This is a genomic window from Roseimaritima sediminicola (genome assembly GCF_009618275.1).
Taxonomy (GTDB): Bacteria; Planctomycetota; Planctomycetia; order Pirellulales; family Pirellulaceae; genus Roseimaritima; species Roseimaritima sediminicola.
The window spans coordinates 57,672-115,342 of sequence record NZ_WIAD01000001.1 but is presented as its reverse complement, the minus strand read 5'-3'; the positions used below and the strand labels follow the sequence as shown (position 1 = coordinate 115,342).

41 protein-coding genes (2 of these 41 cut by a window edge) are annotated in these 57,671 nt (G+C 62.8%); 20 read left to right on the top strand and 21 right to left on the bottom strand.

Annotated elements, in window-relative coordinates; all coding sequences use genetic code 11:
• Nucleotides 1-733: the 3' portion of an alpha/beta hydrolase gene (locus GE027_RS00380; RefSeq protein ID WP_162006510.1), read on the top strand. It extends 191 nt beyond the left edge of the window; the window shows 733 of its 924 coding nt (coding positions 192-924); its start codon lies beyond the left edge, outside the window; its stop codon occupies nucleotides 731-733.
• 7 nt (nucleotides 734-740) lie between these two features.
• On the opposite strand, the gene clpB is transcribed toward GE027_RS00380, so the two are convergent.
• Together clpB and dnaK are read right to left on the bottom strand one after the other, a co-directional pair.
• Complete coding sequence (gene clpB, locus GE027_RS00375) at nucleotides 741-3,422, bottom strand: ATP-dependent chaperone ClpB (protein ID WP_153555182.1); 2,682 nt, start codon at nucleotides 3,420-3,422, stop codon at nucleotides 741-743.
• A 317-nt stretch (nucleotides 3,423-3,739) separates the two neighbouring features.
• Nucleotides 3,740-5,677 (bottom strand): molecular chaperone DnaK, encoded by a 1,938-nt coding sequence (dnaK, locus tag GE027_RS00370; protein ID WP_153555181.1) that lies wholly within the window; start codon nucleotides 5,675-5,677, stop codon nucleotides 3,740-3,742.
• 351 nt (nucleotides 5,678-6,028) lie between these two features.
• Between dnaK and pheA the strand changes: the two genes are divergently transcribed.
• Nucleotides 6,029-7,261, top strand: a complete 1,233-nt coding sequence (pheA, locus tag GE027_RS00365; RefSeq protein ID WP_153555180.1) for a prephenate dehydratase — start codon at nucleotides 6,029-6,031, stop codon at nucleotides 7,259-7,261.
• A 555-nt stretch (nucleotides 7,262-7,816) separates the two neighbouring features.
• Here pheA and GE027_RS00360 read toward each other — a convergent pair.
• Both GE027_RS00360 and GE027_RS00355 read right to left on the bottom strand, forming a co-directional pair.
• A complete protein-coding gene (locus GE027_RS00360) occupies nucleotides 7,817-8,557 on the bottom strand; it encodes a two-component system sensor histidine kinase NtrB (RefSeq protein WP_390621566.1) in 741 nt (246 codons plus the stop codon).
• A gap of 63 nt (nucleotides 8,558-8,620) precedes the next feature.
• On the bottom strand, nucleotides 8,621-10,123 hold the full coding sequence (locus GE027_RS00355) for a molybdopterin-binding domain-containing protein (RefSeq protein ID WP_153555178.1): 1,503 nt from the start codon (nucleotides 10,121-10,123) through the stop codon (nucleotides 8,621-8,623).
• A 157-nt stretch (nucleotides 10,124-10,280) separates the two neighbouring features.
• Here GE027_RS00355 and GE027_RS00350 point away from each other — a divergent pair, with 157 nt between their 5' ends.
• The 11 genes from GE027_RS00350 (at nucleotide 10,281) to GE027_RS00300 (ending at nucleotide 30,936) form a co-directional block, all read left to right on the top strand.
• The gene (locus GE027_RS00350) at nucleotides 10,281-12,038 is read left to right on the top strand and encodes a GspE/PulE family protein (RefSeq protein WP_153555177.1); all 1,758 of its coding nucleotides are present in this window, start codon (nucleotides 10,281-10,283) and stop codon (nucleotides 12,036-12,038) included.
• A gap of 389 nt (nucleotides 12,039-12,427) precedes the next feature.
• Nucleotides 12,428-13,534 carry a type IV pilus twitching motility protein PilT gene (locus GE027_RS00345; RefSeq protein ID WP_153555176.1) on the top strand — a complete coding sequence of 369 codons (1,107 nt, stop codon included), beginning with the start codon at nucleotides 12,428-12,430 and terminating at the stop codon, nucleotides 13,532-13,534.
• A 1-nt stretch (nucleotide 13,535) separates the two neighbouring features.
• A complete protein-coding gene (locus GE027_RS00340; protein ID WP_153555415.1) occupies nucleotides 13,536-15,251 on the top strand; it encodes a GspE/PulE family protein in 1,716 nt (571 codons plus the stop codon).
• A gap of 174 nt (nucleotides 15,252-15,425) precedes the next feature.
• Nucleotides 15,426-16,865, top strand: a complete 1,440-nt coding sequence (locus tag GE027_RS00335; protein ID WP_153555175.1) for a type II secretion system F family protein — start codon at nucleotides 15,426-15,428, stop codon at nucleotides 16,863-16,865.
• A gap of 79 nt (nucleotides 16,866-16,944) precedes the next feature.
• Entirely contained in the window at nucleotides 16,945-18,084 is a 1,140-nt protein-coding gene (locus GE027_RS00330) for a type II secretion system protein (protein WP_162006509.1), read from the top strand.
• Between the two features lie 131 nt (nucleotides 18,085-18,215).
• Nucleotides 18,216-19,487: a type II secretion system protein gene (locus tag GE027_RS00325; RefSeq protein ID WP_153555173.1), complete on the top strand. Its 1,272-nt coding sequence runs from the start codon at nucleotides 18,216-18,218 to the stop codon at nucleotides 19,485-19,487.
• On the top strand, nucleotides 19,484-20,755 hold the full coding sequence (locus GE027_RS00320) for a pilus assembly FimT family protein (RefSeq protein ID WP_153555172.1): 1,272 nt from the start codon (nucleotides 19,484-19,486) through the stop codon (nucleotides 20,753-20,755). Before GE027_RS00325 ends, GE027_RS00320 begins: the two co-directional genes overlap by 4 nt.
• Nucleotides 20,756-20,775: 20 nt before the next feature.
• Nucleotides 20,776-22,281 carry a type IV pilus modification PilV family protein gene (locus GE027_RS00315; RefSeq protein ID WP_153555171.1) on the top strand — a complete coding sequence of 502 codons (1,506 nt, stop codon included), beginning with the start codon at nucleotides 20,776-20,778 and terminating at the stop codon, nucleotides 22,279-22,281.
• 128 nt (nucleotides 22,282-22,409) lie between these two features.
• Nucleotides 22,410-28,130, top strand: coding sequence for a hypothetical protein (locus tag GE027_RS00310; RefSeq protein WP_153555170.1), 5,721 nt, complete (start codon nucleotides 22,410-22,412; stop codon nucleotides 28,128-28,130).
• Nucleotides 28,130-30,055: a PulJ/GspJ family protein gene (locus tag GE027_RS00305; protein ID WP_153555169.1), complete on the top strand. Its 1,926-nt coding sequence runs from the start codon at nucleotides 28,130-28,132 to the stop codon at nucleotides 30,053-30,055. Before GE027_RS00310 ends, GE027_RS00305 begins: the two co-directional genes overlap by 1 nt.
• 314 nt (nucleotides 30,056-30,369) lie before the next feature.
• The gene (locus GE027_RS00300) at nucleotides 30,370-30,936 is read left to right on the top strand and encodes a hypothetical protein (RefSeq protein ID WP_153555168.1); all 567 of its coding nucleotides are present in this window, start codon (nucleotides 30,370-30,372) and stop codon (nucleotides 30,934-30,936) included.
• 183 nt (nucleotides 30,937-31,119) lie between these two features.
• On the opposite strand, the gene GE027_RS00295 is transcribed toward GE027_RS00300, so the two are convergent.
• From GE027_RS00295 to GE027_RS00275, 5 genes are all read right to left on the bottom strand, one after another.
• The gene (locus GE027_RS00295) at nucleotides 31,120-32,604 is read right to left on the bottom strand and encodes a hypothetical protein (RefSeq protein WP_162006508.1); all 1,485 of its coding nucleotides are present in this window, start codon (nucleotides 32,602-32,604) and stop codon (nucleotides 31,120-31,122) included.
• A gap of 200 nt (nucleotides 32,605-32,804) precedes the next feature.
• Nucleotides 32,805-33,863, bottom strand: a complete 1,059-nt coding sequence (locus GE027_RS00290; protein ID WP_237607135.1) for an SAM-dependent methyltransferase — start codon at nucleotides 33,861-33,863, stop codon at nucleotides 32,805-32,807.
• A gap of 3 nt (nucleotides 33,864-33,866) precedes the next feature.
• The gene (locus GE027_RS00285; protein WP_153555166.1) at nucleotides 33,867-35,660 is read right to left on the bottom strand and encodes an ABC-F family ATP-binding cassette domain-containing protein; all 1,794 of its coding nucleotides are present in this window, start codon (nucleotides 35,658-35,660) and stop codon (nucleotides 33,867-33,869) included.
• Nucleotides 35,661-35,881: 221 nt separating this feature from the next.
• A complete protein-coding gene (locus GE027_RS00280) occupies nucleotides 35,882-36,232 on the bottom strand; it encodes an Hpt domain-containing protein (protein WP_153555165.1) in 351 nt (116 codons plus the stop codon).
• An 88-nt stretch (nucleotides 36,233-36,320) separates the two neighbouring features.
• Complete coding sequence (locus GE027_RS00275) at nucleotides 36,321-37,766, bottom strand: sigma-54-dependent transcriptional regulator (RefSeq protein ID WP_153555164.1); 1,446 nt, start codon at nucleotides 37,764-37,766, stop codon at nucleotides 36,321-36,323.
• 454 nt (nucleotides 37,767-38,220) lie between these two features.
• On the opposite strand from GE027_RS00275, the gene GE027_RS00270 reads away from it, so the two are divergent.
• Nucleotides 38,221-38,388 carry a DUF1328 domain-containing protein gene (locus tag GE027_RS00270; protein ID WP_153555163.1) on the top strand — a complete coding sequence of 56 codons (168 nt, stop codon included), beginning with the start codon at nucleotides 38,221-38,223 and terminating at the stop codon, nucleotides 38,386-38,388.
• A gap of 234 nt (nucleotides 38,389-38,622) precedes the next feature.
• Nucleotides 38,623-38,841: a hypothetical protein gene (locus tag GE027_RS22970; RefSeq protein WP_153555162.1), complete on the top strand. Its 219-nt coding sequence runs from the start codon at nucleotides 38,623-38,625 to the stop codon at nucleotides 38,839-38,841.
• Between the two features lie 48 nt (nucleotides 38,842-38,889).
• Here the strand turns inward: GE027_RS22970 and GE027_RS00260 are convergent, their stop codons facing one another.
• Nucleotides 38,890-39,921 carry an NAD-dependent epimerase/dehydratase family protein gene (locus GE027_RS00260; protein ID WP_153555161.1) on the bottom strand — a complete coding sequence of 344 codons (1,032 nt, stop codon included), beginning with the start codon at nucleotides 39,919-39,921 and terminating at the stop codon, nucleotides 38,890-38,892.
• A 158-nt stretch (nucleotides 39,922-40,079) separates the two neighbouring features.
• On the opposite strand from GE027_RS00260, the gene argH reads away from it, so the two are divergent.
• From argH to GE027_RS00245, 3 genes are all read left to right on the top strand, one after another.
• The gene (gene argH, locus GE027_RS00255) at nucleotides 40,080-41,465 is read left to right on the top strand and encodes an argininosuccinate lyase (RefSeq protein ID WP_153555160.1); all 1,386 of its coding nucleotides are present in this window, start codon (nucleotides 40,080-40,082) and stop codon (nucleotides 41,463-41,465) included.
• A 75-nt stretch (nucleotides 41,466-41,540) separates the two neighbouring features.
• Nucleotides 41,541-42,455, top strand: a complete 915-nt coding sequence (locus GE027_RS00250) for a MotA/TolQ/ExbB proton channel family protein (protein ID WP_237607134.1) — start codon at nucleotides 41,541-41,543, stop codon at nucleotides 42,453-42,455.
• 11 nt (nucleotides 42,456-42,466) lie between these two features.
• Entirely contained in the window at nucleotides 42,467-42,883 is a 417-nt protein-coding gene (locus GE027_RS00245; protein ID WP_153555159.1) for an ExbD/TolR family protein, read from the top strand.
• A 394-nt stretch (nucleotides 42,884-43,277) separates the two neighbouring features.
• On the opposite strand, the gene hemG is transcribed toward GE027_RS00245, so the two are convergent.
• From hemG to GE027_RS00230, 3 genes are all read right to left on the bottom strand, one after another.
• Nucleotides 43,278-44,720: a protoporphyrinogen oxidase gene (gene hemG, locus GE027_RS00240; protein ID WP_153555158.1), complete on the bottom strand. Its 1,443-nt coding sequence runs from the start codon at nucleotides 44,718-44,720 to the stop codon at nucleotides 43,278-43,280.
• A gap of 163 nt (nucleotides 44,721-44,883) precedes the next feature.
• Complete coding sequence (locus GE027_RS00235) at nucleotides 44,884-45,366, bottom strand: TIGR03067 domain-containing protein (RefSeq protein ID WP_153555157.1); 483 nt, start codon at nucleotides 45,364-45,366, stop codon at nucleotides 44,884-44,886.
• 57 nt (nucleotides 45,367-45,423) lie between these two features.
• Complete coding sequence (locus GE027_RS00230; protein WP_153555156.1) at nucleotides 45,424-45,918, bottom strand: DUF1269 domain-containing protein; 495 nt, start codon at nucleotides 45,916-45,918, stop codon at nucleotides 45,424-45,426.
• Nucleotides 45,919-46,321: 403 nt separating this feature from the next.
• Between GE027_RS00230 and GE027_RS00225 the strand changes: the two genes are divergently transcribed.
• Nucleotides 46,322-47,461 carry an alpha/beta hydrolase family protein gene (locus GE027_RS00225; RefSeq protein WP_237607133.1) on the top strand — a complete coding sequence of 380 codons (1,140 nt, stop codon included), beginning with the start codon at nucleotides 46,322-46,324 and terminating at the stop codon, nucleotides 47,459-47,461.
• A gap of 354 nt (nucleotides 47,462-47,815) precedes the next feature.
• Here GE027_RS00225 and GE027_RS00220 read toward each other — a convergent pair whose 3' ends face one another.
• The 4 genes from GE027_RS00220 to GE027_RS00205 all read right to left on the bottom strand — a co-directional run bounded on the left by GE027_RS00220 (nucleotide 47,816) and on the right by GE027_RS00205 (nucleotide 54,230).
• The gene (locus GE027_RS00220; protein WP_162006507.1) at nucleotides 47,816-49,510 is read right to left on the bottom strand and encodes a CRTAC1 family protein; all 1,695 of its coding nucleotides are present in this window, start codon (nucleotides 49,508-49,510) and stop codon (nucleotides 47,816-47,818) included.
• 154 nt (nucleotides 49,511-49,664) lie between these two features.
• Nucleotides 49,665-51,095, bottom strand: a complete 1,431-nt coding sequence (locus GE027_RS00215; RefSeq protein WP_153555153.1) for a tetratricopeptide repeat protein — start codon at nucleotides 51,093-51,095, stop codon at nucleotides 49,665-49,667.
• Nucleotides 51,096-51,100: 5 nt separating this feature from the next.
• Nucleotides 51,101-53,041 (bottom strand): CRTAC1 family protein, encoded by a 1,941-nt coding sequence (locus GE027_RS00210; protein WP_153555152.1) that lies wholly within the window; start codon nucleotides 53,039-53,041, stop codon nucleotides 51,101-51,103.
• Between the two features lie 25 nt (nucleotides 53,042-53,066).
• Nucleotides 53,067-54,230, bottom strand: coding sequence for a tetratricopeptide repeat protein (locus GE027_RS00205; protein ID WP_237607131.1), 1,164 nt, complete (start codon nucleotides 54,228-54,230; stop codon nucleotides 53,067-53,069).
• Here GE027_RS00205 and GE027_RS23245 point away from each other — a divergent pair.
• A complete protein-coding gene (locus tag GE027_RS23245; RefSeq protein ID WP_237607129.1) occupies nucleotides 54,223-54,570 on the top strand; it encodes a hypothetical protein in 348 nt (115 codons plus the stop codon). The genes GE027_RS00205 and GE027_RS23245 overlap by 8 nt on opposite strands.
• 129 nt (nucleotides 54,571-54,699) lie before the next feature.
• On the opposite strand, the gene GE027_RS00200 is transcribed toward GE027_RS23245, so the two are convergent.
• The 4 genes from GE027_RS00200 to GE027_RS00185 all read right to left on the bottom strand — a co-directional run.
• Nucleotides 54,700-55,194 carry a carboxypeptidase-like regulatory domain-containing protein gene (locus tag GE027_RS00200; RefSeq protein WP_153555150.1) on the bottom strand — a complete coding sequence of 165 codons (495 nt, stop codon included), beginning with the start codon at nucleotides 55,192-55,194 and terminating at the stop codon, nucleotides 54,700-54,702.
• Nucleotides 55,195-55,284: 90 nt separating this feature from the next.
• Complete coding sequence (locus GE027_RS00195; protein ID WP_153555412.1) at nucleotides 55,285-56,340, bottom strand: DUF1559 domain-containing protein; 1,056 nt, start codon at nucleotides 56,338-56,340, stop codon at nucleotides 55,285-55,287.
• Between the two features lie 263 nt (nucleotides 56,341-56,603).
• The gene (locus GE027_RS00190; protein ID WP_153555149.1) at nucleotides 56,604-56,858 is read right to left on the bottom strand and encodes a DUF7218 family protein; all 255 of its coding nucleotides are present in this window, start codon (nucleotides 56,856-56,858) and stop codon (nucleotides 56,604-56,606) included.
• A 129-nt stretch (nucleotides 56,859-56,987) separates the two neighbouring features.
• Nucleotides 56,988-57,671: the 3' portion of an acetate/propionate family kinase gene (locus GE027_RS00185; RefSeq protein ID WP_153555148.1), read on the bottom strand. The gene runs 453 nt beyond the window's last position; only the last 684 of its 1,137 coding nucleotides appear in the window; its start codon lies off the right edge, out of view — the gene reads right to left on this strand; it ends in the stop codon at nucleotides 56,988-56,990.

Here is a 57,671-nt window from a genome sequence, read left to right as displayed (position 1 = left end):
CGGCCCGCAGCCGCCGCCGGTTGTTTTGGTCGTCCATGGCGGGGCTTGGCGTTCGGGCGACAAATGGATGACCGCCGGCTACGCCCAAGATTTTGCCGCCGCCGGCATGGCCGTCGTGAGCATCAACTACCGCTTGGCACCGGAGCATCCTTTTCCCGCGGCGGTGGACGATGTTCGCGACGCCCTGCTGTGGATCTCGCAGACGGCCGACCAGTACGACTGGGACGCGGACCGAATCGGCGTCTTCGGGTACTCGGCCGGAGCCCACTTGGTAGGCCTACTGGGCGTGCTGCAAGACGAACTGGCGGCCACGCAAAGAGCCGCCAGTGACTGGCCCGCGAACGATCCCCGCTGGCAGCAGATACCGACGATCCGAGCGGTCGCCGCCGGAGGCACGCCGAGTGACTTCCGGCAACTGCCTCCGGACAACTCGACTCTGGCGTACTTCCTGGGCGGTACGCGGGCCCAACGGCCCGCGGCGTACCACGCCGCTTCGCCGGCCGCGCACGTTTCGGCGGCCGATCCGCCAACGTTGTACTTCCACGGTACGGGCGACTTGATCGTGCCCTACCAGGCAGCGCAGCGGATGTTCCGGCAACAGGTCGATGCCGGGGTGGTCAGCGAATTCCTGACCATCCCCGGACACGGCCACCTGATGACCTTCCTGGACGAAAGGTCCCGCCGCGCGGCCCGCGGTTTTCTGCGGCACCACCTGGCTGGCGAGCGAAATTAATTATTCTCTACGCCGTCGGGCTCAGGTCTTCCTCGTTGTGGGTTGCCTGAAAGCGAAACTCGCCGTCCTGGTAATCCACTTCGATCGTCGTGCCTTCGGGGTAGGATTCCCGCAGCAGTTCCGTCGCCAAGCGGTTTTGGATTTCCCGCTGGATGACGCGTTTCAGCGGTCGTGCCCCGTAAGCCGGCTGGTAACCCTCGTCGGCAATCTGTTGGATCGCCGCGTCGGTCACGTTCATCCGCAGCCCCGACTCCTCCAAGCGCTCGGCCAGGTGCCCGAGCTGGATCCGCACGATCTCGCGAATCTGCTCTCGCTCCAGCGGCTGGAAAACCACGATCTCGTCGATGCGGTTGAGGAACTCAGGCAGGAATCGTGCTTTCAGCGGTTCCTGAATCGCCTCCTGCAGTTCTTCCTGTGTGCCGCCTTCCGACGCGATTCGTTGGATGATCTGGCTGCCGACGTTGCTGGTCATCACGATCACGGTGTTGGTAAAGTCCACCGTGCGTCCCTGGCCATCGGTCAAACGTCCATCGTCCAGCACTTGCAGGAGGATATTGAACACGTCCGGATGGGCCTTTTCGGTTTCGTCCAGCAGGATCACCGAATAGGGCCGCCGCCGCACGACCTCGGTCAATTTGCCGCCCTCTTCATAGCCGACGTATCCGGGCGGTGCGCCGATCAACCGGGCCACGCTGTGGCGTTCCATAAACTCGCTCATGTCGATCCGCACCATGGCCGACTCGTCGTCGAACATGATCTGGGCTAGGGCTTTGCAGACCTCGGTCTTGCCCACGCCGGTCGGGCCGAGGAACAGGAACGAACCGATCGGCCGGTTCGGGTCCTGCAACCCGCTGCGACTGCGGCGGACGGCATCGGAGATCGCGGTTACGGCCTGGTCCTGACCGACCACGCGCTGATGCAGTCGTTCCTCCATCACCAACAACTTGGCCCGTTCGGCTTCCATCATGCGGTGCACCGGCACGCCGGTCCAAGCGCTGACCACTTCGGCGATCTCTTCGTCGGTCACCTCTTTGCGGAGCAGTCGCCGGGTGGCGGTCGATTCGTCTTCCGCATCCGCTTCCTCGTGTTTGGCCTGTTCTTCCAGGGCTTCGAGGCGCGAGTTCAGTTGCCTGCGTTTCTGATCCAGCTCGTACAGCCGCTGGTACTCGCTCTCGGCGACCGGTTGCCCGCTGGCCTGGCGATTGCGCAGGTCCGCCTCTTCGGTCCGGAACTGGTGTTCGAGTTCCTCGAGCTCTTTCCGCAGGGACTGGACGTCATCCAGACCCATCTTTTCCGCTTCCCACTGTTCGCGCAGGCTGGCCAGTTGGGCTCGCAGCTGGTCCATTTCTTCGCGCACCGCATCGCGGCGCGCGGCCGCCGAGGCGTCCGGTTCGTCGGCCAATTGACGGTCGGCCAATTCCAGTTGTTGCAGTCGCCGCTGGACCTGGTCGATGGGTTCGGGAACGCTCTCCTTTTCCATCGCCAGGCGGCTGGCGGCTTCGTCGACCAGGTCGATGGCTTTGTCGGGCAGAAAGCGATCGGTGATGTAGCGATGCGAGAGACCGGCCGCGGCGACGATCGCGCTGTCGGTGATCCGTACGCCGTGGTGCGCCTCGTAACGCGGTTTCAACCCTCGCAGGATGGCGACCGTGTCTTCGACATTGGGCTCGCCGACGTAGACCGGTTGGAAACGCCGCGCCAGAGCCGCGTCCTTTTCGATGTGTTGCCGGTACTCGTCCATGGTCGTCGCCCCGATACAGCGCAGCACGCCGCGCGCGAGTTCCGGCTTCAGCAGGTTGGCGGCGTCGGCCGAACCTTCGGCCTTGCCGGCCCCGACCACCAGATGCAGTTCGTCGATGAACAGGATGACCTGCCCATCGGCGTCCTTGACCTCGCGGAGGACGGCTTTGAGCCGTTCTTCGAAATCGCCGCGGAACTTGGCTCCGGCCACCAGGGCTCCCATGTCCAGGGCGATGACGCGTTTGTTCTTCAAGCTGTGCGGCACGTCGCCTTCGACGATTCGCAGCGCCAACCCCTCGGCGATCGCCGTCTTGCCGACGCCCGGTTGGCCGATCAGCACCGGGTTGTTCTTGGTCCGTCGTGACAACACCTGGATGACACGGCGGATCTCGTCGTCGCGGCCGATCACCGGATCCAGTTTGCCGCTCTGGGCCAACAGGACCAGGTCGTTGCCGTACTTCTGCAGGGCCTGGTAGGTGTCTTCGGCATTTTGATCGGTCACGCGAGCCGAACCGCGGACCTGCGCCAAGGCGGTCAGCAGGTCATTGTCGTCAACGCCCATCAACTGCAACAGGTTCTTCGCCTTGTTGTCCACCTCAGCCATCGCCAACAGCAGGTGTTCGGTGCTGACGAACTCATCTTTCATCTGTTTGGCCCGGTCCGCCGAAGCTTGCAGGACGCGGTGTAGAGCGGGCCCGATCTGCGGTTGGCGGCCGCCGCTGACCTTGGGCAATTTATCGCTCTCGGCCGTAACCAAAGATTGCAGCTGAGCGACATCGACGCCGGCGCGTGAGAGCAGTGGTCCGGCGACGCCTTCGTTTTGCGCAAGCAACGCGGCGAGCACGTGCAGCGAATCCATTTCGGGATTCCCCGCCGCACCGGCCTGAGCCTGCGCCGCCGCGATCGCCTCTTGCGCTTTCACGGTAAGTTTATCGAACTGAAAAGCCATGTGTGTTTCCCCCCTTGACAAGTTGCTGCCGCCTGTTTGGCAGTGTGTATGACAAATTAATTAAGAACGCAACTGTTGTGCCGAAGCCCAGCAGTGGCATAGGCTTCCAGCCTGTGAAGTGGCATAGGCTTCCAGCCTGTGAAGTGGCATAGGCTTCCAGCCTGTGAAGTGGCATAGGCTTCCAGCCTGTGAAGCAGTATCCACAGGCTGGAAGCCTATGCCACTGGCTACTATGCCCCGGCACAAAAAAACGCAGCCGCTCGCGGGTGCGAACGACTGCGTGCATCGGAGCGTTAGGCCGGTGAGGCCGATCCGCTTTAGTCTTTGACTTCGAACTCGGCGTCGATCGCATCGTCGTCGGCTTCCCCGGCCGCCTGGTCGGCTGCCGGAGCGGGGCCGCCCGCGGCGGCCGCACCGTCGCCGCCCTTTTCGTACAGCACCTTGGTAAAGGCCTGCGAGGCGGCTTCGAGTTCGTCGGTCGCCTGCTTGATGGCCGCGGTATCGTCGCCTTCGGCGGCTTTGCGGACCTTTTCGATCGCCTTTTCCAGCGGCGCCTTGTCGTCGTCGGTCAACTTTTCGTCGTTGTCCTTCATCAGCTTCTCCAGCTGATACGACATGTTGCTGGCTTTGTTGCGAGCTTCGGCCAGTTCGAACTGACGGCGGTCCTCGTCGGCGTTGGCTTCGGCGTCTTTACGCATCTGCTCGATTTCCGCTTCGTCCAGGGCCGAGGCTTCCTTGATCGTCACCGAAGCTTCTTTGCCGGTTCCCAGTTCCTTGGCCGAGACGCTGAGGATGCCGTTTTGGTCGATGTCGAATTTGACTTCGATCTGCGGCGTGCCGCGCGGTGCCGGCGGGATGTCCTCCAGGTTGAATTCACCCAGCAAGCGGTTGGCGTTGGCCATCTTGCGTTCGCCTTGGAACACCCGCACCGTGACGGCCGTCTGGCCGTCGGCGGCGGTGCTGAAGACGTTCTTCTTTTCCACCGGTACGGTCGTGTTCCGCTCGACCAGCGGAGTCAGCACACCGCCTTCGGTTTCGATGCCGAGGGTCAGCGGGGTCACGTCCAACAGCAGCACGTCGGTACGGTCACCGGCCAGCACGGCGCCCTGGATCGCGGCTCCGATGGCCACGACTTCGTCCGGGTTAACGCCCTGGTGCGGCTCCTTGCCGAAGACTTCCTTGACCACTTCGCGGACCTTCGGCACGCGCGTGCTACCGCCCACCAGAACGATCTCGTCGATCTCCGAGGGCTGCATGCCGGCGTCCTTCAGGGCCTGCATCAGCGGCTTCTTACAGCGCTGAACCAAGTCGTCGATCAGCTCTTCGAAGGTCGATCGCGTAATCGACATCGTAAGGTGCTTCGGTTGTCCCGAGGCGTCCATCGTGATGAACGGCAGGTTGATGTCGGTTTGCGGCAGCGTGCTGAGTTCCTTCTTGGCCTTCTCGCAAGCTTCTTGCAGCCGTTGCAGCGCCATCGGGTCATTTCGCAGGTCAACTCCGCTTTCCGATTTGAATTTGTCGGCGACATAATGGATCAAAGCCTCGTCAAAGTCGTCACCACCCAGATGCGTGTCTCCCGAGGTGCTGACCACCTGGAACACGCGGCTGCTGGAGTCGTCGTCGCCACTGTCGGCGACTTCCAGTACCGAAACGTCGAAGGTACCACCGCCCAAGTCAAAGACGATGATCTTCTCGTCCTTCTTCTTGTCCAGCCCGTAAGCCAGGGCGGCGGCGGTGGGTTCGTTGATGATCCGAGCCACTTCCAAACCGGCCACTTGGCCGGCGTCCTTGGTGGCTTGACGCTGGCTGTCGTTGAAGTAAGCCGGAACCGTGATCACGGCCTTGTTGACCTTGTGGCCCAGGTAGGCCTCGGCCGATTCCTTCAACTTCCGCAGCACCTTGGCCGAGATTTCCTGCGGCGTGTGCTCCTTGTCGCCCACCTTGATCTTGACGTACTCGCCGGGCCCACCGGTCACGCCGTAGGGCACCATCTTCTCTTCCGACTCGACTTCGTTGTGCCGCCGGCCGATGAAGCGTTTGACGCTGTACACCGTACGCGTCGGGTTCGTCACGGCCTGACGCCGAGCCGGTTCGCCGACGATCGTGTCGGCATTATCGGTAAAAGCGACCACGCTGGGCGTCAGCCGGTTGCCTTCGGGGTTGGGAATCACCTTGGGCTCACTGCCTTCCATCACGGCGACGACGCTGTTGGTCGTCCCGAGGTCGATTCCAATGATTTTTTCACCTTGTGCCATGATCCATTCTCCTGCGTTTTGATCGGGGCCGCACCCCTGAACGGTTTAGGTGCAACGGGTTCTTCGTGACCTTCTCAATGGCAAAGTCCGTGCCATTTGATCTGCCGCGGCGCTTTGGCTGTGCCGTAAGTGCAGTGAGGTCAACAGTTTGCGGCAAAATCAAAACTTGGCAGAAAGCGGCTGGCGAGAATCCGGACTGCCAACTCTGTCAGAATCCAATTTGTGGCCTACCCCGGCCTTCAGGTCCCTTGCCAATATGACAGCACCCTCTCTACGCTCTGTGACCACACGTCAGGCCGCTGGCCCCGTGTTGTTCGAGCGTACCCGTACAAGTAATTCGGACCCTCCGCTGTGACCGCACCGCTTCGCCCCACCGACCCGCCTGATTCCTCTTCATCGCCTTCCGGCTCCTCGGCCGCCGACCCCTCGTCGGTTGGCCCCTCGTCGGTCGAATCGCCCGATACGGTTCGCCGCCAAGTCGCCGAGATCGACCAGCAGTTGCTCGGGCTGCTCGCCCGCCGCCGCGCCGCCGTTCAAGCCGGCTTGTCTGCCGGACAGGAGCCCTTGGTCGGCGCGATGGCCGCGGCGAATCAAGCCATCGACGAGGTGCTCGCCACGGCTGCGGGGCCGAATGCACCGGCCGAAGCGACCGAAGCGACCGAAGCGACCGAAGCGACGGCGGGGCGCGTGGAGCCGCCAGCGCTGAGCCGCGCCCAGCTGCGGGCTTGGCTGCGGCACGCGGCCAGCTTGTCACTGGCCGGCGAACACAACAATCGGGTTGCATTCCTGGGACCCAAGTTCAGTTACAGCTATCTGGCGACGACCAACTACTTTGGCGACGCCGCCGAACTGGCTCCGGTGCAATCGATCGAAGCGGTTTTCGAAAGCGTGTTGGCGGAGGACTGCCGGGCGGGCGTGGTCCCGATCGAAAACAGCACCGACGGCCGGATCGTCGACACATTGGGAATGTTCGTCAAACATCGCGTGGCCATCTGCGGCGAGGTGCTGCTGCCGATCCACCACACTCTGCTTTCGCGTTCGCCCCTGGAGGCCATCGCCCAGGTATGCAGCAAACCGCAGGCGCTGTCGCAGTGCCGGCACTGGCTCAGCCGGCACCTGCCGGAGGCCCGCACCGTGGCGGTTGCCAGCACCACCGAGGCGGCTCGCATCGCCAGCGAACAGCCGGGCGTCGCCGCGGTGGCTGCGCGGCAAGCCGGCCAGCCGTACGGGTTGGATGTGGTGGCCGCCAACATCGAGGACAACCCGCACAACGTCACGCGGTTTGCCGTGCTGGGTAAGGAGCCCGTCGCCGCGACGGGACGCGACAAGACGACCCTGCTGCTGCAGGTGGCCCACAAGCCCGGGGCACTGGCCGACGCGATGGCGATCTTCAAGAACAACCGTCTGAACCTGACCTGGATCGAATCGTTTCCGATCAGCGGCGAACGGGCGGAGTACTTTTTCTTCGTCGAGTGTGAAGGACATCAAAGCGACCCAGCCGTGCAAGCGGCCATCGAGGCGCTGCGGAGCCAAGCCCTGCGGCTGGACATCCTGGGGTCGTACCCCCAAGCCCAACCGGCGTAAGCCCAAGTCGTCGAACCGCCCCAGAGCCGAACGCGCTAGCGTCGGGTCTCGCGGCGGTGGACTGGGGAGCGGCGATCCGCGAATCCGCACCTCTTTCGGTTGCGCATAAATGCGGCGGCGAAAAACGTCGTGGATCGGAAACCCGCGGCCCCACGCCGTCGGCCGGCGGACCAGACCCAGCCGAACGCGCTAGCGTCGGGTCTCGCGGCGGTGGACTGGGGAGCGGCGATCCGCGATTCCGCACCTTTCTCGGTTGCGCACAATCGCGGCGGAGAAAACCGTCGTGGACGGGATACCCGCGAAAGCGCGCCGTCGGGCGGCGGACCTAACCCAGCCGAACGCGCTAGCGTCGGGTCTCGCGGCGATCGACGTTGTCCCGGCGCGGGCTATTCCAACACCCACAACCCGAACGCACCACCGCCACGATCCCGACGTCACCCACCGCTTCAAACCCACCGCTTCGAAACCGCCGCTTCAAACCCACCGCTTCAAACCCACCGCTTCGACACCGCCGCGGGGGCCAACCTCTGGCGAGTTCCGCTACGATCGGGGTCGCTACGAGAGACGCCTTGGAACCGGGAAGGCGAGCACGAAGCGGGTTCCGCGGCCGGGTTCGCTCTGCACCGTGATCCCGCCGCCGTGGGCTTCGATGATCTTCCGCGCCGTCGGCAGCCCCAGGCCTGACCCGCCGGTTTTGGTGCTGTAAAAGGGCTCGAACATGTGGATCACCGTGCTGTCCTCCATGCCCGGGCCGTCGTCGATCAACTCCAAGGCCACGCCTCCGCGCGTACTGTAGGTCCGCACGACCAGCTGGCCGCCGCGGCCCATCGCTTCCAGGGCGTTTTTGACCAGGTTCATCAGTGCCGACTGCAACGTGTCGCTGTGCAGCATGATCGACGGCAGGTCGGCGTCCAGGTAGCGTTTGATGTCGACGTTGTCCTGGTCTGCCTGCGCTTCGTAGGCTCGCAGCACCCGGTCGATTTGATCGTTCAGGTTGCCGGGTGTGAGGTCGATCTCGCGGAGCCGAGCAAAACGCAGGAAGTCGCGCAGCAGCGCCTGCATCCGCTCGCACTGCTGGCGGACGATGTCGGCTTTGTTCAACGCCCGCTGCCGCATCGGCGAATCCAACTCGGCCAGCTCCTCGCTGAGCAAATCGATGTTCATGTGAATCACCGACAGCGGATTCTTGATCTCATGCGCCAACGATCCGGCCAGCTCCGCCAGTTCGTCGTACTGACGGCGAATCGTCTCGCTGGATTCGGCATCGCGTTTGTGAGGAAGCACGTCGTCGGTCATTGCCATGGGGTCCGTAGGAGGCGGTTCCGGTTGGGGAGCATGTTTTGATTTAGAAGTCAGAAGTCAGGGTTCAGCCGCAACGGCCTGGCCAGCCAGTCGCTGCAGGGCCTCCGCCGCGGTGAACTCGCCAGCCGGTCCTTCGCGCTGGCGGTCGACCAGCGGGCCGAGGGGCAGGGTGACCGTCGAGTCGCCGCGGACGGTGGTTCCGGAGGCGTCGACGCCGGGCCAGCGGACGGGCAGAAAAACCGCAGCTCGGTGAGCCACCGCCGGGGGAGTCGCCGCGTCGCCGAGCAGGACCAGCGAATCCGGGGCGGCGGGAGTGGGGTTGGTACGTTCTGCAGATTCCAAGCCGATGGGCCGGCCGTCCGGCCCGCTGGCCGAACTGGCCGAACTGGCCGCCCACGACGGCTGCAAGCGAACCCGCACCGGTCGAGCTGCTTCGGGCGATCGGTCGGCTTCGTCGGCCCCCGGTTCGCCTCGCCCGACCAGCAGCGGTTCGACCGGCCTCGCCGCAAAGCTTAACGGGCCGCTAAAGCCTGTTAGCCAGAGTTGTGATTGGCGGGCGGCCGCGGCCGGGTCCAGGCTGACCAGGACGCCGCGTCCGCGATCGTTCAACCGCTCGATGACCCGCAGCAGCCACGTCCCGACTTCGCCCATCCCGACTTCGCCCAGTTCGCTTTGCCCGGCGCCGGCGCCCGCCCAGGCGTCGAATGCGCCGGGCATTACAATGACCGCGCGCATCCGTCCGGATTCGAGGAATCCTGCAATCGCTTCGACCGTCGCGGTATGGTCCGCCCCGTTCCAGGTCTCGGCGGCCGGCGAACCGCGTTTGTCTTCCGCTGCGCCCGTCTCCGGCTGTTGGCTCAGCCGCCACAGCAGCGATCGCAGCCAGGGCAGTGGAGCGATGTCGACGTCCAGCGGCGCTCCGTCGGAAGCCGCATGCGCGGCCGAGGAGCCGGGGGCGGGAGCTGCCGCATCCGGCGGCGCGGGGCCCTGAACGGCCGGACGAAAGTGCAGGATTTGCTGCGGGATGCCCGTTAAGAAACGTTCGGCCAAGCGCGGAGCCTGGGCGTGGGGGTCGCCGAGGATCAAGACGCGGTCGGCGTGCATGCGGACATCGGCCAAGGTCGCGGCCGTGACGCCGTCGCGAGCCGTGGCCGCCGCGACCGCCGAAAGCGTCGCCGTGCTGTCCAGGCGCAGCGTCGCCGCCAAGGCGGCGGCGGTGGCGACGGCGGCGCGAGCCGTTTGCAGGTCGCCGGCGAACCCATCGACCTGGACTTCGGCCGAGTCACCCAGCCGACGGGCGGCCGCCTGCAGGGCCTCCGCCCAGGATGCCGGTCGGCCGGCCACCAGCGGCCCCAGGAGCGTTCCGCCAGCCAGGTCGCCCAAGTGCCGGTCCCGCTTGGGGCACTCGGCACCGCGAACCACGTCATCGCGAACCAGGTCGTCGCGAACGAGGTCATCGCGAACCAGGGCATCGCGAACCACGTCATCGCGAACCGGGGCATCGCGAACCAGGTCATCGCAACGCAGCGGGCAAAAGGGGCAGGTCCACGGCGCGGTCATCAGAGAGCAACTTTGGGGGCGGTTCGCGTTGTAAACAGGTCAATCGGCCCCGGGTAAACGTCGCAAACCTGGGGTGCCGATGGTATTCTAAAGGAAAACTCTGGCGATCGGCGTTCTCACCGTGCCAGAAACTCGTCTTCTTTGGGGATTGCAAGCAATGAGCGGCACGATGCAGGAATTTACCGACATCCTTCTACAGGAAGGGGTCATCAGCCTCGACCAGCTGAGCGAAGCGGAGAAGGTCGCGGCCGACGCCAAGATGACGGTCGGTGAAGCTCTGGTGAAACTCGAGTACGCCACCCCGGAAGAGGTCGCCGAGGCGACGGCCAAGTTCCACCGCGTTCCCTACGTCGATCTGCGGCAGACGCGGATCCCCGAGCATGTGATCGAATTGGTTCCCGAGTCGGTGGCGCGGGAAAACATGGTGCTGCCCTACAGCGAGGAGGACGGCGCCCTGAAAGTGCTGATCGCCGACCCCTTCGATCTGGAAACCACCGAAAAACTGCGCTTCATTCTGAACAAAAAGATCGAGACCGCGATGGCGGCCAAGGAATCGATCCAGGAAGCGATCAACCAGTACTACGGGCAGGTCGAAGGTGAATCCGCCGACTCGATGCTGCAGGAATTCACCGATACGGCCATCGACTTTACCGAAACCAGCGAAGCCGACGATGTGGGCGGCGACAGCGGTGACCTGGACGAAAATTCACCGCCCGTTGTCCGGCTGGTTCACCTGATGATCCAGGAAGCGGTCCAGCTGCGGGCCTCGGACATCCACGTCGAACCGTTCGAGGAACGCGTGCGGATCCGCTATCGCATCGACGGCGTATGCGTCGAACGCGACTCACCCCCCCGCCGGATGCTGGGCAGCCTGGTCTCCCGCATCAAGATCCTCGCCAAGATGGACATCAGCGAACGCCGACGCCCCCAGGACGGGCGGATCAAGATCACCGTCGGCGACAAGGAACTGGACCTCCGCGTCAGCATCATCCCCACCAACCACGGCCAGTCGGTCGTGATGCGGCTGCTGGACAAGGACAACATCAAGGTCGGCACGCGCCAGCTGGGACTGGCCGAAAAGGACTTCCGCGATTTTAACAGCCTGATCAAGCGGCCCAACGGCATCATCCTGGTGACCGGTCCGACGGGATCGGGAAAGACGACGACCCTGTACGCGTCGCTGAACGCCCTGAACCGGCCGGACCGCAAAATCATCACCGCTGAAGATCCGGTCGAGTACTACCTGCCGGGCATCAACCAGGTGGAAGTCCGGCACAACATCGGGCTGGATTTCGCCCTCATCATCCGCTCGATGCTCCGCCAGGCACCGAACATCATCCTGGTCGGCGAGATGCGTGATACCGAGACGGCATCCATGGGAATCCAGGCCAGTCTGACTGGACACTTGGTATTCAGTACCCTGCACACGAACGATGCGCCCAGCGCTATCACGCGAATGGTGGACATCGGTGTACCGTCCTATCTGGTGGCCAGCAGTGTGATCGCGGTCCTCGCCCAGCGGCTGGTGCGGACGATCTGTCCCCGCTGTAAGCAGTCGTATAAGCCCCCAGAAAGCGTCATCAAGGATGCGGGCCTGCCGCCGGAATTGGTCGCCCACGGCGAATTTGCTAAGGGCAAAGGATGCAGCTATTGCCAACGCAGCGGCTACCGCGGCCGACTGGGGATCTACGAGCTGATGATGATCACCAGCCGGATCCGTGAAATGATGTTCAAGGGCAGCTCCACCCAGGAGATTCGAGCCGTGGCGATTGAGCAGGGAATGACCACACTGTACGCCGACGGAATGCGAAAAGTATTGCGTGGAATCACGACCTTCGAAGAGGTGTACCGCGTGGCCAAGCGGACCGAGCAGGACTTCATGGCCCTGGAGCATCTGGTCAGCGAACTGAATTAATTTCGCTCCAGGGGGCTCTCCCGACGCTTGCGGAACGATGCCTGAAAGACGGCTTTAAGGGCGCTTTGTGCACCGCTAGTGAGTTGGTCTGGGGCGGCGTGGGACCGTTTCGGTTCGGCGGGCACCATCGCGAGGGGGACGGTCCGGGGCCGTCTTCCTGGCAGGGGGGCTTTGGCGACCATTCGTGCGGTCCTACGGGCTTCGGGCATGAAGGCCACTGCCGTGCCAATCGACCCTCATTCCGAGCTCAATCGGCGAAAAAGACCGGAGAAACTTGGCTTTTTCGCTTCCTCCTTCCATAATGCTTGCATCAGGACGCCGGATTTGGCTGCCTGCTTTTCCTATATGCCATTCTCTTTTTCTCGTCTGCAGCCTGAAGGATTCTCTGCATGGCTACGGTGCTGATCGACAAACTGTTGCAAGCCGCTGTCAAGCAGGGGGTTAGCGACATCCACATCGTTGTGGGCCAACCGCCCGTGTTTCGGCTGCATGGTCGCATGCGCAAGCTCGAGACCAAGGTGCTCGAGAACGAGGACACCGTAGGGCTGATGAAGAGCATCACGCCGGAGCGTTGTCAGCGGGAGTTGCAGGAGACGGGCAGCACGGACTTTGGGTTCGCCTTTGGGGACATGGCTCGCTTTCGCGTGTCGGTGTTCAAGCAGCGCGGATCGATTTCGATGGTCCTGCGGCAGATCCCCAACGACAAACTGACCCCCGAACAGCTGGGGCTGCCCGAGTCGGTGGTCAAACTGGTGATGCGGCCGCGAGGGTTGTTCCTGGTGACCGGGCCGACCGGAAGCGGCAAGAGTACGACGCTGGCAAGCCTGGTGAACTTGATCAACGAAACGCATGATCACCATATCATCACGATCGAGGACCCGATCGAGTTCTATCACGAGCACATCCGCAGCACCGTCAACCAGCGCGAGGTGGGCGTGGACGTGCCCAGTTTCGCCGAAGCGATCCGCCGGGCATTGCGGCAGGACCCGGACGTGATCCTGGTGGGCGAGCTGCGGGACTTGGAAACGATCGAAGCGGCGATCAGTGCGGCCGAAACCGGACACATCGTCTTCGGCACCCTGCACACCAACAGTGCGCAGGGCACGGTCAACCGCGTGATCGACGCGTTCCCCGGTAACCTGCAGGACCAGATTCGTACGCAGTTGGCCAGTTCGCTGATCGGCGTGGTGGCCCAGACCCTGCTGCCGCGAATCGGCGGCGGCCGGGTGGCGGCCTATGAAGTCCTGGTCGTGACGCCGGGCATCGGCAACCTGATCCGCGAGAACAAGACGTTCCGCATCAACAGTGCGATCCAGACCGGTGCCAAGCTGGGCATGCAGCTGATGGACGACGCACTGTTCAAGCTGTGGAGCGAAGAGAAGTGCACGGTCGAAGACGTGTTGAGCAAAGCCCAGCGGCCGGACGACCTGGCCAAGCGGATCGTGCAAGCGAGACGTGGGGTCATTGACGAACCCGAAGTGATTGAAGAGGACTGACATGGCGGTGCGGCGAATTGGACAGATCCTGGTCGACCTCGGCTTTCTCAGCGACGAACAGCTGGAAGTCGTCCTCCAGGAACAACAGCAACAGCCCGGGGCGATGCTCGGACAGGTTGCCGAGAGCATGGGCCTGATCACCGACGAGCAGTTGGTGCAGGCGTTGGCCGAGCAGATGCGGATGCAGACGATCTCACTGAGCGAGGTCGAGCTGCCCGAGGAGGTCCTGGAAAAGATCTCCGAAACCATGGCCCAGCTGTACCGCGTGGTGCCGGTCGCCTTCGAAGGCAACACCCTGACGATCGCCACCTGCGATCCGCAGAACCTGACGATCCAGGACGAGCTGCGGACGTTCCTCGGTTACGACATCCAGATGGTCGTGGCCACCGAACGCGAGGTGATGCAGACGATCGGCCGGTTCTACGACAGCGAGAGCGAGAGCGTCGAGAAACTGGTCTCGGAACTGGCCGAGGACGACGAGCTGAAGTCGGCGATCGAGGAGCTGGAGAGCGAGAAGTTTAACCTGACCGACGCCGAGGCCCTGGCCGACAGTGCGCCGGTCCGCAAGCTGCTGAACATGGTGCTGTTGTTGGCGATCAAGGACCACGCCAGCGACGTGCACTTCGAACCGTTCGAAGACGAGTTTCGGATTCGGATCAAGGCCGAGGGCGTGCTGTACGAGATGGTCCCGCCGCCTCGCCACCTGGCGTTCGCGATCACCACGCGGATCAAGGTGATGGCCAACCTGGACATCGCCGAGCGGCGGATGCCGCAGGACGGCCGAATCGAATTGATGCTGGGCGGGCACCCGGTAGACCTGCGGGTCAGCGTCCTGCCGACGATCTTTGGCGAGAGCGTCGTGATGCGGATCCTGGACCGTTCGGTCGTGGACCTCAGCCTGGAAAACGTCGGGATGGACGATTTCACGGTCAACGCGTTCCGCAAGGCCATCGACCGGCCCAACGGAATCGTGCTGGTGACCGGACCGACGGGCAGCGGCAAAACGACCACCCTGTATTCGGCCCTGACCGAGCTGAACGACCCGGAAGACAAGTTGATCACCACCGAGGACCCGGTCGAATACGACATCGATGGGATCATCCAGATTCCGATCGACACCAAGAGCGGCGTGACGTTCGCCAGTTGCCTGCGGGCCATCCTGCGGCAAGACCCGGACACGATCCTGGTGGGCGAGATCCGCGACTTGGAAACCGCCGAAATCGCCATCCAAGCCGCCCTGACCGGTCACCTGGTGTTCAGCACCCTGCACACCAACGACTCGGCCGCCACCGTCACCCGGCTGAAGGACATGGGCATCCAGACCTTTATGATCTGCGCGACGGTCGAAGCGATCCTGGCCCAGCGGCTGGTCCGGCGGATCTGCACCAAGTGCCGCGAAGAGGTCAAACCGGGCACGGAGCTGCTGTTCGAGCTGGGGCTGGAGAAGTCGGACGTGCAGGGCCGCACCTTCTATCGCGGGGCGGGCTGCGACGCCTGCAACAACACCGGATACAAAGGCCGCGTGGGCTTGTTTGAATTGATGGTCATGAACGACACGATCCGCGAGCTGGTGATGGCCAACGCCTCGACCGACGAGATCCGCGACCAAAGCCAAAAAGATGGCATGGTAACGCTCCGCGACTTCGGCATGCGGTTGGCCGAGGACGGCATCACCAGCCTGGACGAAGTCGTCCGAGAAACCATTCAAGAAGCGTAGTAATAGCACCCTCCCGCGCAGCGGGAGGGTCGGGCTCTAAGGCCCGGGGAGGGCGAGAAACGCAAAAAACCCTCTCCGGGCCTGAGAGCCCGACTCTCCCAGAGGGAGAGTAATGCCTGATCAAGACCACACTGAGACCCATTTTTACAAGCACGATCGTCACGAGAGACTGCGATGCCTACCTTCCAATTCGAAGCGATGGACGCGACGGGTCAAGAGATCCGCGACGAAATCGATGCGCCCAGTGAGGAGGAAGCCCAAACCACGATTCGGTCGATGGGCTACTTCGTCACCAAGATCTCGCTGAAAAAGGCGGCCGCCGGGACCGCGGCGGGCGGCAAAAAGAAACGGCCCTTCGCGCTCGGCAAAGCCAAAACCAAACAGATCTGTGCGTTCACTCGCCAGCTGTCCATCCTCCAGGACGCCGGCCTGCCCATCCTGCGGTCGCTGAAGATCCTGGAAAACAACCAGAAGCCGGGCAAGCTGAAGAACTCGCTGCAGGATGTCTGCGAAGAGATCGAGGGCGGGGCCACGCTCAGCGAGGCGATGAGCAAATCGCCCAAGGTGTTCACCCGGCTGTACGTGAACATGATCAAAGCCGGTGAGGCCGGCGGTGCTCTGGAGACGATCCTCCAGCGACTGGCCGATTTCCTCGAACGCGGCGAGTCGCTCAAACGCAAAGTCAAAGGGGCGATGATCTATCCCTGCGTGGTGATCTTCGTCGCGATCGCGATCCTGATCTTCATCATGGTCTTCATCGTGCCCACGTTTCAGGAGATGTTCGAGGAGTTCGAACTGGACCTGCCGGCCCCGACCGTGCTGCTGATCGCGATCTCGGAATACCTTGCCCAATACTGGTTCCTGTTGATCATGATCCCGCTGTGCATGTTCATGCTGATCAAGCTGCTGCGGAAATTCAAACACGGCCGCATGGGCTTTGACCAGTTCATGATCAAGGTGCCGATCATCGGCGGTTTGGTCGAGAAGAACATCCTGGCCCGAACCACGCGAACCCTGGGCACCTTGGTCAGCAGCGGGGTGCCGATTTTGGAAGCTCTGAACATCACCCGCGAAACCTCCGGCAACGCGATGTTCGAACGGTTGTTTACCCGCGTGGCCGACGCGATTCGGCAGGGCGAAGTGATCAGCAAACCGCTGGCGGAAAACAGCGTGCCCGGGTTCCACCCGATGGCCCTGTTGTTCTGGATCCTGTTGGGATCGTTCCCGGGACTGCTGCTGCTGTCGGTCGCCATGACCTCCGGCGGCACCTCGCTGGGCGAGGACCCGAACATGGTCCAGACCCTGTACGGGATCGGCCTCGGCACGGCCGGCTTGGGCACGGTGATCTGCGTCCTGTTGTACATGACCAAGTACCGCCAACGCGTCGTCGACGACCTGGTCGTCAACATGGTCGACGTGGGCGAAGAGACGGGCGAGCTGGACACGATGCTGTACAAGGTGGCCGACACCTACGACGAGGAAGTCCGCACGTTGACCGACGGTCTGCTGGCGATGATGGAGCCGATCATGATCGTGTTCCTGGGCCTGGCCGTGGGCTTTATCGTGATCAGTCTGTTCATGCCGTTGGTGGGCTTGATCAGCGGACTTGGTTAGGCCGCACATGTCATCGAAACATTTCGCTCTTCCCCGGGGGGGGGCGACGCAACACAACTTGTCTGAAGGAATTGTCGTTATGAGACGCTGCTACCGCAAACGGAATCGCTCCGGTGCATCGAGCGGATTCACGCTGGTCGAGCTGTTGGTCGTGATCACGATCATCGCCATCTTGGCGGCCATCGCCATCCCCTCGATCGGGATGGTTATGGACAGAGCCCGCAACACGACGACGCGGATGGAGATCTTGGAGATCGAGAAGGCGGCAGAGAACTATGGCGGCGAGTACGGCGACCTGCCGCCCGATGGCAGCAGCTGGGTCGTGATGAACCGTCATTTGAACAAAGCTTTCCCGCGAATCAGCGCGGTCGACCGCACGCTGCTGTACAACATGTGCCACGAGCCAAACGTGGGGCCGAGCAACAATCCTTCGGGCAGCACCTTCTATCCGGTGGCGATCGACCGGGCCGAAAGCATTGTGCTTTTTCTGGGCGGGTTAAGCGCCGATGAGACGCGTCCTTTCACAGGACCCGGTGGACCGTTCCAGTTTGTGGGAACGGCCGGCACGGACAGTCCCGTCGATCCGGCCAGTTACCAGTACAACATCGATCGCAATAGTCCTCGTATGGAGTTTGAAACAACGCGTTTGACGATCGCCCCACTGCCCACGCCCACCTCGCCGGTCAGCAAAACGAATCGAGTACTGTCCAGTGACGACGGAGATCTGTTGCCGATTTACGTTCCCAAGGGGCGTTCGGCTCCGTACGTGTACTTCGATAGTCGCACCTACGGTTACGTCGTGGATACACCGATTTCGACGCTGCCTTACAACGGTTTCGCGCAAGGCGGCTTTGGCGCGGTGCGGCCCTACAAAACAACTCAGAATCCGCCCGGAGCCGGCAGTTATACCGCGGCGACGGTCCCCAACGCGCTGCGGTGGCAGAACCCGGATTCGTTCCAGATCATCTCCGCCGGGGCGGACGACATGTTTGGCAACCTGGCGTTCAATCCCTCGGACTCCAGCATGCCGGCCTACTTCCTGTCCGACACGGGGCAGGTCATGGCTTGCAATACCAGTGCGGCCAACGGCCAGGCGATGATCCTGCCGAACGTCAGCGGATTCCAAGAACGAACGCTTGACAGCACCTGGGAAAACAATCACCTCGACAACATCACCAACTTCAGCGAGCAATTGTTGCTGGAGGATAACCTGCCGTAGGGGAACCTACTGCGCAGGGCGTAGGCGTGACGCCCTCCCCGGGCCCGAGAGCCCGACCCTCCCGGAGGGAGGGTGACAGAAAACACGCATACTACCTCTTTTTCTTGTCTGACCATTCGGAAATCTATTTCATGCGACGCGCATTTACCCTAGTCGAGCTGCTGGTGGCGATCGGCGTGCTGGCGGTGTTGGGCGGGATGGTGACCGCGGCATTGGTCAGCGTCAACGCGGACGCCCGGCGTGCTCGGTGCCAGACCCAGCTGGTCGCCATGAACGCCATGCTGCAGTCGCGACTGGAACAGTACCTGACGTTGCGCGTCGATGCCGGTGGGGCAATCGGCATGACGCCCCCCAGTGCGTCGATGCCGCCCTGGGTCCAATTGGGCACCGATTCGGCGCGGCTGCGCCTGATCAATATGCGCGAGCAGTTGCGGATCGAGATGCCCGATCGCAAGAGCGACCTGTTGTATCCCTTGCAGACGGGAACCGGCGTGCCGAACCTGGCTCCGACGCAAGCGGCGATCTATCACTTCGATGATTCGGGACGTCGCATGCCGGCACCTAGTGCCGGTCGGATCAGCTACCAACGTCCGGCACCGACGACGTTGATGACCTATCGTCGTGCGATCGCGCGAATGACTGGGAAAACCAGCTTCGGGGCCGATTGGGCCGATGGCTGGACCGAGCAGTACGAGAGCAGCGAGTGTTTGTATCTGATTCTGGCGTCCACGGTGGTGGCCGGTCGCTCGGGCCTGGAAGTGGTCCGGAAAGATCAGATCGCCGACACCGACGGCGACGGAGTTCCCGAGATCCTGGATCCCTGGGGTACGCCCATCGTGTGGATGCGGTGGCCCGTCGGGTACTGGATGATCTACGGCAAACGCGCCCAGTGGGAGGGCATGACGCCGGCACAGCGGCTGGCTTCGATCCTGCAGACGAAACAGGAACTCGGCTACGACCAGTACGACCCGCTGCGGGCGGATTGGCGAAACGTCGACCGCGGCAACGCGGGCAGTCCCGAAGCCAATAACGATACGTTCAACGTACCGCCGGTGATTGTGTCCGCCGGACCCGATGGCGAGTTCGACCTGATGCTTCGCAGCAGCGATTCATCGGCTTTGAATTGGCAGTACGGCAGTCCGCTGGCCTACGGCACGATGACCTGGCCCCAGAATGGCTCCACCGCCGTGCCTGCGCCTTACACCTCGCCGTATTACTACCCGGATCCCTTCCCCCGCAACTACTACGGCAGCTCGGACGCTTACTACGACGTTGATTATGTCAACGACGCCGCACCCTTCGTCCAAACCAAGACCGGCGGCTGGGTTGGTGCTTACTACGACGCCGACGGGGACGCCGTGGACGATTCGGCCGATAACCTTTACAGCGTGAGGCCCCTATGATCAAGCACGCTTGTGATCGCCATGCGGCCCCGCGCCAGGGGTTTACCCTGGTCGAATTGTTGGTCGTGATCGGGATCCTGTCGCTGTTGGCGGCCGTGACGCTGCCGAACGTCCGTGACATCATCCGCGAGCAGAAATTCACCCGCACCGCGGGTATCGTCCAGTCGTATATCGACGGAGCGCGTGCCAAAGCCATCGGCGAAGGCCGGCGCTATGGCGTGGTAATCGAGCGAGCCAGTGAGGAGTCGGCGATTGGCCGCGCCCACTCGGTTCGCCTGTCCTATGCCTATGGCCCTCCGGCCTACAGCGGCGATCTGGCCGGTGCTCAGGCCTACGTCACCAATCTGGGCAATCTGGCTTTCAACCCGGCCGACGCTTCGCTGTTGCTGGCCGCTGCGGAACAGGTTCGCGACGGGATTCCCAATCCGATTGTCGGTCCAACCGATTCCATCGGAATCGGCTTAGTCCCGGCCTATTTTCAGATCACGGGGCTGGGATTCCTTCCCGGACAAACGATTGGAACCAATCCACCCAACGCAGCCCAGTGGCCGGTGATCGGTCTCGCCCCGGCATCTCGCACGGCGATCCTGGCTCAGTATCCCGAGGGTACGTCGCTGCCGTTTCGGGTGATCCGTAAACCAACGCTGTCGATGACCTCGCCGCTGGAGTTGCCCGAAGGCATGGTGATCGATCTGGTCTACTCGGGGATCGGGCTGACCGGCGACGATTTTTCGCCGCTGGCGATCGATAACCGTCGCCGGGACAGCGGCGGCAACCTGATCACCAACCGCTACGGGACACTGCCCTACAACCCGGCCACGACGGCGCCGTTTGCCGGCGGTTTCAACGATTTTCAATCGATCACGATCATGTTCGATTCCCAGGGTTCGGTCACGGAGGTTCGGTTCGGGGCGCCCACGCCGGGCGGTTCGACCGTGTTCGTGCAAAGCCAACAGGCGGCGTCGAATATTTACCTGCTGCTGGGCAAGAACGGAGGCGTCTATCCGGACGCTCCGTTTTATGTCGACGGCAAGGACAACGCGAACCTGGCCGACTTCGAATCGGCGTGGGTCACGATCAATCGTCAGTCGGGCGAGGTCGCCGTGTCGCCGCTGTCCTCCTACGGCGTCAGCCCCGGCGGCGACATTTTTGATCCGGATACCGGCTTCGTGGTGGCCCCCTCTGGGGCTCCGCTGCAAACCAAGTTGCAAGCGGCCCTCAAGTTGGCGCGGCGCGAAGCGGCGGCCTACAGCGCGGTCAACGACTAGGAAACGTGATGCAAAGTTTTATGAACAATCCATCCCCAACAATCGCGCCGGTCGGCCGGGCCGCTCGGCGACGGGCACCTGGTGCGCAGCGAACGCGTCACACTCGCGCGGCGGTGACGATCATCGAAGTGCTGTTCGCGATCGGCGTGATCCTGATCGGGCTGGTCGGCGTCGTCGCCCTGATCCCGATCGCCGGACGCGACGCCGGCGAAGCCTTGAGACTCGATGCGGCCAATCGCATCGCTTCCAGCGCCGCGGCCGAACTGAGCGGCCGAAACCTGCGCTCGCTCGATGGCTTGGTCTTCCTGGACATCGACCCCATGAACGACGACGGCATGACCCCGCCGACGATTATTGATTCGTCGACCGATCATGCCGACGCGAAGCCACAGCTGATGCAGGCGACGCCCCCGGCAAACTCGCGAATTCGCGTCGTCAAAGATCTGTTGGATCGGCCGCGATTCCTGTTCCCGCCGCCTGGCAATCCGGTGGGCCGCGAATGTGCCGGCCTGGACGCGCCGGGCTTTGCCCTTAGCTTTAATCCTTCGGCCGGTTTCCGAGAAACGCGGATGGCGTCGTTCTGCATCGACCCAGATTTCATCGCTAAGAACGCTACCACGGCGGTGCTGCCGATGAGCGGACCTCGAAACGCTTATCAAACGGCTCGTTTTCCCTACTACAGCGAATGGTACTCCGCCCTGACCCCGCCCAGTGCGGCGCTGCCTGGCGTGGGCACCCGACCGCCGCTGCCGCGGATGTATCGCGTCGGCGTCGGCAGTGCGTCCAGCTTTGTCGCCTCGATGGTGGCTGATGCCCTGACCCAGGCCGACGGCAGTTTGATGATGCATCGGCCCAAGGATCGGACGCTGCCGCCCAGCCAGGTGATGAACAATATGGACGCGGGCAGTTCGGTGCCGGGCTCTCGACGATCGGCCGGCCGTTACACCTGGCTGGCTACGGTCACGCCGCCGCTGGATGGATCGCTGCACTACAACGTCACCGTAGTGGTCATCGAATCTCGCGAAGCCTACGCCAATACCTACGACTTTGCCAGCGCCCCTGCCTCGCCCAGCGCCGAAGAGAATCCGGCCAGCGAGCGGGTGTTTTGGGTAACCAACCCGGTCCAGCTGGGGTCGACCATCGAAGTTTCGATGTACGGGCCGGAAACGGTGGACGCCGACGTCCGGCCCGGCGAATGGGTGATGCTGTCGCGGCAGGTCTATGAAACGGACGGCAGCGGCACTCCGGTGCGTCCGCATTCGACTCAACCCGCCGTGCACCGTTGGTACCGCGTACAAAGAATTCTGGGCAAGGAAGAAGGGCCGTTTAATAACCAACCGCCTTTTACCACCCTCTCCGGTGTCTGGAAGCGGCAAGTGATTTTGGAAGGACCGCCCTGGCAATTCGGTTTCGAAAACAACGGTAATAGCGCCACGCCGGAAACCCTGCTCGCCGACGACACCTACGCCACGGTGGTCGAAGGGGCGGTCAGTATCCGAGAGTTTTCGATCCAGCTGGACCCCTGACGCAGCGTTATACAGAGTTTCGGACGGGGGCCGACAAGCTGCCCAACCGTCGCAGATCTTTTCTTCTCGAGTTTACCGGCGAACGCAACGCAAGGGCGTTCGCAACACGGTCGCATGAGGTGTTCGCAATGAACTTTTCCCAACCAATTCGCCGCCGCTTGGACGTTTGCCGAAAGCATCGCCGGCGGCCGCGCGGCGTCATCCTGCTGTTGGTTCTGGGGATGTTGGCGCTGTTCAGCCTGCTGACGGCGACGTATGTGATTTTCACCAGCCAGTCGCGACTGGCGTCCTATACGATCAGCCAACGCAATACGCGCGGGGCCCAGCCCGAGGCGTTGTTGGATCAAGCGATCACCAGCGTCTTGGTCGGCAGCAACAGTTCGGAGTCGGCGGTCTGGGGCAGCTCGCTGCTGCGGGACAAGTGGGGCAGCGATTTCATCGAAGCGAACGTCCGCGATGCGAACGCGTATGGCGCGGCCGGCCAGCCCGGCTGGGTCGTCCAGGATCACTTCTATCGCATCCAGACCAGTCTGGCACCGGAAGTGGATGATACGACCAAGACCGCGGCCGAGAAGGCGGCCGCACGGCAGCGCGACGGCGTGGACGTCGACGATCTGTTGGTCGGACGTTACTTCACGCTGAAGGAAGGGCCGCTGTCGCACCTGACCTTTCGCATCGTCCGTTCGTTCCGCGATCGCACGGGCGAAACCGGACATCCCCGCGCCTTGGACCGTATCCTGGTGCTGGACGTGGGACCGTATCTGGACGAGAGAATTTCGCATGAAGGCCGCATGCAAAGCCTGCGGTGGTGGTTGGATTCCGGCTCCACGCGGGCGCGTTCGTTGTTCTACGGCAAAGGTCAAAACCAGGTTTGGGGCGGCGGCGGGACGTTTACCGCGGCCGGCGCGGCGGGCAGCGACGACGAAGGTTTGCCCTTCTTGATCACCGGCCGGGCCCGCAACGGTTACGGCTACGGTTGGCAAAACACAGGCTCCGGGTTCAACCTGGATGAAACGGTTTCGATCACCAACGGATCGGAAACGTTGACCGTTCCGGTCGCCCTGCTGCCCAACTACTCCACCTACCGCGTAGGGATGGGGTTGCCGCCCGGCGATGGCGACGAGCCGTTCGACGTGCCGGACTACCGCGACATGTTTCTGGCCCACTTTCCGCAGAACCCCAGCGGTGTGCCCAATGCGCTGGGACCCGCCGCACCGTCGTTTGTCCGGCCTGCTCTGATCAACTACATCGTCAGCTACTACGACCAATCGCTGACCAGTTTGAACCAGGATCAACTGCGCAACGTCCTCAGCATGCTGATCCGCTCGACGATGCGTCCGCTGCCGATCGCCAACGCCCCGGAGTACGGGGGCGGGCACCTGTATCGGTCCTACACCGGTGGGGGAGAGGGCCACAACGCATTTTCCAAGGCAATTAATTATCTGAATCCCAATGCCAACGACGTTCGCGACTTGGCCCTGGCGCTGGCCACCGGTCCTTGGGACGTCGATAACGATGGCGATGGCGTCAACGACAGCGTGTTTATCGATGCCGGAATGCCGCTGGTGACGATGGCCGATGGAACCTTGGTCCAGCCGATGGCTGCATTTCGGATCGAAGACTTGAGCGGACGGGTGAACCTGAACACGGCCGGCAGTCTGGCCACGATGCAGGTGCCGTCCTTGGCGTATGAAACCAATACCGCGGCCAGCGTCAACAATGTCTACGCGCGGGCCCCGGTCGGCGGGCCCCTGAACGATGCGGCGACCACGATCGGTGTGATTCAAGGGGGTGGGTTCGGTTACGGTCCGGCGGAGATCGATCCTCGGGCATTGCATGGCGGAACGATTACCGCCGCCTCGAGTGACTGGGCGAAAATCCTTCGCGAGCGCTACGGTAACGCCAGCGATGGGGTTCCCGGTACGGGCAACCACGCCGCGTCGCACGTCGACGAAATGATCGGCAGCCTGCGCCGTCCGAACCGTCCGCTGATGCACGCCTACGGCGCCGCCTACGGGATGCCCAAAGACGTTTGGGGCCGGGGCCGCATTGCGGTGGACCCCACCGGCGCGCCGCTGATCAGCGGTTTGGCCAACACCGTTTATCTGGACGGCGATGCGACGGCCGACGGCAACGAAATCGTCAACGATCCCTACGAGGGCGCCCTGCGACGCCAGGGGCGCGGCGACAACGAATTTACGCTGGCCGAGTTCGAACCGGTGATCCGGGCCTGGGACTGGGATCGCCAGCAATTGCCGCAGCGACTGGTCGAACAATTAAGCCCGATCGTCAGCAGTGGAGTGCCCACGCAGGACCTGTACCGAATGGTCACGCCGATCTCCTCGTCGGACGACGTTCTGCCGGCTCAGCCCGCCGACGAAGAAAGCGACAGCAACCTGTTCACTTCGCCGACGCATGCCGCCCAGCGACTGATTCGCGCTCTTGGCACCAACCCCACGCAACAGGAGATCCATGATCTGATTCCGCCCGAGATCCGCTTGGGCATGAAAATCGACTTGAACCGGATGCTGGGCAATGGCCGCGACGACGACGGCGATGGCGTGATCGACGATCCGGAAGAATTAACTTACGTCGAACCCAACGGCCGCGATGACGACGGCGACGGCACGGTCGATAATGAACCTCGAACTCGCGAACGTGTTTACACGGGCACCACATGGGAGGCTTCCGGACGCTTCACCTTCGAAGTCGCCTCGGTGCCGCGGCATCAGGCCGGTCAACTGCTGGACGATTCGAACGGCAGCCGCCAGCGACTGGCCAAGGACCTGTACACCCTGATGATGGCCCTGCTGTACGACGTGAACGCCTCGCAGTTGTACGATTTTCCTGATCGGCCAACCGGAATCAATCAAGAAGACTACACCGCCTGGAAGATCGCCCAGTGGGCCGTCAACGTGGTCGACTTCCGCGATCCCGACACGATCATGACCCGCTTTGTCTACGACGCCCGGCCCTTCGATGGCTGGGATCTGAGCAACGCGGCCACGACCAAAGTGGTCTTCGGGATGGAGGCTCCGGAATTGTTGCTGACCGAGTCGTTGAACTTTCACGATCGTGGCGTGATCGACGACCCGGCCGTGGGCGGTGCTTCGTACGACGCGACCCAGGAATGGGCCAACATGCCCGACGACGACATGGACCAGAAACGTCTGCCGCAAGGCACGACGGTCCTGGAGCTGTATCGACCGAGTTCGCCCAAGGAAGGACGGCTGCCCGGCGCGGCCAGCGACCAGAACCCACTAGGCGCGACACCGCCGCGCGAGACCAACGACCTGCTGGACAACTATGAACAGCTGAACCTGGCGGCCGAAGCGCCCGACGGCAATCCGGTGTTCCGCGTTGCGATCAGCGAGCCGCATCCGGGCGGCACCTACGGCGGCGGCAGCCTTTCGCCGCTGACGCGGCTGGCCGATCCGGACGCCCTGGCGACGGCCACGTTCCATACCGCCCAGGGCGGCGGCACGTTGCCGGCCACCCAGCGGATCCACATGGACGCCTTTAACAGCAGCGATAACCTGAGCGTCGATCGGGTGATCTGGATGACCAGTCGCGATCCGGCGACCATCGCCGCGGACCTGCCCGCGGACTCCAACACGCGGAACGTCTACTACAACCGCTTCCCCGCCGGTGACTATGCCAACAATGCGCCCTATCTGAAGGGTGGCCAGTATGCCGTGATCGGGCCGCGGGACGTGAGCTTTGTGGGCGCCCGGACGGCGCCCACGACGACTAATCCATACACCTATCACAGCCCCCAGCGACTGGAACTGACGGCAACCGAGTTCCGCTTCTATGATTACGATACCGGAGCCAATGCGGGGGATCCCACCGACGACCCCACGGTCAATCCCCGCTACGTGGCCGACACGCCCGACCGCGATGGCGCGATGGGCCCCGAACGCATCCGTCCGGTCGTCGGGATCCGAGCCGCGGCCAACCCGCCGGCCGGCTGGACCAATCCCAACCTGCCGGAGATCGGGATTAATATCTCCGAACCCACGCCGGCGGCGAACTACTATCCGGTCCCCGATACCACGACGGCGGGTCCGACCTTGGACGCCTATACGACGCCGCTGGACACGCCGTTTGATAAGCAGGGCACTCGCCCGCTGACCCAGCGACCCGAAGGCCAACGGACCGGCACGACGATGAACTTCCGCACGGCATTTCTGCAGCGGCTGGCCGATCCGACCATGCCCTACAATGCCGACACCAACCCCTACCTGACGATCGACTGGATGCCGATGGACCTGACGGTCTACAACGGCGAACATCCCGAGGATATCCAACAGGATTCGCTGGGCGTTTGGCGGCACATCGACGCCGACGACCCCAACCCCTTTGACGACACCGACGTCAGTGGTGCCAACGGCACTGGCGACATGGGCGACGAGATCCGCTTCGGGTCCCGCTACAAGAGCGGCTTGGCCGTGAACAGCGGTGGGTTCGGCGCCACGCCCGGCAACTTGATCTACTCGGTCGATACCGTCGAGCCGGTCGCCAGTACGCCCAATCCGGGGGCCGGGGTGAATTTTCATCACACGATTCACGTCGACGCCGACATCAACAACGGCGGCGTGTTCACCAACCACTCGACGACGCTGGGTTACTTGAACCATTCCTTCGGGACGCGCTGGGAAGCCGCCGCGGCGGGGCAAGCCAGCATGGTGGATTGGTTGGGTTCGCCTAACGACGGGGCGTTTCCGTGGTTGCCCTGGTTCAATCGACCGTACTCCTCACCCTACGAAGTCATGTTGGTCCCGGCCTCGGCACCCGGACGGCTGGGCGTGGAATACATCCTGCCCGGTAACAACCCCAGTGGTGACGTGGCCGACCCGTTCGACGGTACCGACGCCGTGGCGTTGAAGGGACACTACGGCGTGCTGTTTAACTTCCTGGCCTACGACGAGGATACCGACGGCAGCGGCGGCGACACGCGTACCTCACCGAACTTCTATCGCTTCCTGCAGTGGTTACGAACGCCTCAGCCCTATGACAATCTGGAGCGGATGATGCGTCCGGCAGTGATCTCGACCACGGCCAGTTGGCCACCGTCGACGTCGCAGGCAGTCGCTGCCTATGTCAATCAATATGCTTCGGAGCTGTTCCATCCGCCGTTCAACTGGATCGGACCTCAGGAGCGTCACGGCAAGATTAATCTCAACACGATCGTCAGCCCCGAGGTGTACCGCTCGTTAATGTTGCCGCGGACGCGGGATTCGGCAGACTGGACCAATGGTCCGTTTGTCACAGAGTTTGTTGATTCGCGCCGCGGGTTCACGCCGGACGCGACCGTTCGAGATACCGCCGGGGCATCGAACCCCAACTACCTGGAAAACCTCAACCCCGACTTCCCCACGCCGTTTGCGGGAGCATTCCAGCCGGCTGAAACGGGGCACATCGCTCCGCCGCTGCACACCAATGGTGCTTCGGCCAGTGACCCTAACCGGCTGCGGATGACCGAAAAACAGGTGACGCTGAACCGCGAGGGCACGACCACCGGCCAACGGGTGTTTGAACATCCGGCCTCCAGCGTGGTCCCGGCCAACGATCCCGATCGACATGCCTTCTTCCGGCACAACGAAGTGACGCGGCTGGCGAATTTGACCAGCGACAACAGCAACACGTTCGTGGTCTGGGTGACGGTGGGACTGTTCGAGGTTGATTCGGCCAACCTGAACCTGTTGGACGAATACGGCGCCGACCAAGGGACCAACAAACGGTACCGCGCGTTCTACATCATCGACCGATCGGTGCCGGTGGCCTACCAGCCGGGCCGGGCGCACAACGTCAAGAATACGGTTCTGTTTTCGAGGATTTTAAATTGATGTTTGATCGATCTCGACACGCCTTTACGATCGTGGAGATGCTGATCGCGATGGCGGTCACCTTGCTGATGATGGTCGCCCTGGGACGGATGTTCCAGTCGGTCGGACGCGGCATGCAGGACAGCCGCGCGAACGTGGAAATGAGCGCGCGGCTGCGTGCGATCACGTTCCGCCTGAAGGACGAACTGTCTCGCTGCACCGCCACGATGACGCCGCCGCAGAGCGCCGGCGAAGGGGCCGGTTACCTGGTCTACTACGACGGGCCGCTGTGCGACGCCACCACGATGCTGGCCGAAGGCGCCAGTGCGCTCACCGAAGACCAACTGGTCGATTACCGGGCGACCAGCCGCTTTGGCGACTACGACGACTACCTGGCGTTCACCGCCGTGGCCGAGGGCGACGCGTACTTCACGGGCGTCGTGCCGGAATACCTGCTCGGGACCGGTTCCACCTCGACCCGGTTGGTGACGACGACATCAAAATACGCCGAGATCATCTACTGGATGCAGCCCGTACGCGATGCCTCGGGGATCATCGACCGCGATGGCGATCTCGTTCCCGACCGCATGAATCTGCATCGCCGCGTGCTGTTAATCCGGCCCGATCTGAACAATGCCTCTGGTTATTTGCCCCCCGGCGGAACGATTCCCGGCAGCAGTCCCTCGGGTGTCAACGTGCCCATGGTGATGCGGCAGTACGACCCCTCGACGATCCCTTCGACCGGCAGCCCCCAGTATTTCTACAACCAGTCCTGGCCGGCCAACTACCGCCAGATCGTCGAAGTATTTCAGGACTGCGATCTGTCGGTGCGGCGCCAATTGACTTCGTCCGGTTTGCCCGACGGACCCTACGTGGTGGCCAATTCGCTGGAGGATTTGACCAAGCCGCACAACCGCTTTGCGCACATTCGCATCCCCGGAAACGTGGGATTGATGAGCGGCGTCGGGACGCCGACGACGCTGACCAGCATGCCGCTGTTGGACCTCGAAGGACCCTCGGCCTATGCGTTGGCCTATCAAGCCAACGGGCCGCTCGGACGCCGCGTGGAGCAGACCAGTGGGTTCCTTTCGCCCGACTACACCCTGCGAGGCAATCGCGCGGGCGAGGACATCATCCTGCCCAACGTCACGGCGTTTGACATCCGCGCCTTTGACCCCGAAGCCCCGGTATTGGTGCACGTCGGGGCAGACGGTGCGCCGGGAGCCAGCGGCTCCAGTGCCGTCGATTACGGAATGTTGGGCAGCGATGACGTGGTGGTCACGCCCACCGATCCCGGTTTCTATACCGCCATCCGCGGCTCCTCCGCGGCGACCAGCGGAGCGTTCAATTCGTCTTCACCGTGGTCGTTTGTCGTGGCCAGCAACGGCGCCTTCGTCGACTTGGACTATGTGTACAAGGCCTGCGGGACGGTACAAGCTCCGGGCGGTGTGGGCGGCAATCTGGGTACGAACCTGGCCAACTATTGCAACACGCCTTTCAGCGGACTGGACTGGTTTGGAACGAGCAGCACATTTCGGTTTCCCACGGCGCTTGCCAAGTCCGGGTGTTACATGCCTGGGAAAGTGTATCCGGCCAATTCACCCACTTACCCGAACACCGATCCGTTTTTCTACCAGCCGGTCTTCGATACCTATGCCGACGACTACGAGTTCGACGGTTACAACCAGGAAGCGCCGGCGGCTGCCGGCGGCACGGTCTGGTACGCTCGGCCGGCGACGGTTAATGCCACGCAGCTGGCCAACATCGACGAGGGTAACGACGGGCTGGACAGTGACAACGCCAACGGCGTGGACGATGTCGGGGAACGGGAAACGAGTCCGCCGGTGGCGGCACGGTTGCACGCCCTGCAGGTGCAGATTCGGATCGAGGATCAGGCCACGCGGCAAGCCCGGCAGATGCAGGTCACGCAGGAGTTCGCGCCGTAGGAGCTGAGCTCGCCGTAGCTGAACTCGCCAGAGTTTGGACGTCACCGCCAATCCACCCAACGCGCCGGCGCGAACTTGTCGCCTGTCCGAGGCCGGCCGATCCTCGAGGCGGAACGGCCACCGGCAAGGAGCTTTCGCTGCTTCGCAGCCGCCCAGGGCGACCCTGTGCCTTGCCTTGGGCATTTCGGGCCCTGATAATATCGTCTCGATGGCGGTTCGCGATCGCGGATGGCCATTACACCAGACGGTTACCCCCCGTTTCCCTAACCAGTGCACGCGGCGTTAGAAACCGTGGGCCAATGGAGAATGACACGATGATTCGAATGATGTTCTGTGCCGCCGTGGTTGCTGCAGTCGGTTTTGCTGGCAACCTGCAAGCCGAAGACAAGAAGAGCGATTGCCTGAAGGAAGGTGATCCGATCGGCGCGTTCTACGTGACCAAGGTGGCAGGCGCCGAAGACGATGGTGTCGAAGCCGGCCAGGAGCTGTGCTACCGTTGCCGCTACGGACAACGCCCGATGGTGATGGTCTTCGCTCGCAAGCACAGCGAGCAACTCAATCAGCTGGTCGGGAAACTGGATCAAGCCGTTCAAAGCCACAGCGACGAGCAACTGAAAGGGTTCGTCACCCTGCTCGGTGGTGAGGCGGACAGCTTGAAAAAGGACGCCGAGAAATTGGCTTCCGCTACGAACGTTAAACAGGTTCCGGTCGTGGTCGCCAAGGACACCAAGAACGGTCCTCGCAACTACAAACTGGACGCCGACGCGGATGTGCAAGTCGTGATCGCCAATAACAGCCAAGTGGTCAGCAACCACGCGTTCGCCGCCGACAAGGTGGATGTCGACGCCGTGATGTCGGACGTCGAAAAAGCCGTCAAGTAATGACGAGCCGCTCGCCTGCGTAAACGAAACCCTGTCTCGACCATCCGTCGGGGCAGGGTTTTTTTTGTGCTAAGCACGTCGGCATAAGTATTTCGGTACAACCCTACGACAACACCCTCCCGCGCAGCGGGAGGGTCGGGCTCTCAGTGGGAGAGTGATGACCAAACACACTTTGCGACGTGCTTAGTACCCAACGCCCAGGCGGATCAGGAAGGTGTCGTTGGGGTCGAAATTGTCGGCCGGGTTCCGCTGGTATTCAACTTCGCGGCCAAACACGTAGCCCAGTTCCACAAACCCGGTGCGGCGGCCGCTGCGGATCAGATCGCTGCGCCCCCACTCCAAACCGAACAGGATGCGGTAGTCGTTGATGTCGACCGAGTCGTCGCTGCCGTTGGCGCGCTGGATCGTCCAGGAGCCGCCGCCGAACTCGCCGGCCACATAGCCCCAGGTGTCGTACACGCCCACTGTGTTTAGGTATCGAGAAATTTTGGGGTCGGGAAACGTGATGTCGTAGCGCGTGTAGGGGTTGGGTTGGTACAAAAGTCCGCCGGCGGGCAGGAATTTGATATCGTTTCGGTCCGCATAGATCGCTCCGAGCTTGAACGTGGACATGGGCGAGAGGCGAAAAATGCCCAGGGCTCGACCGCGAACGCGGAAGCTTTCGGAATTCAGCGTATCGAAATCGGTAAACACGCCCATTCTCAGGCCCAGCTCCGCACCCACGATGCGCTGTGGGTCGCTCTGCCAGCCCAGGTCCAAAAAGGCGTCGTAGGCGTTGGCCGGCAGATCGGCCGCGCCGCCGGCGGCTCCCTGCGGTCCATCCCAGAGGTGCAGCGAGAACGAGGGCAGGATGTACAGCGGCTGGGTGCTGTACAGGAAATTCGGGCAAGCCATGGCAAACGAGATGTCGGTCGTATTGATGTCCAGGTCGGCCGGGTCGTCGCCACCGGCCAACCAGGTGTGACGCACTCGCGGGCCCTGGAACAGTCGGAACGGCTCGGCCATCGCACTGCCAACGCCACCACCAAACGGACCGCCACCGCCAAACACGCCCCCGGGAAACAGGGTCGAGGGCTGGGCGTTGGGATAGGCTGTGGGCGGATAGATGGTCGCCGGAGCGCCGTAGTTGGGCGTGCCGTAGGTGGGGGGGGCGTAGACCGGCGGGCTGACCGTCGGTGGGGCGTACCCGTAACCGGGCGGCGGTGTGGCCGGGTGTCCCACCGGCGCGGCTCCGCCGAACAGGGTCGAGCCGGTGCTGCTGGGCAGGGCCACCGGAGCGCCGCCAACGGGCGGGGAACCGATGCCCGAAAACATCGATCCCAGACCGCCTGGGGCCGGCGGAGCGGGTTGTTGGGGCGGGTTGGGCGCGGGATTGCGGAGGTAACCCGGCGCGGTGCCGCGCTGGTAGGGGTCAAAGACCGGGCTGCCCAGCATGGTCGAGGGCGGTGTCGGCGTTTCGATGGAGGAACGCGGGGTGACCGGAGCCATCTGGGTTTGCGGAACGAACTGATCGCTGGCCGGAGGTCCGGCCTGGGTGACCGGCAGCGGCGTCGACTGAGGCCGCGGAGCAGCGTGCAGCGTTCCAGCCAACACAGCGGCCCACAGAGCGCAGCCGGCGGTTAAGAAGGCCGTCTTGCCAATCCTGCATACGCAACGCACGCTACTCACCCTGGGTTATTCAGATAAAAATTCGCTTCCGCCGTCAAAAAGATTAAAGACCGAGGTACAAAGCGACCGCCGCCGGCGTCAATGGCAAACCGCCGGCGCAGCCCGATGCCATCTACTTTCACCATCGCTTGCGCCGCTCCGCTAACGCTTCAATCGCAAGCGATGGTGAAAGTAGATGGCATTGGCCCCGCGCCGTCGGCTTATTTGCTGGCCGCCAGGCAGATTTCGCGGCGGCCGGTGGCCAGCTGGCGGACGGCGATTCTCGGATAACCCCAGGAACGGACTCGCTGGGTCCACTGCTCGATCTCCTCGGCCCGCTCGTAACTGCCCAGCTTCAGCGTCAGCAGCATCCCGCGCACGCTCACTTCGCTGCTGGTCACAATTCCCTCGACCGCCCACAGGGTTTTCTGCGGTTTGATGGTCGCGTCGACGACCAACCAACGGGCGTCGCGGTAGACCGACCGTTTGAGATCCTCGGCGTGGGCCTGCACGTGCGTCATGTGACGATGTTCGAGCACGCGGGGATCCATCTCGGCCGGATCGATCCCGGTCACTCGAAAGCCCAACTCCAGCAGCCGCTGGCAGGCGCCGCCCGGGGCGCTGCCGATTTCGAAGACGTGCTCGCCCGGCCGCATCGGCAACTGGCTCCACGCCACCGCTTCGGCCAATTTAAAATACGCTCGCGAGACCACGTCCTGTTCGGCATCGACCGGCGGAATCGCTCCGGGCCAACTGCTGGGCAAGTCTTCCGCTCGGTGCCAACCGAACCACCACTGACCGGGATCGACCAATACCACATCCAGCACGCTTTGACCGCGAGAGGCGGTCTGATTGGGTTCGCTCGCCGCGACGCGTCCGCCGGCGGTCAAATGCTGGTAGATCCGCTGGGCGACGTCGGCGACCAGCGGATTGGCAGCGTGCGGTTCGAAACTGAATTCGCCCACCACGGCTCGGTCGCGAGCCCAGACGTGCAGGTGATCAAAGCCGCCGGGATGACGATCGGCCAAACCATCCAGGACGCCGTCGAAGCGATCGAGCAGTTCGGCCAATTGGTCGCTCTGAGCTTTCCCGACGCTGTGCGAACGAGTGCGCGCAAACGGGCTGTCAGGCCAGTCGGCCGTGGGCGAATCGTGCTTGAAGGTGACGAAACCGGGCCGCGAGAAGGCCAATCGCCAGCCGGCCGCGGCGGTCAAGTCGTTCTTCAGCGCGGTCTCCGCACCACGCTGGCAGGTGACCATCAAAAACGAAGCGTCGGCCATGGCTTACCAGGCATCCTGATTGAGCTCGCACCACCGCTCCTCGAACTGTTCGAGCTCTTCGCTGATGGTTTCGATTTGGTTGTGTAGTTCGAGGGCTTTTTCTGGATCGCTGCAGGACAGCAGTTGGTCGTTCAGCGATTTCTTGTCTTCATCCAGGCGCGCGATCTTCCGCTCCAGATTTTTAATTTCTTTCTGCGTCCGCCGGGCATCGCGACTGTCGGCGCGGTGGGCGTTGCCTTTGCCGGCCGAGCCACCGCCGGAGGCTTTGTTGCCGGCGGATTTCTTGGCGGCTTCGCGCTCGCGTTCGCCTTCGTCGATTTCCTTGTTCATCGCGTACAGGTACGCGTCGTAATCGCCCAGGTAGTTTTTCACGCTGCCATCGCGGACTTCGATGATCGAGCTGGCGATACGCTTCATGAAGTAGCGGTCGTGACTGGTGAAGATCACCGTTCCTTGATAGTCCAGCAGGGCTTCGGCCAAGGCCTCGACCGTCTCGACGTCCAAGTGGTTCCCGGGTTCGTCCAGCACCAGGATGTTGTACGTGCCCAACAGCAACCCGGCCAGACAGAGCCGAGCTCGTTCGCCCCCGGAGAGGACTTCGATTTTTTTCTGGACGTGTTCGTCGCGGAACAACAGCGAACCGGCCACCGCCAAAATCTGCTGGGTGGTCGTATCGGCGTTGGACTGGTACTCCAGGTACTCCAGGACGGTTTGGTCTGGCGGCAGCGTGGTGTAGACGTGCTGGGCATAGACGCCGATTTCGCAGTGATGCCCCCAGCGGAGCGAACCGTCGACCGGCGGCAGAGAACCGGTCAGGGTGCGCAGCAGCGTCGTCTTGCCCTGGCCGTTGTCACCGACGATGGCCGCACGGTCGCCGTGTTCGATTTCCAGTTGGATGTCGGTGGCCACGGTGTGGTCGGGGTAACCGATTGCCAGGTCGGTGGTTCGCACGGCTGTGCCCTGCCGCGGGTCCACCTGCGGGGCGCGAATATTGACCGTCGGTAGGTCGACTTCGATCTCGTTGGTTTGCAAGCGTTCCAGCTGTTTGGCTTTGGACCGCGCCTGGCTGGCGGTGCTGGCCTTGGCACGATTCTTGTCGATGAATCGTTTCAGCTGCTTTTGTTTGGCGACCACGGTCGCGTTGACCCGCAGGTCATGCTCGCGGCGCTCTTCCTGATATTCCAGAAAGGCGTCGATCTTGCCCGGATACATCGTCAGCTTGCCGCGGCTGAGATCCAGGGTCTGCGAACAGGTGGCTTTGAGGAAGGCTCGATCGTGGGAGACAATCAGGCAGGCTTGCCGGAAATCGCGCAGGAAGTGTTCCAGCAGGATCTGGGTTCGCACATCGAGGAAGTTGGTCGGTTCGTCCAACAACAGCAGGTTCGGGTCGTGCAGCAGCAGCGCGGCCAATTTGACGCGGGTCTGCCAGCCCCCGGACAGCTCCTTCACCGGGCCCTCTAGGTAGCGACCCTTCAGCTCGAACTGGCCGGCCACCTGGCCGCATTTCCAGTCCGGTTGGCCGCTGTCGCGCATTAGGAATTCCAGCGCCGACTCGCCAACGCGAAACGGATCGTGTTGGCGGAGGTAACCGACCCGCAGCCGGGGATGGTGGATGACCTCGCCGCTGTCGAGCTCTTCCTCGCCCAGCAGGATCCGCAGCAACGTGGACTTGCCGGCTCCGTTGCGTCCTACAAACCCGACTTTGACGTCGTCGACGATCGAGGCTTCGGCGCCGTCGAGCAAGACTTGTTCGCCATACCGTTTGTAGGCATCGCGGATTTGCAGGAGTACTGCCATGGGCCCTGGAGTTTGGGGGTGAGAGATTCTGAGTGGGTGAGAGGAAACCGAGCGGCGGAAAGCCGCAATCGTAGTCCCTCGCAGGGCGATCGAGAAGGCGACGCGGACCGGCCGACAGGGCTGGTACGTCGCGAGCGGGGAGTAGGGGACGTTTGAGAACCGGCCAAGAGGCTGGCAGCGACGGTGGGGAACGCGAACAATGGCTGATCAGGCCACGGAATTCAGGCGTATTCCTGCAAGGCCGAGATCTCGTCCAGCAAGTCGGTCAGGCGCGGCTCGAGCAAGCGGAATTGTTGCTGCATCGAAGCGTGGTCACCGCGCCGCGCTGTTTCGATCAATTCCTGCAGTTCGATCACCGGAGAATCGGTTTCGAACGTGCTGAGCATCCCTTTCAGTTGATGGGCTGTGACGGCCGTGGCCGCGGTATCGCCTTGGTCGACGGCGTGGGTCAATTTTCCCAGGACTTCGTGCGCATCGCTGACGACCATCGATGCCATGCAACACAGAAGATCGGTATCGCCAGCCAAGCGCTGCAGAGCCGCCGAGAAGCGGTTTTTCTGTTGTTCGTTCACGGTTATTTATGCAATCGAGGGTTTCTATGGTGGGGCGTTTGCCTTCGGATGCTCAGCTGCCTCCGAATGCTCAGCTGCCCCCGGATGCTCAGCCGCCTTTGATCGAGATTTCGCTATCGAGTGCGATCTCGTAGGTACTGATCCGATCTCGCAGCTTGCCGCGGGTGATCCCCAGGATCTCCGCCGCTTGGCTTTGATTACCACCGGTCTCTTTCAGAACCCTTACTAGCACATACTGTTCCATATACTGCAGCGATTCGGCATAAATGTTGGTCGACTTTTCGCTCAGCCGGCGTTCCACCAGGGCTGGCAGGCCGGTGCCGGCTTCGTTGGTGGGGCTGGGCGTGGGCTTGGTAACGCTGCCCTGGCGGATTTCGGTGGGCAGGACGTCGGGGGTGATCACCGGCATGACGGTGTCCAGCACACAGCGGCGTACCACCGAGCGTAATTGCCGGACGTTGCCGGGCCAATGATACGCGGTCATTTTCGCAACCGCTTCGGGCGAAAGGCCTTGCAGGTCGGGCTTGCCGAGTTCGATCTTGGCCTGGCTGAGGAAGTATTGGATTAGCAGGGCGATGTCGCCGGCCCGCTGGTTCAAGCTGGGCAGGGTGATCGTGACGTCGTTCAGGCGGTACAGCAAATCCTCGCGGTAATCGCCGTCCTCAACCATCTGCTCGAGCGGTTGGTTGGTGGCCGCGACGATGCGCACGTCGGTTTCCAGTTCTTTGTTGCCGCCGACCCGTTCGAAGCGTTGTTCCTGTAGGACTCGCAGGACTTTGGCCTGGACGCCTGGGGCCATGTCGCCGATTTCGTCCAGGAACAGCGTGCCGCCGTTGCACTGTTCGAACTTGCCGATACGGCGCGAATCGGCTCCCGTGAACGAGCCCTTCTCGTGGCCAAAAAGTTCGCTCTCCAGCAGATTGTCGGGCAGGGCCGCACAGTTGACCGCCAGGAACGGTTTGTCGGCTCGGTGGCTGTACTGATACAGGGCCCGGGCGACCAATTCCTTGCCCGTTCCGCTCTCGCCTCGAATCAAAACCGGCACATTCTGTTTGCTGACCCGGCCGATGGTTTTGAAAACCTCCAGCATCCCCTCGCTGCAGCCGACGAACAGTTCGCCTTCGCCTTGGGAAAAATCCTCATCCGCGGCGATCGCCACCGGCACACTGCTCATCGCCCGTTGGTCGATCGCGCGCTGGACCAACGTCCTGAGGGCTTCGACACCCAGCGGTTTGGCCAGGTAGTCAAACGCCCCGAGCTGCATCGCTTCGATGGCCGTTTGGCTGGTCGCTTCGATGGTCATAAAGATCACCGGCAAGCGGCGATCCCGCTCGTGAATCTCGCAGAAAACCGCCAATCCACTGCGGTCCGGTAGCTGGATGTCCAGCAGCACGACATCGAATTTTTGTGTCGCCAACGCCTCAAGACCTTCGTCGCCCCGTTCGGCCGACACGACCTCGGCGATCGGTTCGAGCGCTTTGCGGATCAGCAAATGAATGGAACGGTCGTCGTCAATGACCAAAACAGATGGCATCGATTTGAAATCCCTTGCTGTGGAAGAAACCGCAGAGTGGTGTATGTCGAATTTATTTTTACCCGAAACGACGGGCTGCCCCCAGCCGGGCCGGTCTCGTAGTCGTTGTTTTACTCTTTATTGCCTCGGCATGCGACGTGTCAGAGCTCGGTTCCGGCGGGATTATCACCGGATTGGTCCCCCTGGGCCAGGTCCCCGCCGGTCCGGATGCGGCACTGCTGGGGCCGCCGGATGAGGGCTGGGAAGGTTCGTCGGCAGGTGCTTTGCCTTTGATGCGGCATGCACTTTGCCCCTCGGGTGGCATGCGCTTTGCGCTGTATCTGGCATGCACTTTGCGCTGTATCTGGCATGCACTTTGCGCTGTATCTGGCATGCACTTTGCACTCTGTGTCCGCTGGACAGCCGAGCGTTTTCGGTTCGGTCCGCCATCCCCAACAATTTTTGGAGACAACCCATGCTTTACTGGGCAGCTGTATTTTTGGTCATCGCGTTGGTCGCTGGGCTGTTCGGCTTTGGCAACATCATGGCCGGCGCCGCAGGGATCGCGCAGATCCTGTTCTTCGTGTTCCTCGTTCTGTTCGTCCTGAGCCTATTGGCCCAGTTGATGCGCCGCACGACGTAGAGCCGGCCAAGGGTGGGGAGCCAGCGGGAGAAGGTGACGGAAGGGCGAACGTGTGTTCGAGCACGGGGCGTTACCGCCGCCGGCCTCCCCAACCGGCAAGAAACACCCGTTTCGGTGGGGAGCACCGGAACGGGCGAAAGCAAGTCACCCGGCCGTGGCGGTCCGCAGTCCGCGGACGGCCATGGCGGCCTGGTGGATAAACCGCAAGAGATTTCTAAAAAGGAGTTCCAAGTGATGAGCGCACCTGCACATACCCAACATCCGACCTCTGCCGACCGGCCCGAATCCGGCGACGAGCATCACGACACGATTTCTGAATCGGTCAGCAAAGCGATGCACGCCGAAGACGAGCCGATGGAAAGCTCCGCGCCGTTCGCCCTGGTCGCCCTCAGCTACCTGGTCGTGTTGGCGATCGCCGCTTTGGCCATCGCCGGCGTAGCTTGGTACCTGTAGGCACGGGGGAAACCTCCGCCAAGAGGGGCTGAGTGATGTCTTGGCGGCCTAGGCCGACGCTGCGGCACGGCCATGGTTTGGTTTCAGCCAGCCTTGTTCGCGGTACCAGCGAATCGTTTGCTCCAGTTGCTCCTCCAATGTCGCTTCGAAGTGGAAACTCAGCTGCGAAGCGAGTTGCGGGTCGAAATACGCCCAGCTGGGCACCTGGGCTTCGCGAATCTTATCCAGGTGCAGCGAGCCGCTGCCCAGTTTCCCGGCGACCCAGCCGGCCACCTTGGCCGGTCGGGGCGGAATCGGCATCACCCGGGCGCGTCGTCCCATAGCCGTTCCGATCATCCGTCCCCATTGGGCATAGGTGGGGTGAGCGTCGCAAGCGGCGGTGTAGACGCCCGGACCGACCAGGGCATCCGGTAACGATGCCTCCAGCCTAGCCCCGTCGGCGGCGGCTCTGAGCATGATGGTGACCAAGTCTTCCACATAGACCACGCTGAGTGCCGGCGTCCGCCAGCCCGGAACGAAGTGGATGCCGGTTTTAGCGATCGGGGCAGCGATGCGAAAACCTTCTTTGTCGCCGGGACCAAACACCACGCCCGGTCGCACAATGGTGATCGGGCAGTGCTCCGCCAGTTCGGCAATCGCCCGTTCGCCTTCCAGTTTGCTGCGGCCGTAGTTGGAAATCGGCACCGGTGGCTCGTCGCCGCGGCGAACCTGTTGACGGAGCCCGGGACCGCTGGCGGCGATCGAGGACACGTGCAGCACCCGCGGCGGGTTGCTGGCCCGGCGAAGGGATTCGGCCAATCGCCGGGTACCGTCGCGATTCACCTTGCGCAGCCGGGCGAGGTCCGCGCTGGTGGTCAGCCCGGCCAGGTGGAAAACCACCTCGACGTCCTGCAGGCCGGCCGTGCTGAGCCCCTCCTGGGAAAGGTCGCAGGGCACCAATTCGACGCCGCGGTCGCGGAGCTCTTCGGCTCGCGAGGACTGGCGCACCGTCGCTCGCACCCGCCAGCCTTCGGCCAATAAACGCTCGCACAACCGCGTGCCGATAAAGCCGGTCGCTCCCGTAACAATCGCAGTGCTCACGCCGTAGTTTCCTCTTGATTTAAAACCCCATACACTACGGTCCCGGCGACCGCAGCGGCCATTCTAGTTGCCTTATCGGTCGGAGCCTGCATCGATGCCAAGGCCGCGCCCGCCGGATACGCACGTTTTTTTCCAGATCAAGCCACGGGAACCTACCTTTGGAAAGTCCTTCACGAGGCGGTGTATTCAGCGAGGGAACGGACTCTCGCGTCGAACAGTTCGCCGAAAGCATCAGTTTTGACCGCCGCTTGTACCACCAAGATATTCGCGGTTCCAAGGCCCACGCCCAGATGTTGGCCGGGCAGGGCTTGATTTCTGACGAGGAATGCGAGGCGATCTGTCAGGCGCTCGAGGAGATCCGCGGCGAGCTGGACAGCGGATCGATGCCGATGCGGTTCGAGCTGGAAGACATCCACATGCACATCGAGCAGGCGTTGATCGATCGCCTGGGCGATGTTGGCCGCAAACTGCACACCGCGCGCAGCCGCAACGACCAGGTCAGCACCGATTTTCGGATGTGGGTCCGGGAGGCGCTCGAGCAGACCGACCAGTTGCTGGCCGAGGTCCAGCGGGCGTTCCTGGGACGCTGTGAGAAAGACTTCGACGTCGTGCTGCCGGCCTACACGCACCTGCAACGCGCCCAGCCCGTGCTCGCCCCCCACTACTGGCTGGCCTATATCGAAAAGTTCCAGCGGGATCGCGAGCGAATCGCCGATTGCATCCAGCGAGTGAACCAGAGCAGTTTGGGCGTGGCCGCGGTGGCCGGAACAAGTTTGCCGATCGATCGCCACCGGACGGCGGGCGAGTTGGGCTTTGCCGGCATCACGCGCAACAGCCTCGACACCAGCAGCGACCGGGACTTCGTGTTGGAAAGCGCGTTCGTGCTGAGCGTGATCGCGACCCATCTGTCGGGCTGGGCCGAAGAGTGGATTTTGTGGAGCACCGTGGAATTCGGCTTCATCCAGTGTCCGCACGCTTTCTGTACCGGCAGCAGCATCATGCCGCAGAAAGTCAATCCGGACGTACTGGAGTTGACCCGCGGCAAGGCGGCTCGCGTGATGGGCAATCTGCAAACCCTGATGATCCTGACCAAGGGGCTGCCGCTGGCTTATAACCGTGATCTTCAAGAGGACAAACCGCCGCTGTTCGATTCCTTCGATACGATCCAAATCTGTCTGCAGTTGGCCGCACCGCTGGTCGCCGGCGCGGAACTGCAACGGGAACGCATCGCCGCCCAGATCGAGGAAGGGTACCTGGATGCGACGACGTTGATGGAACATATGATCGCCGCCGGCATGCCCCAGCGTCGCGCTCACCACTTGGTCGGTGCGATCGTGGGCGAAGCGATGCAGCGAAAGGTGACGTTGGCCGAATTGCCGCTGGACGTGCTTCAAAAACACGCTCCGGAACTGGACGAGTCGGTGCGCGACGTATTGGGAACGCGCAACGCCATCGAAGCCTTCACCAGCGAAGGATCCACGGCGCCGGCTCGCGTGCGTTCGCAGATCCAGTACTGGACCGAGCGTCTATCGGCCAGCGAATGACGCGTTGCCACCAGCGAATGGCAGGTGGCCGCCCCGACGTTTTTTTGCAAAATTTAAACACCGAGACGAAGCGTGATGACCGCACTGAATCCGCTCTGCACGGCCGCGATGGAGGCTTGGAGGCCGACGGTCATCCTGGGCCAGCAAACCGCCGCGGGCGACAGCGCCGGAGCTCCGGACGGCTCTGATGGTTTTCTGGACATCGTGTTCAGCGGCGGTATCCTCGGCGTGGCCATCGTCGTCCTGTTGTTTGCGCTGAGCGTTTCGGCGGCCTACTTGATCTTTGACCAGATCATGACGCTGCGCAAGAAAGAGATCCTGCCCGAGGGGCTGTCCGATGCCGTGCGGCAGGCACTATTGACCGGCCGAGTGCCCGACGCCGATGCCGCTTGCCGACGCCAGCCCAGCGTGCTGAGTTTCGCGCTGCTGAGCGGGTTGGCGGAAGTCGAATACGGTTGGCGCGAAGTCGAGAAGGCGGTGGAGGACGGGTTGGCCGACCAGTCGGCACGCTTGATGCGCCGCGTCGAATACCTGTCGGTCATCGGCAACATCGCCCCCATGGTCGGACTGCTCGGGACCGTGACCGGGATGATCTTCGCCTTCCAACAGGTGGCCGGTTCGCAGGGCGCGGCCGGGGCCGGCGATCTGGCCGAAGGCATCTACCAGGCGCTTGTGACCACGGTCGGCGGTCTGGTTGTGGCCATCCCCTCGCTGGCCGCCTATGCCGTGTTCCGCAACCGCGTCGATAGCCTGATCGCGGAATCGGCGTACCAGTCCCAGCACGCCCTGGCGCCGGTCAAACGGCGCCCACCGGGGCGCAGTGGAAGAGCCGCCGGACCGCCCAAGCCGCCTCCGTCCAAACCGCCTGCCGGCGGCCCCGCCAGTCGACCGGCCGCCGGTGCCAGCGGCAGTTCGCCTGCTCCGCCGCGGTCTCCGGAACCGCCGCCGCGACGGGGGCCGACCAGTCCACCGCCGCCGCCCCAGGATTAGGCGGACCCACGATGCGCATTCCGCACAACAGTCAAGACGGACGGCTGGCCACGAATATGACGCCGATGATCGACGTGGTGTTTCTGTTGATCATCTTCTTCCTGGTTTCCAGCCATCTGGCCCGGCAGGAGTCGCGAATGCCCCTGCCGTTGCCGGCGGCCACGACCCACGCCGGGGACGCTGTCCGGCCCGATGTGTTGACCATCAATATCGACGGACAGGGCCGCTGGTTGGTCGGCGGCAAGCCGGCGGACGAACCGCGACTGAAACAGTTGCTGGAAAGCCACCGCGGAGAACATGGCCCCGACGCCGCGGTCCGCATCCGCACCGACCGGACAATCGCCTACGGCAAAGTCGAACCGATCCTAAGGCTGAGCGCCGAAGCCGGTCTATGGAACGCCGCCTTCGCCGTTGTCTCAGCCCCGTAGCTGAAGTCGCCAGACTTTGGTCCCCAGTTGGTTAGTTGTTAGTTGTTAGTTGTTAGTTGTTAGTTGTTAGTTGTTAGTTGTTAGTTGTTAGTTGTTAGTTGTTAGTTGTTAGTTGTTAGTTGTTAGTTGTTAGTTGTTAGTTGTTAGTTGTTAGTTGTTAGCGGTTGGCGGTTAGTTGCGAAAGCTCGTTTTCTCCCCTCTCCCCCACAGCCTGGCGAGCTCAAGCGAGTCAGGCTGTGGGGGAGAGGGGCCGGGGGTGAGGGGGATTGCCGTACGGCGCTGTCTCGCTGTTCCGCCCGGCGGGGAGAGGGGAGTCAACAACGGGATTCCCTGCCCCCCTTTGAACCATCAACCATCAACCAACAACCATCAACCAACAACCAACAACCATCAACTAACAACCAACAACCGCCGCAACCACTCGCTTGGCTGTGCGCTTCGCGGTCCTGACGACCGGGGCGATCCCGACACCGTGCAGGCTGTTGCCGGCAATCGCCAACGTCGGATACGGCTCGAGCGCCGCTTCGATTCGTTCCACTCGCTGCCGGTGACCGAGCAAGTACTGCGGCATCGCTTCGTTCCAACGCACCACGCGTTGCAGTCTCGCTTGGCCGTTCCAGCCAATTAATTCTTGCAGATCACTTCGCGCTAACTCGATCAATTCCTCGTCACTGCGCTCGCACAACTCTGGCTGCAGCGCCCCACCCATGAACACTCGCATCAGGGTGTGTCCCTCGGGAGCACGACCGGGGAATTTGTGACTGGCGAAACTGCAGGCCAGGATCGAGCGACGCTCCCGCGCGGGGACGACCAAACCGAACGCCTTGGGTTTGCGGGCAATGTTTTTATCAGCCACTCCCAAAACCAGAATGACCGAACTGGCCGCCACGATGTCGCGAAGCGCCTCGGTCGCCGCCGGCGCAAAGCCCTCCAGCAAGCCGCTGGACATCTTCGCCGGCCCGGCCAGCACCACCGCGTCGGCGTCGATGTTTTCTGGGCGGGAGGATCGGTCGCCGCCTGCGACGCGCAGCTGCCAGCGACCGGCCGCGGGCGAGAGCGAATCCAGTTTGGCGGACGTTTGCACGCAGCCGTCGGGGAGGGCGGCCTGCAGACGTTCGAACCACTGCCGCATCCCGCCGGGGAAGCCGCGGAACTGAGCGTATCGGGCTCCGCTGCTGCTGCGTTCGCGACCGTCACCGCCGGCGCGGTGCCGAGCCGTTGTCGCGGCGGCCAGGCTGCCGTGCTCACGCTCCATAGCGACAAACTGAGGCATGGTCGCCTGCATGCTCAACCGCCGTGGGTCGGCCGTGTAGATGCCTCCGACCAGGGGCTGGACGATCCGCTCGAGCACTTCGCGTCCCAGCCGTCGCTCGACAAACGACGCGACGCTCTCGTCTTCCTCGCTGTCACGGGCCGCGACCCAGCGTTCGCCCAGCAATCGCAGTTTGCCCTTCGCCGATAACAACGGTGTCGACAGGATCGGACCGGTCCGCGTGGGACGCATCAGCACGAACCCTTCGGGGACCGGATATACCTGGTGGCCGCGGGCAATCATTGCTCCGCGCCCGGATTCATTGGTCAGGATTAATTCCTGTTCGACGCCCAGATCGCGACACAATTGCAGGGCTTCGGGCGGCTCGGTGGAGAACATGTCCGCACCATGTTCGATCAGAAATCCATCGGCGGTTTCCGTCTGCACGACACCACCGACGCGCGGGCTGGCCTCCAGAACGCTCAGCCGAGCTCCGGGAAGGTCGCGATGCAAGTAGAACGCCGTCGTCAGGCCGGACAGCCCGGCACCGACGACGACAATATGAGGCGAGGCGGGATCGTTCACAAGCGCGGGGGTATCAGCGGCCACTGGAAGGGCCGCAGAGACGACGGTGTCGCGGCCGGTCGCTCAATCGTATCCTTTTCAGACGGTGTCTACACCTCCCAGTAACGCTGAGACCCTCCCCGGTCCTGAGAGACCGACCCTCCCAGGGGGAGGGTGATGCCGCTCAGTCGTCCTCTTTTTCCATTTCGAACAGCATCACCTTGCTGCCCTCTTCGGATTCAAAATCTTTGGGACGAGGGTTTCCGGGCAGTGCATAACACAATTCCCATTCCTCGCCATCGTCTTCCAATTCCAGGATTCCCAGCGATTGTGCGGGCGGAACACCTTTCATGGCCGACGTCATATTGATCTGGATCGGATCCTTGCTGGCGTCGATTTTGTAGATCGCCTTATAGCGTTCCTTTTGATCGCGATCGATCGTGCGGATGTACTGTTTGTCGACGATCACAACGGTCCCTTCCAGATCGTCCTCGGAAAGCTCGCGACCCTGATTGACACCTTCTTCGATTTCCCAGCGGCCCATCAGCTGTTTGAGAACTTTCTGTGTCTTTGCGTCGGGCGTGGGCGAAGGTTGTTCGGCTACGGCGACGCCGCAGACCAGCAGAGCCATCAGAGCCATCAGAGATAGTGAAGCAAACGTACGCATGGGAACATCCTTTGGTGGTGGTGGTGAGAAACAGAAACGGTGTGTGCGCGTGGCCTATCACTCGCCGTAGCGCTGCACGGTGTGGAACTTGGTGGTTTTCAGCAGTCGTTCGGCTTCGTTCAAGCGACGCGTGCGGTCGACCACGATGATCAGTACGCTGCCGTCTCGCACGCGCTGTTCGAAACTGCGGCTGTCGTCGGTTCCGACGCCCCACTGGCGGGTCGCGCCGAGCAAGCCTGCGGCGCCCGCCCCGGCGGCCGCTCCGATCAAGGGTCCGACCACCATGAATGGTCCGATCAACGTGGCCGCGCCCAATGCGGCCCCGAGGGTGCCGCCGGCCACACCGCCCATTCCGGCACTGCTGTCCGCCTGCGGTTTGCCACTGGCCTGATCTTCCAGCTGGGGAACATTCGCCGCGTGTTGTTCAGCGGAACCGTGAACAATCGACACGTTCTCGGTCGAAAAATTCGCGGTCTCCAGAACCTGTAAGGCCACGTCCGCTTCCTCCATCGAGGTGTATTCGGCGACGATGCATTGCTTCAGTGCAGTCATGATTGAGTACCCGTTAACGCCATAGAACTTGCTTTCGGACCGAGTCTCGGTGTCAGAATTTGCCACGTCCCGAGAACTCGGGCCGGTGAAGGGATCCACAACACAACATGAAGACGTGACGGGCGGCGCATCGCTTGGTCGGAGACGTTCCGCTGGAAGGGGTCGTAGGGGCAATCGGCGTGCCAGTTCGCAATCCGCACCGGGCCGATGGGCGGCAAATGGCCGAATTCTTCGCCGGGAGACTCGCCGGTGGCACCAAAGCCGGCGAGATGAACGTGTTTGCACCAATGGCATCGCAAAGCCGCGGCCGTTTCCGCAGCGGATGGCCGGCAACCCCAAGTTCCAGCGGATACGATGGGGCTTTTCGAACCGAACCCTCTCACCCACCGCCAAGGAATCCAGCATGCCGTCCCGTCTTTCCAGTCGTTTGCTCCTCCCCCTGGTCCGCCAAACCATGCTTGTCGCTCTGATGACCTGCGTATCGGCGAGCTTTGCCGACGAACCCGATGGGCCGGATGTTCCCCACAAAGTCGAGTCCAGTTTCCAGCAGCTGGTCGAATCGGTCGAACCGTCGCACGCCTGGAACGCAACGAACTTGGCCGAGCACCGTCAGTGGCAACAGAGACTCGAAGGCGTGATGAAAGAGTTGCTGGGCCGCATGCCCGAGCGTGTGCCGCAACAGGTCAAATGGGTCGAGAAGGAGCGTTTTGATTCGTTCACGCGCCACAAGATCTACGTGCAAACCGAAGCCGCCTACTGGGCGCCGGTCTACTACTTTGTGCCTCACGACCTAGAGCGACCGCGGCCGGCGATCGTCTGCCTGCATGGTCACAGCGGAATCTGGCCCTACATCGGACATGCGGAAACCGATGCAGAACGTAAACGTATCGAAGAATCGGAACTGGATTACGCCGTTTACCTGGCTCGCCAAGGTTACGTTACCGCCGCGATCAACGTCCGCGGCTGGAACGAGACGGCGGGGCATCAGGATTCCGGCATCAAACACCTACCCCGCAGCTGTACCCACGTCACGATGGATTCGCTGCTGCTGGGGATGACCCCACAAGGACTGCGGTGTTGGGATGCGATGCGCGTGATCGACTTCCTGCAGTCGCGCACCGGTGAGGTGCAGGGTGAGAAGATTGGCGTGGCGGGACTCTCCGGCGGCGGCACGCTGGCGATGTACCTGCCGATCCTGGACGAGCGCGTGCGGTTTGCCATGATCGCCGGCGCGTTTTCGACGTATCGTCAGTCCATCTATCCGATTCGTCACTGCATCTGCAACTGCCTGCCGGGTGTGATGCAGTACGCCGAGATGGCCGACGTGGTAGGGCTGTACGCACCGCGGCCGGTCCTGTTGATCAACGGCGTCGACGATCGGATTTTTCCGATCGATGGCGCTCGCCAGGGCTATGAACAACTCAAGAAGATGTACACGCTGTTGGGACACCCGGAACGGATCGAAGCCGATTTCTTCGAAGGCGGCCATGCCTGGTCGAATAACAAAACACTAAGTTTCTTGGAAAAGCACGTCGCGGATTGAGCCGTTTGGGCGGCTAGCGCCGACCAAATACTGAGCCGCAGGCGCTAGCCTCGGGCCTTGCAGCGCAGATGGTGGCGGCATCGAACACCGAACCGACATGCTCCGGTGTAATGATGCGCTAGTTCCCCCCTCACCCCCGGCCCCTCTCCCCCACGGCTTCACTCGCTGACGCTCGCGGCGCCGCGGGGGAGAGGGGAGAAAAAGGGGGGGGGAGTTCCCAGCGCGCGGCAGAGAACCGAGGCTATCGCCTAAACGGCTCACGCGAGAACCGTAGGCTATCGCCTAAACGGCTCACGCGAGAACCGTAGGCTAGCGCCTAAACGGCTGATGGGAGGTGGGAGGCGGTAACCACCGCTAGCGCCGAACCGGCTCGGCGCTTCCGCCTTCGTACAGACGCCAGCGGTTGTGGTTGCCCGAAAGCGGATACTCGTTGTGCTCCCCGCCGAGCCACTGGACTTCGATCCGCTCGAACGATTCTCCCTCGGGCAATCCAAAATGCAGCGTCCTGCCAAAGTCCGATTGGTAGCCGCGACCGGCGTGCACCTCGGCCGTCTGCGAGCTGCCTCCACCGAACACCGTGACGCGGGCGCCCAAGCCGTCGCGGTTCACGTTCCTTCCTATCAAGCTCAGGTGCAACCATTTGTTGTCGTTGGACGTATCGTTTCGTAGCAGCGAGGCTTCCGCGTTGGCGTTCAGCAGCACGACGTCGACGTCGCCGTCTCCGTCCAGGTCGTCAAAGGCGGCTCCTTTGGTCGACAAAGCTTCCTCAAGCGGCGGGCCGGCGGCGGCCGAAACATCGCGAAACTTTCCGTTGCCCATGTTCTGCATGACGAAGTTGGGCACACGTACCGAGGTGCGGTCGTCCAGATGCTGGATGTGTTCGATGAAATGCCCGCAGGCGATGAACAGGTCGCGGTGTCCGTCCAAATCGAAGTCGACGAATCCGGTGCCCCATTTGACGTGCGGCATCGACGCCGTGCCGGCTTGCGAAAACCGCGAAACGTCGCTGAAGAAACCGCCCGGCACATTGCGGTACAGCACCGACAACTCGCCCTGGTAATTCGTCACAAACAAGTCCAAGCGGCCGTCGTTGTCGTAATCGCCGGCATCGATGCCCATACTGCCGTTGTTGTTGCCCCGCAAATCATGGGCGATACCGCTCAGCACGCCCACGTCTTCAAAGCGGCCACTGCCGTCGTTTCGCAGCAGACGGTTCGGGGCGTTGTCGCAGGCCACCGCGATGTCGGCGTCGCCGTCCCGATCGTAGTCCAGTGCGATCACGCCCATCGACGGCATCTCGATTTCGCTCAGGCCGCTCTCGACGCTGATGTCGGTAAAACGGCCGTCGCCGTCGTTGCGATACAGGCGATCGGAAAGGGCGTCGTAGTCCTGTGGTGCGGCGGCGTATTCGTATTGGCCGCTCTTGCGGCTGCGGTAATTATCGTAGGAGAAATCGACGTAATTGCCGACATACAGATCGACGTCACCATCGCCGTCGACGTCGGCCCAGACCACGCCCGCACCAACCTCGTCGCCGCCGACTCCCGCTTGCTCCGTCACGTCGGTAAAGGTGCCGTCACCGTTGTTGCGATACAGGATGTTGCGCCCAAAGTTGTTGACATACAGGTCTTGGTCACCATCGTTGTCGTAGTCCGCCGCGGCGACGCCCAGGCCGTAACCGGTATCGCCGACTCCGGCCGCTTCGGTCACGTCGCGAAACGTCCAGTCACCCAGGTTGCGGTACAGCCTGTTGGTCGGAGTCGTCGTGAGGTTGCTGTCCGGCACGGCGGCTCCGTTGAGCAGGTAGATGTCGGGCAGGCCATCCTGGTCGTAATCGAACACCGCAAGCCCTGCGACCACGGTTTGAAAGATGTACTGCCGCGGACTGTTCCCATCGGTATGAACAAAATCGATACCGCTGCCGGGCAGCGCATCGGAAAAACGAATTCGATTCGGATCGGTCAGCGCAGGCACCGGCGAGCGCAGCGAGTCGCGGGCCGCCGCCGAATCACCGGGCGTCTGCGACGGGGTGGGAGGAGCGTTTTCCACCAAAGACGCCGACGCCGACTCCGACTTCGACTTCGACTCCGACTCGGGCGCAACCTGCACCGCGGGTGGACTGCGGTCGCAGCCGGCTGGCACGAGCAGGCCGGTGGCCAGCGAGCCGGTGATGAGGATGAGGTGCAGGGCGCCTCTGCGGAGCCTATCGGGTCGCCGCGCCGGCTCGCTCGAGGGCCTGTTGGTATCCGGCTTCATCATTCAGTCTCAGGCAAATCCGTCCGAGTAATTGATAGTCCTGTGCGGCGTCGCCGTATTCACAGGCCAGCTCCGCATGTCGGCGTGCGTCTTGCCAGCGCCCGGTTTGCACGTCCAGCATCGCTAGCGCCCGGTGGGCCAGCACCGACCGCGGGTCCAGCTGCAGGGCTTGCTCGAGCGCCGCTTCGGCTTCGCGATAGGCCTCTAGAGGCACCGCCAGTGAAGCCAGGTTAATCCAGTGGTTGGCCGTGGGGTCGATCTGGACCAGGCGATGCTGGACCAGAAAGGCGTCCTGCGGGCGTTGTTGCTGACGATAGATCGTCACCAGCAATTTGCACGCGGCGGCATTTTGTGGATGCAGCTCCAGAACCCGCAGCAGCGATCGTTCGGCCGCGGCGGCGTCGCCCTGGCTGAGGTACTCGCCGGCCGCGTCGACCAACGTGTTGACGACGATTCGCTGCAGGGCCGCTCGGTAGATCTCGTCGAACTCGTGCCCGGCCAGCGGATCCGACTGCTTCAGTGCTTCCTGTTTCTCGCGGTGTTCGGCGGCCAGCTCCACTTCGCCCAGTCGGGCCAGGATGGTCGCAAGGGTGGAATGGACGGCGGCGACCTCGGGCCGATCTGCTACGACTTGCTCGAGGTCCGCTCGGGCTTCGGCCAGTGAATGCAACTGCAGGTAGACCTGACCACGCTGGTGCAAGATCTCGGCGTCCTCCGGGTAACGGCTCAGCCCTTGGTTCGCGACTTCCAACGCCCGCTCCAGATCGCCGGTTTCTTGGTAGGCCGATGCCAGCAGGACATACACCATCGCGGTGTGCAGGTCGTCGTCGAGGGCTTGCTGCAACGTCGTGATTGCGGCCCGAGCATTGCCCTGTTCGATCTGGACACTCGCAAAGCCCGTCCGCGGGACAACAAACTGGGGCGCCAGCTCGATGGCACGAGCCCACCAGCGAGCGGCGTCGTCGAATTGCCGACGCTGGGTCGCCTGACTGGCGGCGATGTGGTAGGCGTTGCCCGAATCGGGAAACCGCGTTCGCAGGTCCTGGCTGATCTGTTCGATTTCCGCCTGCAGCGTTTCCACATCCGGGTACTCGGCCTCTAGCGGCAGCTCCGCTAGGCGTGGCGGTTGGATCGCCGCCTCCGCGGGACCGGGGGGGACCGGCCGGATCGATTCCTCCGGTGGTGGCCACCAACCGGCGACATAGACCAACACCAACAGGCCGCCCATCACGGCGGCGACCAATGCGGCAACGGGCCGCCAGCGGATCGAAGGGGCGGTGGCGACCGGGACATCCGCGCGGTGGGCCGCCCCGCGCGGTCGTCGTCCGCGTCGCTGGTCGCTGTGCGAGGAAGAGGGGGTGGGTTTTCGAGCTGGCAACGTGATCAATCCCTATGAGCCGTTGGGACGTTACGCGTGTTTCCTTGCTTGAGGACCACCAAGCGATCGACCTGATCGATCTGAAAATCCTCCTTCGTTCCGTCCGGCCAATGAACCGTTACCGAAGGCGGGTCCGAGTGGGGGCCGAGTCCAAAGTACAACCGCGAGCCAAAATAACTCTGGTAGCCACGTCCGCTGAGCACCACGGCCGTTTGGGTGCCGGCCGGGCTGTGCAGCGATACGCGTGCACCCACCGCAAACCGGTTCGGTCCGTCGGTCTCGAGGCGGATCTGCAGCCAGTGATGGTCGGTGTCGGAGTCGTTGCGCAGCAGGGTCGGGACGTCCGCCGAATTCAAAACCACCACGTCGACGTCGCCGTCGTTGTCCAAATCATCCAGCGCCGCACCGCGACTGCTGGCCACGACCGGCGGCCGGGTAAAGGCGGCCAGCGCCACGTCGAGAAAGCGGCCACCACCCTGGTTCTCGAGCACGTAGTTGCGAACTTTCTTGGCCGTGCGGTCATCGATCAATTCGATGGGATCAAAATGTCCGCAGGCGATGAAGATGTCCTGATCGGCGTCGTTGTCGAAGTCGACAAAGGCGGTACCCCAGTGCACATGGGCGAAGAGCGCATTGTCGATGCGAGCGGACGTGGTTCGGTCTTCATACAGTCCGTCACCCAGGTTGCGATACAGCACCGGCAGTTCCGCCTGGTAATCGGTGACGAACAGGTCCAGCAGGCCGTCGCCGTCGTAATCGGCCAGATCCACGCCCATGCTGGCGTTGGCCTTGCCGTTGAAGTCATAGGCCAGTCCGGCCAGCACGGCTTGTTCGGTAAACGTTCCCGTCCCGTCGTTGACGAACAAATAATTCGGCTCGCCGTCGTTGCAGACAAAGATGTCTTGATCGCCGTCGCCGTCGAAGTCCCAAGCCAGTGTGGCCATGCCGGGGCCCGAGACTTGCCCGATCCCCGATGACGCCGTCACGTCGGTGAACGTGCCGTCGCCTTCGTTTTGATAAAGAATGTCGGGAATGGCGTCGTAGTACTGTGGCCCGGCTTGAAAACGATGTCCGCGGATCTCGACAGGGACAAAATTCTCATAGGTGAAATCCACGTACTTGGCGACGTACATGTCCAGGTCGCCATCGTTGTCCTTGTCGAAGAAGCTGACGCCGGCACCGACCCGTCCATGGGCGGACTGTTCTTCGCCCAGGGGGATGCCGGCGACGCCCGCCGCGTCGGTGACATCGGTAAAGCGGCCGTTGCCGTCGTTGCGGTACAGGACGTTGGGGCCGAAGTTGCTGACGTACAGATCCAGGTCGCCGTCCCCGTCGTAGTCGGCAACCGAAGCGCCCAGGGCGAACCCCGTGTGGCCGACGCCGGCCTGTTCGGTCACATCCTCGAATTTCCAGTTTCCCAGGTTTCGATACAGGCGATTGGTCGGCGGGTTGTCCGCGGGCTTCGCGTCCGGACCCAGCGGAGCACCGTTCAAGAAATAGATGTCGATCAAGCCATCCTGGTCGTAGTCGAACGTCACGATCCCACTGGCCATGCCTTCGACGATGTAGGCTTCGCCGCCGGCGCCTTCGGTGTGCACGAAATCGATTCCGCTCTCGGCCGTGACGTCGGTCAGCCGAATCGCGGTCTCGGGCAGGTCCGCGGTTTGGTCCGGAGACGCAGCCACCGGGGGAACGTTGGAGGAAGAGGCCGCGACCGAAGCGGTTTTCCCCGCCAGGGCTGGTGCGGCCGGAGCGGTGGAAGCGGCCGGAGCGGTGGAAGTGACCGGAGCGGGCGAAGGCGTGATCCCCGGGGAAGGCGTGATCCCCGGCGAAGGATCCGGGCTGGTGGGTTGGGATTCCGAGCAACCGCCCAGGAGGACGCCGGCCAGCACGGCGCCGGCGAGAGTCACGCGGTCGAACTTGTTACGCAGCAAAATCGTGGTCATCAGCGCCGGGGAGGCTCGAAGGCAGTTATTTCAAAGATTCGGCGGCGTCCAACGCCCGCTGTTCGCCGGCTCGGTCGCCCAACAAGCGGTACGTACCAGCCAGGAACCGATAGCCTTCGGCCGAGGGAGCACGCCGAACGGCTTCTTCAGCATACCACCGAGCGTCGGCCGTTCGTTCGATCTGCAAATAGAATTCGGCCAGGGCGGCGTAGGGCGTGGCCGAGGTGGGGTGCTGGGCGACGGCTTGCTTGAGGTACGCTTCGGCACGATCGACCTGTTGCAGTTCGGCGCTGACCTGGGCGAGCTGCAGGAGGTTTTCGAAACGAAACGGTTCGATGCGTACCAGGTGTTCGCGAACCGTCTGCTCTTCCCGCAGCATCCCGCGGTCTTGATAGTGGTCGGCCAGCGCGCGACAGGCGATGCGGTGCGCCGGGTCCAGCGAGAGCAACCGCAGCAGGTACAGCTCGGCGCGCCGGTGATCGCCCTGTGTGGCGTGGACCGTAGCGGCTTCGAGCAGGATCGTGATCGCGGTCGCCCGAGCTTCGGCGGTGGAAAGTTTCTGAAAACGCTGCTGCGCATCGATCGGGGCTTCGGCCTTCAGCTGCTGGAATTGTTCGTTGTACTGCTGAGCTTTTTCCTGGTCGCCGCTGCGGCGGTAGGCGCCGGCCAATTGGAAGTACGTGTCGGGCGGTTGATCGCCCAGTTCCAACGCTTTCTCCAGCGAAGCGATGCCGGCCTCTAGGTCGCCCTGTTTCAATTGGCTCTGGCCCAGCACGCTGTGGTGGGCGCCGCTGTTGGGATACCGCTCGACCGCCTGCGACATGATCTCGACCGCTTCCTCGCTGCGGCCCAGGTTGTTGAGGGCCATGCCGTAGTGCAGCAAGACGTCGGCGGATTGTTGGCCGTCTTGCACCAGCGGCTCGAGGGCATCGATGGCGGCCTGGGAATCGCCTTGGCCCATGGCGACCGAGGCGAGGTTAACGCGAAACCGCTCGTCGTCCGGCGCCAGCTCGACACATCGCTGCCAGAGCTGTTTGGCCTTGGCCGTCTCGCGCAGCTGGGCGTGCATCACGGCGGCCACGTGCAGCGCGGCAGGCAAGTCCGGATACTTTTCCTGCAGGAACTCGCCGACGCGGCGGGTTTCGGATTCGAGCGCCTCGACGCTGGCCGGCACGGCAACCGTGGGCATCCGCACGGTCGATGCCGCGGCCTGCTGTGCGGTTGCGGGGGATGTCGCTGCAGAAGAAGTGGTGGTGGAACCGGCCGGAGCGGAGGAGGCGGCCGTCTCGGAAGCCACCGGGACCGAAGAAGCCACCGGAGCTGGAGAAGCCACCGGAGCCGAAGAAGCCACCGGGGTCGAAGAAGCCACCGGGGCCGGAGCCGATGGCGGCCCGGTCGGCGTCGTCCAGCGAGCGACGAGGAACAGGGCGACCGCTGCGAACGCCAACAGGACGAGCCATCGCGGTCGCCGCCGGGCGGGGGCTGAGGAGGAGGGGGCCGGCGACGATGTCATCGAGAAGGCTCTCTAGGGTTACCGGATCGGTGGTAGGCAGCCTAGGACGAAGGCTCGCGGTAGCCGCTTCTGGCCGTCGCTGAACGTGCCAGAGTTTGGACCACCCACCCGCCCCGTGCAAAGGCTGAGGAATTCGGCCGCGCGATCAGTCGCTGGTCAAATCGAAATTGATCACGTTGTCGCCCGATTCGACCGTTTCGACCAAAGTGGTATCCTGGTTGTACTTGGCCGGAATCTTTTCTTGCGAAGCCGCCATGTTATAGGCCGAGGGCCGGGTTCCCATGGCTTGTTGCATGTAGGCGTCGCTGTCGCTGGAGGCTTCGGCCTCTTCGGGGACTTCGGGCACTTCCTCAGCATCGGCTTCCTGGACCGAGGTCACCCGCACCTTGTGGGTTCCGACCATCGCGCCGGGATCGCCGCGGCGGTACAGTTCGTAATTGCCTTGGGCATCGGTACGTCCGATGGCCGAGGGGCCGCCGGCTTCGGGCGAGAAGGTCACGATCGCGTTGTCCAGCGGTTCGCCGTCCAAGGTTACGGTGCCGGTGACTTCGCCGGTATTCAAGCTGTCGCCACAGCCGGCAAGGACGAGCAGGGCGACGGACAACAGGCCAGTGAGTCGAGATGCAAGAGTAACGGTCATTTCGAAATTTCCCTTCGGTGTAGAAAAAACGCCTCGCCCACTACAGCGCGAGCGAGGCGAAAGTTGGAAAAATAAAGCCTTCGTCAACGGTTAGCGCTGCGTGACTTCACCGGCATTGCGCGAGCCACGAGCTCCCCACAGGCCCCATGGCGAGGGCCGTCCTGCGGGATCCGCGACGTCGTCGACCGCTTGGTCGCCGGCATCAATGGTTTCCGTAATGAATTCTACCGAACCGTCGGCGTTAACCACCTGGGCACCGCCCGGGTGACGCGAGGTCAGCGTGCCCATATGCTCGTTGCCATCGACACCGCCCCAGTGACAGGTCGGGCCGTTGGGAGCGACCATGGTGGCGAAGCCTACAAAGTAGGGGCGTCCGTCCCAGGCCCGGCCGGTATGCGGACGGAACGAGGCCCGGACGTCGCCGGTCAGTTTCCGCGTCGCGGGATCGACGCGAGCTTCGCAGGCCGCCGGGTTCCAAGCCCGCATGTTCAAGGCCACTCCACCGAGAAGATCTCTGCTGCCACCGCTACCGACGGCTTCACCGATCATCACCGTATTGGACAAGCCGTCGGTGATGTCCGCAAACGCTCGCCAACGGTCCATCTGGAAAATCCCGCGGTTGTCGCGGTTCTGCGAGGGGATAAAGTGGTTCTGATGGTAGTCGTCGCCCACACTGACTTTGTAGTTCAAGATGCTGGGACTCTCGCCACGGTTGGACGGCTCGGAGTCCGACGGACACATGAAGGACGGGATGTCGACCTTCCAAGCCGTATTGTGGAACGTCGAGTTGGCCGTACTCCACGGCGTCGGCAACCCAGGGCCATGAGGCCGAGCCTCCTGCTTGATGGCCTGATACATCGGGTCCTGCTCGATAAACGGCAGTGTCGCGATCGTCCATGCGTACCAAACGCCCGTGTTGCCACCCATCCCACGCACGCCCAGGGCCGGCAGTTTCTTGTGCGTCGATTCGTAGTTGTGCATCGCCAACCCCAATTGCTTGAGGTTGTTGCTGCAGCTCATGCGACGCGCGGCTTCGCGAGCCGCTTGTACGGCGGGTAATAACAACCCCACCAAGACTCCGATGATGGCGATCACCACCAATAACTCGACCAGCGTGAAACCGGCCTTCCGCGTGTGTCTGTTCATTGTCAGAACGCCCAAAAAAGAGAAATGAGAAAAAGAGCGGTGTCTGAAACCCCGCTAAAACGCCCCTAAGGTTGACCGTAGCGTGTTCGTCGTGCGCAATCAATCGAATAAAACGGGAACGCCTAAAATTTTTTTCAGAAAAGCGAAACCTTTGGGCCGTCGCTGCGTAGCGGTTCCCCGCCCGGCCGAGGGGGTGTGTGGTGTTGGTCTGCCGCAATCCGGCCAAGGTAGCTCGGCTGCCTCGCTGGGAGAGAGCCCTCGCCTCAGTGATTTCGCAGCGCTTCGATCAGCTCCTCCTTGCTCATCTCGGAGCGGCCTTCGATGCCGATCTCTTTGGCCCGTTGGTACAGTTCGTCCTTGGTCTGGTCTTCGTACTTGGCCGCCTTGCCGCCCCGCTTGCCCGCCTCGCTGCGATCGGTGTTGGCAATCCTCGCGGCTTTCTCTTTGCTCATCCCGTCCTCGCGAAGGGCTTCATACTGCTGGTCGTCTTTGATACTGGGGCCGTGGTCTTTGGTCATCGGAGCACCTAAAGGGGAAAGCGAATGGATAGTAGCACGGCTGTCCCAGCCGTGACGCATGCAATCCTCGGCTGGGGACAGCCGAGCTACTATGGCAAGAAGATGTGCATCTTGTATGCCGGATTGCGTTTAGCCGGGGTGACTGCGGGCCGTAGCGACCATCCTCGCCATCTGCAACTCTTCTTCGGCCGGCGCGTAGGCCAGGGCGACCTGCGACGCGTCGCTCGATAGCCGTGTGATCTGTTGCAGCTCGCCCTCCACGGCGTTTCGCTGCTCCGACAGCTGCATGCCCAGCACCTCCAAACCGCCCAGCAAGCGGCGGCGGAACGAGGGCGATTCTTTGACCAGATTGCCGGACAGCAGCACCGCATCGCAGCCACCCATGCGAACGTACTGGGCGCCCACGGTTGCGTGAACTCGCTCGGCATACAGCTCCATCGCCAATTCCGCTTTGCGATGTCCCTCGGCGGCGGCCGGCTGCAGGTCCCGCGTGTCCTCGCTGATCTCCGAGACGCCCAACAGCCCGCTTTCGTGGTTCAAGAGGTGATCGACCTGGTCGACGCTGCGGCCGCCGCGCAGCAACGCCAGGACGATCGCCGGGTCGATGCTGCCCGTGCGGGTGCTCATCATCAATCCGTCCAGCGGCGTGTAGCCCATCGTCGTGGCGATGCTCTGCCCTTCGACGATGCTGCAGGCGCTGGCGCCGCCGCCGAAGTGCAGCGACAGTAACCGCCGACTGTGCGCCTTGCCGACCCGGTTGCGATAAGCGACCGCGACCGACTCGTGGGCCAGCCCGTGAAAACCGTAGCGGCG

What these genes read in the sequence shown, in the direction of transcription:
- GE027_RS00195 (WP_153555412.1), bottom strand. Translation starts at nt 56,340, where the DNA reads ATGAACAGACACACGCGGAAGGCCGGTTTCACGCTGGTCGAGTTATTG.
- GE027_RS00285 (WP_153555166.1), bottom strand. Translation starts at nt 35,660, where the DNA reads ATGGCAGTACTCCTGCAAATCCGCGATGCCTACAAACGGTATGGCGAA.
- GE027_RS00290 (WP_237607135.1), bottom strand. Translation starts at nt 33,863, where the DNA reads ATGGCCGACGCTTCGTTTTTGATGGTCACCTGCCAGCGTGGTGCGGAG.
- GE027_RS00345 (WP_153555176.1), top strand. Translation starts at nt 12,428, where the DNA reads ATGGCTACGGTGCTGATCGACAAACTGTTGCAAGCCGCTGTCAAGCAG.
- GE027_RS00305 (WP_153555169.1), top strand. Translation starts at nt 28,130, where the DNA reads ATGTTTGATCGATCTCGACACGCCTTTACGATCGTGGAGATGCTGATC.
- GE027_RS00225 (WP_237607133.1), top strand. Translation starts at nt 46,322, where the DNA reads ATGCCGTCCCGTCTTTCCAGTCGTTTGCTCCTCCCCCTGGTCCGCCAA.
- GE027_RS00210 (WP_153555152.1), bottom strand. Translation starts at nt 53,041, where the DNA reads ATGACCACGATTTTGCTGCGTAACAAGTTCGACCGCGTGACTCTCGCC.
- GE027_RS00355 (WP_153555178.1), bottom strand. Translation starts at nt 10,123, where the DNA reads ATGACCGCGCCGTGGACCTGCCCCTTTTGCCCGCTGCGTTGCGATGAC.
- GE027_RS22970 (WP_153555162.1), top strand. Translation starts at nt 38,623, where the DNA reads ATGAGCGCACCTGCACATACCCAACATCCGACCTCTGCCGACCGGCCC.
- GE027_RS00300 (WP_153555168.1), top strand. Translation starts at nt 30,370, where the DNA reads ATGATTCGAATGATGTTCTGTGCCGCCGTGGTTGCTGCAGTCGGTTTT.
- GE027_RS00340 (WP_153555415.1), top strand. Translation starts at nt 13,536, where the DNA reads ATGGCGGTGCGGCGAATTGGACAGATCCTGGTCGACCTCGGCTTTCTC.
- GE027_RS00235 (WP_153555157.1), bottom strand. Translation starts at nt 45,366, where the DNA reads ATGCGTACGTTTGCTTCACTATCTCTGATGGCTCTGATGGCTCTGCTG.
- GE027_RS00250 (WP_237607134.1), top strand. Translation starts at nt 41,541, where the DNA reads ATGACCGCACTGAATCCGCTCTGCACGGCCGCGATGGAGGCTTGGAGG.
- GE027_RS00230 (WP_153555156.1), bottom strand. Translation starts at nt 45,918, where the DNA reads ATGACTGCACTGAAGCAATGCATCGTCGCCGAATACACCTCGATGGAG.
- GE027_RS00190 (WP_153555149.1), bottom strand. Translation starts at nt 56,858, where the DNA reads ATGACCAAAGACCACGGCCCCAGTATCAAAGACGACCAGCAGTATGAA.
- GE027_RS00350 (WP_153555177.1), top strand. Translation starts at nt 10,281, where the DNA reads ATGAGCGGCACGATGCAGGAATTTACCGACATCCTTCTACAGGAAGGG.
- GE027_RS00325 (WP_153555173.1), top strand. Translation starts at nt 18,216, where the DNA reads ATGCGACGCGCATTTACCCTAGTCGAGCTGCTGGTGGCGATCGGCGTG.
- GE027_RS00270 (WP_153555163.1), top strand. Translation starts at nt 38,221, where the DNA reads ATGCTTTACTGGGCAGCTGTATTTTTGGTCATCGCGTTGGTCGCTGGG.
- GE027_RS00360 (WP_390621566.1), bottom strand. Translation starts at nt 8,557, where the DNA reads ATGACCGACGACGTGCTTCCTCACAAACGCGATGCCGAATCCAGCGAG.
- GE027_RS00245 (WP_153555159.1), top strand. Translation starts at nt 42,467, where the DNA reads ATGCGCATTCCGCACAACAGTCAAGACGGACGGCTGGCCACGAATATG.
- GE027_RS00275 (WP_153555164.1), bottom strand. Translation starts at nt 37,766, where the DNA reads ATGCCATCTGTTTTGGTCATTGACGACGACCGTTCCATTCATTTGCTG.
- GE027_RS00200 (WP_153555150.1), bottom strand. Translation starts at nt 55,194, where the DNA reads ATGACCGTTACTCTTGCATCTCGACTCACTGGCCTGTTGTCCGTCGCC.
- GE027_RS00310 (WP_153555170.1), top strand. Translation starts at nt 22,410, where the DNA reads ATGAACTTTTCCCAACCAATTCGCCGCCGCTTGGACGTTTGCCGAAAG.
- GE027_RS00205 (WP_237607131.1), bottom strand. Translation starts at nt 54,230, where the DNA reads ATGCCCACGGTTGCCGTGCCGGCCAGCGTCGAGGCGCTCGAATCCGAA.
- GE027_RS00330 (WP_162006509.1), top strand. Translation starts at nt 16,945, where the DNA reads ATGAGACGCTGCTACCGCAAACGGAATCGCTCCGGTGCATCGAGCGGA.
- GE027_RS00315 (WP_153555171.1), top strand. Translation starts at nt 20,776, where the DNA reads ATGAACAATCCATCCCCAACAATCGCGCCGGTCGGCCGGGCCGCTCGG.
- GE027_RS00320 (WP_153555172.1), top strand. Translation starts at nt 19,484, where the DNA reads ATGATCAAGCACGCTTGTGATCGCCATGCGGCCCCGCGCCAGGGGTTT.
- dnaK (WP_153555181.1), bottom strand. Translation starts at nt 5,677, where the DNA reads ATGGCACAAGGTGAAAAAATCATTGGAATCGACCTCGGGACGACCAAC.
- GE027_RS00335 (WP_153555175.1), top strand. Translation starts at nt 15,426, where the DNA reads ATGCCTACCTTCCAATTCGAAGCGATGGACGCGACGGGTCAAGAGATC.
- clpB (WP_153555182.1), bottom strand. Translation starts at nt 3,422, where the DNA reads ATGGCTTTTCAGTTCGATAAACTTACCGTGAAAGCGCAAGAGGCGATC.